Genomic DNA, 56,394 nt, shown 5'->3' with positions numbered 1-56,394 from the left:
ACGAGGAAAACCCGGCGCTGGGCCTGCGCGGCGTGCGCCTGTCGCTGGCGCGGCCCAAGGTGGCCGACACCCAGATGCGCGCGATCCTGCGTGCCTCGGCCTACGGCAAGCTGCGCGTGCTGGTGCCCATGGTCAGCACCCGTGATGAACTGCTGGCGGTACGCCGGCGCATGCTGAAACTGGGCGAGCAACTGCGCGCCGAGGGCCACATGGTGGCCGAGCATGTGCCACTGGGCGCGATGATCGAAGTACCCGCCGCCGCGCTGGCGCTGGAGAGCTTCATCGATCTGGTCGACTTCCTGTCGATCGGCACCAACGATCTGGTGCAGTACCTGCTGGCCGCCGACCGCAACAACGAAGCACTGGGCGAACTGTATTCGCCGCTGCATCCGGCCGTGCTGCGCCTGCTGCAGATGGTGATCGAGACCGGCGCACGCCATCGCATCCCGGTGGCGGTATGCGGCGAAATCGCGGGCGACGCACGGATGACCCCGCTGCTGCTGGCACTGGGCCTGACCGAGTTCAGCCTGCACCCGGGCACCCTGCTGGAAGTACGCCGAGCCGTCCGTGATGCCGATCTGGGAGCCCTGCGCGCCCGCGCACCGAAGCTGCTGGGCATGCGTGACCGCCGCGGCATCGAGCGCTGGCTGGCGCTTGTGGCGGACGCGTCCTGACCCCCGCGCTACGCGCTCGCCGGGCACGGCCCGGCGCTACCGCCGCGTGCCACCTTTGGTAGCGCCGGGCCATGCCCGGCGGATTCGGTCTGGAGCAGCAGCCCCTTGTTGTTCAAGGAGCGCGCCGACAGGCGGGGATGAGGTGGCATGCGTGGACCCCAGTGGCCTGTGGCCAGCGGGGTATGCGCTGAAACATCCCCTTGCGATAATGACGTGCTGAACACCCCTGTTGCCGCATCCTTGCCAGGATCGCGGCTTTTCTTATCCCGCGGGAGCTGCGATGGCTGAGGCCGTACGCCACGACAAGACTGCGCGCCAGTTGCGGATGCTGTCCGATGCACTGGACAGCGGTCGGCTGGGCCCGGTACGCCGTCTGGTCAATACCCTGGCGCCGGCCGAGATCGGCAACCTGCTCGAATCGCTGCCGCCGGGCAAACGCGAGATCGTCTGGGGCCTGGTCGATCCGGAAGACGATGGCGAGGTGCTGGTCCACGTCGGCGACGACGTGCGCGAAAGCCTGCTCGCGGACATGGACCCGGACGAGATCATCGCCGCGGTCGAAGACCTCGACATCGACGATCTGGCCGACCTGGTCGAAGACCTTCCGGACACGGTCATCGACGAAGTCCTCAAGTCGATGGACCGCGAGAACCGCGAGCGCCTGGAGCAGGTGCTGTCCTACCCCGAGGACAGCGCCGGCCGCCTGATGAACCCGGACGTGGTGACGGTACGCGCCGACGTCAACGTCGATGTGGTGCTGCGCTACCTGCGCCTGCGCGGCGAACTGCCGGACCACACCGATCACCTGTTCGTGGTCAGCCGCCGCCACCAGTACCTGGGCCGGGTGTCGCTGGCCTCGCTGGTGACCCACGAAGACACCACCCCGATCAACCGCCTGATCGACGATGAGCAGCCTGCCATCGATGTCGGCGAAAGCGACCAGGAAGTGGCGCGGCAGTTCTCCGACCATGACTGGATCTCGGCGCCGGTGGTGGATGACAACAACATCCTGATCGGCCGCATCACCATCGATGACGTGGTCGACATCATCCGTGGCCAGGCCGAGCACCAGGCGCTGGGCGCCGCCGGCCTGGACGAGGACGAAGACCTGTTCAGCCCGGTCTGGCGCGCGATGCGCCGCCGCTTGATGTGGCTGTCGGTGAATCTTTGCACCGCGTTCCTGGCCTCCAGCGTGGTCGGCCACTTCGAGGGCACCATCGACAAGCTGGTCGCCCTGGCGGTGTTGATGCCGATCGTCGCTGGCCTCGGCGGCAACGCCGGCACCCAGGTGCTGGCGCTGATGGTGCGCGGCCTGGCACTGGGCCAGGTCGGCAGTTCCAACGCACGCACGCTGCTGTGGAAGGAAGTGCGGGTGGCCCTGCTCAATGGCGTGGTGCTCGGCTCGGTGCTGGGCCTGATCGTGCTCGCCTGGTTCCACTCGCCCGGGCTCTCGGCCGTGATCGCCATCGCGCTGACCTGCAACCTGTTGTTCGCGGCGCTTGCCGGCGTGCTGGTGCCCCTGGGCCTGAAGCGCTTCGGCTTCGATCCGGCGCTGGCCAGCGGCATCTTCCTGACAGCGGTGACCGACTCGATGGGCTTCTTTACTTTCCTCGGCCTGGCCACCATGGTCCTGCTGCACTGACTGGAACTGCCATGGCAACGACGATCGAAAACTACTTTGCACCGGGTTGGCGCGACCAGCTTCACACCTGTGCCGCCTGCGAGTGGAAAGGCAGTTCGCGGGCAATGGTGATGGAACTGGACGAGGACGCCACCGAGTATGTGTGCCCGGTGTGCGAGAACCCGTTGCTGGTGGTGCTGCACCCGGACATGGCGCAGGTGCAGGCCGCGGCCGCAGGCGGCAACGCCGAAGCACAGGAGCAGCTGGAGATCATCGCCAGCTTCCCGCGCCCGCAGTGATGCGGCGCACGATGCCGGGCCGGTCGCGGCGCACTACCATCGAGGCGACATCGCCCTCATGGGAACCGCCATGCTTCGATCGCTTCTGCGCTGGCTGCCGCTGCTGGCCCTGCTGATGTTGACCGGGTGTGCCAGTACGCCGCCCGGTGCCCGCGGCCACTTCGAGGCACGTGCGGTGAAGGTGGACGGCGACACCGCCTACTACCAGGTGTTCATACCGGCCGCTGCCGCGCGCGCAGCTGGTCCGCTGCCGGTGGTGCTGTTCCTGCACGGCTCCGGCGAGCGCGGCGGCGATGGCGTGAAGCAGACCCACGCAGGCCTGGGCCCGTACCTGCGTCGGCACGCGGCCGACTTCCCCGCGCTGGCGGTGTTTCCGCAGGTACCCGGCCGTGAAGAATGGAGCGGTCGCAACAACCGTGTGGCGATCGCGGCACTGGACGCCACGATCGCCGAATTCGGCGCTGACCCGGCAAGGCAGTACCTGACCGGAATGTCGATGGGCGGCTATGGCAGCTGGAACATCGCGCTGGACGATCCGAAGCGCTTTGCCGCGATCGTGCCGGTGTGCGGTGCGGTGCTGGCACCACGTGCGGTACGCCCTACCCTGTTCGTCGAGCAGGTGGCGAACGAAGCGGATCCCTATGCGGTGATCGCGCAACGGTTGCAGCGCACCCCGATCTGGATCTTCCACGGCGCGCTGGATGATGTGGTGCCACCGGATGATGATCGCCGGCTGCATGCCGCGTTCCAGACCGCCGGCGCGCGCGACGTGCGCTATACCGAGTACGCGGAAGGCAACCACAACGCCTGGGATGCCACCTACGCCGACGCGGCGATGTGGGCGTGGTTGTTCGCCCAGAAGCGCTGAGCGCTTGCTCCGGTAGAGGCCAACCTTGGTTGGCCCCATTCTGGTAGATGCCAACCTTGGTTGGCACCAGCCTACCCAAGATCAAGCCATTCCCCGATGTCCGTCGCAAGCGTGTCCGCCCAAGCTTGCGCCATGCAAAACGTCCGCCTCCTGCTCGGCCGTCGCTCCAGCATCGGTCTCAGCTACATCCTGACTACCGTCGTGGATCGTCGCGCGCCCCTGTTCGCCAACGACGCTGCCGCAGCCCTGGCAATCCAGGAATTCCAGAGGCTGGATCAGGAAGGCTTCACCCGCTCGATCGCCTACGTGGTCATGCCCGATCACATCCACTGGCTGCTCGAACTACGCGCGGGAACACTGGAAACCGTCATGAAGCGCTTCAAATCGCGCACGGCGCAGCAGGCAAACCGGTTGTTGGGAAGGGGCGGGCGCTTCTGGCAGGCCTGCTACCACGATCATGCGATCCGCTCGGACGAATCGTTGTACCGGCATGCGATGTACCTGATGGGCAATCCGATCAGGGCGGGTCTGACGACGCAGTTGGGGCAGTATCGGCACGCATGGTGCGAGTGGGAGCTCGAGGCCTTGGGTGATCGACCAAAGGCATTCAGCACGGACGGATAGTGCCAACCAAGGTTGGCATCTACCAAAGCAGTGCACCTGCCAACCCAGGTTGGCACCCACCAACGCAGCAATCGGAGGCAATCAACCCAGCAGGGTTTCCAGCACGGCCATGCGTACGGCGACGCCGTTGGCGACCTGGCGCAGCACCCACGACTGCGGGCCGTCGGCCACTTCGTCGGTCACTTCCACGCCGCGGTTGATCGGCCCCGGGTGCAGCACGGCGGCGTCCTTGCCGGCGCGGGCCAGGCGTGCGGTGTTCAGGCCGTACTGTGCTTGGTACTGCTCCAGCGACGGCACCAGGCCTTCTTCCATGCGCTCGCGCTGCAGGCGCAACATCATCAGCGCGTCGACGCCTTCCAGCATCGCGTCGAAATCATCACCGACCACGCAGCCCTTGAGGGTGTCGTCGTCAGGCAGCAGCGACTGCGGGCCACATACGCGGATCTCGCCCACGCCCAGCGTGCGCAGGGCATGCAGGTCGGTGCGGGCCACGCGCGAGTGCTTGACGTCACCGACGATCACCACCTTCATCTTCGAGAAGTCCGGGCCCTTGGCCTGGCGCAGGGTCAGCATGTCCAGCAGGCCCTGGGTCGGGTGCGAGCTGCGGCCGTCGCCGGCATTGACCAGCGCGGTGCCCTCGCCCGCCACCGCAGCCAGCGCCGCCACGGCGCCGTCATCGGGGTGGCGCACGACGAAACCACGCACGCCCATCGCTTCCAGGTTCTTCAGCGTGTCGCAGGCGGTTTCGCCCTTGCGCGTGGACGAGGTGGAGGCGTCGAAGTTCAGCACGTCCGCACCCAGCCGCTGCGCCGCCAGATGGAACGAGCTGCGGGTACGGGTGGAAGGTTCGAAGAACAACGTGCACACCGCCGATCCGCCCAGCACGTGGCGCTTGTTGCCGACACGGCCGACCGCGGCATCGCGGATCTGACCAGCGCGGTCGAGCAGTTGCACCAGGGTGTCGCGGGGAAGACCTTCAAGCGTCAACAGGTGGCGCAGGCGGCCGGAGTCATCGAGTTGCTGGGCGGTCATGGCGGGGTTCGTATCGTCAGGGAATGGGAATGGCGTCGTCCGGCGACGACAACCAGCGGTCGATGATCACCGCCGCAGCGACGGCATCGAGCGCAGCCGCGTCGCGGCGACGCTTGCGCCCTTCGGCGCGCTCGACGGCGAAGCGGCGGGCGGCCTCGACCGAGCTGGAACGCTCGTCGATCATCACCACCGGCAGCTTGAAACGTTCCCGCAGCTGGCGGGCAAAGCCCTGCGCGCGCTTGCGGTTGGGCTGGTCCTGGCCGTCCAGGGTCAGCGGATCGCCGACCACCAGGCCATCGGGCTTCCATTCCTTGAGCAGGCGTTCGATCGCCGCCCAGTCGGGGCCATTGCCGTGCACATCGACCACGGCCACCGCGCGTGCATGCGCGGCGAAGGCACTGCCGATCGCCACGCCGATCCGGCGCGAGCCGACATCGAAACCGAGTACGGTGCCATCGCGACGGATGAGGGCCGGCTCAGACATGGCCGCTGTAATCGGTCAGCCGGAACAGATCGACGCCAATGCGCGACGCGGCGCCCTGCCAGCGCTGTTCCAGCGGCAGCTGGAACACCAGTTCGGCATCAGCCGGCACGGTCAGCCAGCTGTTTTCGGACAGTTCGCTTTCCAGCTGGCCGGCACTCCAGCCCGCGCAGCCCAGGGTGACCACGGCATTGGCCGGGCCTTCGCCACGCGCCATCGCCTCGAGGATGTCACGCGAGGTGGTCAGGTACAGGCCCTCACCGACGACGAGGCTGGAATCCCACGCGCGCGCGTCGTCATGGATGACGAAGCCACGCTCGGGATGCACCGGTCCGCCATTGAGCACCGGACGCGCCTGCAGGACGCCATCGCCGGTAGCGATCTCCATCTGCGCAAGCACTTCGCCCAAGGTGTACTCGGACGGCTGGTTGACCAGCACCCCCATTGCCCCGTTCTCGTCGTGCTGGCAGATCAGCGCGACGGTGCGGGCGAAGGTGGCGTCGATCAGCGACGGCAGCGCCACGAGCAGGTGATTGGCGAGGGAAGTCGGCGTTACTGGCATGGGCGCCATTCTAACCGCTGCGACCGGATGCGGGCGCGAAGGGATGGGCTAGGATGGCGCTCTTGCAAGGAGGACGACCCGATGCAGCAGGATGCAACGCTGTCATGGCCCACCCGCAGCATGATCGTGTTGATCGCACTGCTGCAGGGGCTGATGCTTTTCGCGGCCCAGGAACTGGCGGATCAATGACCGTTCCGGGACATCGGCTGGCGCTACTGCTGGTATGCCTGGGTATTGACCGTGCCCACCGCAGTGGCCTTGACGCTGGTCGATCTGAAGGCCTGGCGCCTGTGGCTGCACGCCGGGTTGGCCTCGTTGCTGGTCCTCGCCCTGGCCGCCTGGACCGCCTGGAACCTGAGCGGAGAAACCGCGCTGTACGCGGCCGTGCTGCAGGTTCCGCTCTCGATCTGCCTGGCCGTTGCCACGTTCATTGCCCTGCCGTGGTGGCAGTTCCGCCTGCATGCCGGACATTGGCGGGCCGACTATGGCGCGTTGTTCGAACGCGCCTGGCAGAACGGGCTGACCCTGGTGCTGGCGGCGGTGTTCACCGGCTTGACCTGGCTGCTGCTGTGGCTGTGGGCGGCGCTGTTCCGGATGGTCAAGGTCGACTTCTTCCACGTCCTGTTCGGCAGCGATGCCTTCATCGCCTTGGCCACCGGCATGCTGGCAGGCTTCGGCGTGCTGATCGGGCGCACCCAGCATCGCGCGATGCAGATCACCCGCCAGGTGCTCTTCGCGATCTGCCGCGGCCTGCTGCCATTGCTGTCGTTCATCGCGGTGCTGTTCGTGCTGTCGCTGCCGTTCACCGGGCTGGCGCCGCTGTGGGCCACGCGCTCGGCCGCCAGCCTGCTGCTGGTGCTGGCGGTGCTGCTGATCAGCCTGGCCAACGCGGTCTACCAGCACGACGACGGCACCCCGCCCTACCCGGCATGGCTGCGCCGGCTGGTCGAGGCCAGCCTGCTGGCACTGCCGATCTACGCCGGCCTGGCGATGTATGCGATGTCCCTGCGGGTCAGCCAGTACGGCTGGACCCTCTCGCGCTTCTGGGGCGCGGCGGTCGCGGTGCTGATTGCCGGCTATGCCATCGGCTACGCCTTCGCCGCACTGCGCCGGCACGGGCGTTGGCTGCATCGGCTTGAGCCGGTCAACCGCTGGATGTGCTGGGCCGTGCTGGCAACCGCACTGCTGGCCATCTCGCCGGTGATCGACCCGGTGCGCATCACCCTGGCCAGCCAGATGAAGCGCCTGCGCGCCGATCCGGCGTTGATGACCGCGGACGCCGCAAATCAGCTGCGTTTCGAGCTGGGCCGTCGAGGTGTGCAGGCGCTGCGCACGCTGCAGAAAGCACCGTCATTGGCGGCCGACACGCGCGCCTCCAGCATCATCGTGCAGGCCCTGGCCCGGCAGAAGCGTGAGTCACGCTGGGATAACGACATCGACGATGGCGTGCGCGACCTGGCCAGCCTGAAGTCCCGGATCGTGCAGGCCAAGGGCACCGCCTCGCCAGCCGATGACTGGTGGCAGGCGGTACTGCACCGTCGCTTGCACGCGGGCGATTGCCTGGACGACGACAAGACCGGCGACAACCGCTGCGTCACCCTGCGCCGTGATCTGGACGGCGATGGAGAAGACGACGTGCTGCTGTGCATGACCAGTCTGTACAGCGGTCCGCGCTGCCAGCTGCACGTGCGTGAACCGGCTGGCTGGAGAAAGGAGGGTGATGTTTCCTTCCAGGACGTTGACCAGCGCACCTCGGACGGGGCCCCGCAGGCCCTACGCGACGGCCGCCTGACCATGCAGCCGCCGCGCTGGCCGACGCTGCTGCTTGACGGCGCGGCGGGCCAGCTGGAGATTGATCGCAGCAACGACCGCGCGGAGGCGGCCACACCATGAGCGGATACTGCCGCATCGCCCCGGGCCATCCGGTGCACGAGTACTACCACGCCAATGAATATGGCTTCCCGCAGCGCGATGAGCGTGAACTGTTCGAGCGCCTGCTGCTGGAGATCAACCAGGCCGGCCTGAGCTGGGAGACCATCCTGAAGAAGCGCGAGGGATTCCGCGCGGCCTATGACGCGTTCGACGTTGATCGCGTGGCGGCCTACGCCGAGCAGGACATCGAGCGCCTGCTGTCGGACCCGGGCATCATCCGCAACCGCTTGAAGGTGCTGGCAGCGATCCACAACGCGCAGGTGATCCAGCAGCTGCGCCAGAGCCACGGCAGCTTCGCCGCCTGGCTGGACGCACACCATCCGCGCAGCAAGGCCGACTGGGTGAAGCTGTTCAAGAAGACGTTCCGCTTCACCGGTGGCGAGATCACCGGCGAGTTCCTGATGAGCCTGGGCTACCTGCCGGGCGCGCATGCCGAGGACTGCCCGGTGCATGCAACGCTGCTGAAGCTGGCACCGCCGTGGGTACAGGCAGCGCGCGGCTGATGCGCATCCGCCGGGCATGGCCCGGCGCTACCGGGGCGCGTGGCGCCTGGGCGGGCGATCCGCCGAGTGCGGAATCAGACGCCCATGTAGCGGCCCGGGCGGTGGTTGAACATCAGCACCAGGCTGAGCACCACCGCACCGATGGCCGAGTACATCACTTTCGACGGCGACAGCACGAAGAACGCGGCCACCATCAGGCACGCATCGAAGGACATCTGCACCTTGCCGGCGCTCCAGCCGCGGGTGCGCTGCAGGTAAACCGCCAGAATGCCGATGCCGCCGAGGCTGGCGCGGTGGCGGATGAAGAACAGGATGCCCAGGCCGGACAGCGCGCCACCGACCAGCGCCGAGTACAGCGGCGCGATATGCGAAAAGTCCGCCCAGCGCGGCAGGATGTCGGTGAGCAGGCCGCAGGCAGTGACCGCTGCGAACGTCTTCAGGGTGAATTCCCAGCCCATGCGGCGCACGGCCACCCAGTAGAACGGCAGGTTGACCAGCACGAACACCAGACCGAAGTTCCAGCCCATCGAATAGTGCAGCAGGAAGGCCATGCCGGCCATGCCGCCGATCATCAGCCCGCCCTTGGCGAAGATGGCCAGGCCCAGTGAGGCCACGAGCATGGCCAGCACCATGCCCTGCACGTCCTCGGCGACCGAGTGGCGCAGCGCCTTCTCATCGGCGGGGGTGCCGGCAACATCGGGCGGCGGGGTCAGCGGGCCAGCGGTGACCAGGTGGCCGTCAGCGTCGTCGCACGGCGCCGGGCCATGGGATTGGAGGGACATACAGGTGGGGGCACTACGGGTGGGGAGCGGTATTAGACACGATCTGCATGACAGTTGCAGATGAAATCGTTCAGTTGGGAGTTGCGGCGAACGGCGCAGCCCCTCGTGGCTGGTGTACCAACAGCAAAAGCCGCGCTTGGCCGGGGGAGATGGGTTCGCGGGGGACGCCGTGAACCCGTCCTTGGGGACTTGGCCGCGTCTTGCTCGTGTGCGCTGTCCTGCGCACACGGCAAGACCGGGGTTGGGCGTCCTGCCCAACCCGCCCGAGGCATGCCTCGGGCCCATGCCGCGGACACCCCCGCAGCCTCACCCCACCCGGCCTTGGACAGGTTCCGTGCGCGTCCAGCCACGTAGAGAGAGAAGAAGAGCAAAAGCGGGTCGCTTCGCTCGGTGGAGCGGTTGTCTCAGCGCTGGGTGGCCAGGTGGTGGGCGACCAGGGCGTTTGCGTGGCCATGGCCCAGCCCGTGCTCGGATTTCAGGAAGCTGACCAGTTCCATGTGCTTCAGCCCCGGCCGTTTGGCCAGCAGCCCCAGCCAATGCGTCACCGGCTGCCCGTAGGTCTTTTCGATGGAAGGAAAATAGGACGCAGGGCCCTTGGGTTTGCTGTCGGTGCTCATGTGCTGCTCCCTGCTGTTTGGAAAGTACCCATTCGACGAACCACGGAACCACAAATCGACATGGCGCATTAACCGACCAGCACCGGCAACACCGGGCACGCATCCACGCATAGCGTGGATCTACGTGTCGACCGAGGTCGACACCCACCAAGAGCAGGCCATGCGGCTCCACAGGAAGCCCGCTGTTGCTGTTGCTCCGGCTGTTGCTGTTGCGGTTGCCGGCCAGCGGCCGGCACTACCGCGGGCGCCGGGCGCGGCCCGGCCGTATCATCCCCTCATGCCGCGTGAAAACCTCAACGACCTGCAAGCCTTCGTCCACGTTGCCCGCGAAGGCAGCTTCACCAAAGCCGCTGCCCAGCTGGGTGTCTCCCAGTCCGCCCTCAGCCACGCCATGCGCGGGCTGGAAGAGCGACTGGGCGTGCGCCTGCTGACCCGCACCACCCGCAGTGTCGCCACCACCGAGGCCGGTGCCCGCCTGCTGGAAACCCTGGCCCCGCGCCTGGCCGAGATCGAAGACGAACTGGCCGCGCTGGCCGAGTACCGCGAGCGCCCCGCAGGCACCATCCGCATCAACGCCACCGGCCACGCCGCCGAATACCTGGCCTGGCCCAGGCTGGCACCGCTGCTGCAGCAGTACCCGGACCTGAAGGTCGAGCTGACCACCGATTACGGCTTGGCCGACATCGTCGCCGAGCGCTACGACATCGGCATCCGTCTCGGTGAGCGCCTGGCACGCGACATGGTGGCGCTGCCGATCAGTCCGCCGCTGCGCATGCGCGTGGTGGGGGCACCGTCGTACTTCCGCCAGCACGTGGCGCCGGTGCATCCGCACGATCTGGCCGCGCACAACTGCATCACCCTGCGCCTGCCCACCCATGGCGGCCTGATGCCGTGGGATTTCGGTCAGGATGGCCACGAACTGAGCATCCGCGTCTCCGGCCAATGGACCTTCAACACCATGGGCATGACGCGGGCTGCGGCGCTGGCCGGCAGCGGATTGGCCTGGCTGCCCGAAGACCAGGTGCAGGCGGCCCTGCTGGAAGGCCGCCTGCAATCAACACTGGATGACTGGTCCCCGCACTTCGATGGCTACTACGCGTATTACCCGTCACGCCGGCATGTCACCGTGGCGATGCGTACGGTGCTTGATGCGCTGCGCGGACCGATGGTGGGGTGAGGCGTGCGGACCAACGGTCCGCACCCAGCACAGGACGAGAGTCCGCGGCCACTGCGATCAGCCCTTGGCCTGTGCCGCACGCTGTGCGTTGTAGCGCTCGCCGACGATGGCGATCTCCTGCAGCGTCTGCGCGATGCGCTCCAGCTCGGCGGGAGACAGCTGCAGGTCGGCGGCGGCAAGGTTCTCTTCCAGGCGATGGATCTTGGTCGTACCCGGAATCGGCACGATCCACGGTGCCTGCGCCAGCAGCCAGGCCAGCGCGACCTGTGCCGGGGTGGCGCCCCGCGCCGCCGCGATCGTGGTGATGCGGTCAACCAGCGCTTGATTGGCGCGACGCGCTTGCACTTCGAAGCGTGGCACGGTGTTGCGGAAATCGTTGTCGGCGAAGGTGGTGTCGGCGTTGATCGCGCCAGTCAGGAAGCCGCGACCGAGCGGGCTGAACGGCACGAAGCCGATGCCGAGTTCCTGCAGCGCCGGCAGCAGTTCGCGTTCCGGTTCGCGCCACCACAGCGAGTACTCGCTCTGCACTGCGGCCACCGGTTGCACGGCATGCGCGCGACGCACCGTGGCGGCGCTGGCTTCGGACAAGCCGAAGTGGCGCACCTTGCCCTCGGCGATCAGGTCACGCACGGTGCCGGCCACATCCTCGATCGGCACGTTCGGATCCACGCGGTGCTGGTAGAACAGGTCGATGTAGTCGGTGCGCAGGCGCTTGAGGCTGGCTTCGGCCACCGCACGGATGTTCTCCGGACGACTGTCCAGGCCGGTGTCGACCTGTGCGTCCTTGAAGCCGAACTTGGTGGCGATCACCAGCTTGTCGCGGTGCGGTGCCAGCGCCCTGCCGAGCAGGTCTTCGTTGGTATATGGACCATAGACTTCGGCGGTGTCGAAGAAGGTCACGCCGCGTTCGACCGCGGCGTGCAGCAGGGCGATGCCCTGGCTCTGCTCGACGGCGGGACCGTAGCCGTGGCTCAGGCCCATGCAGCCCAGGCCCAGGGCGGAGACTTTCAGGCCGCTGCGGCCGAGTTCACGTGTCTGCATCGTCGTGCTCCAGTAAGGGAGCGATGACGATACGCCTGCAGGGGCAGCGGATTAAACGACCTGGATGGCAGTCGGTCATGACTGGATTTCATGAATGCCGTCCTGCCATCCATCGCACTGCCGACGGCAGCGGCACCTTCGTTACCGGACCTCTGAAATCTCCACGCCATCCAACCCCTGCGACAGGGTGCGGGCATCGCCGCCCTGGCTGAGCTTGATGCGCAGGCGCACTTCGTTCTGCGAATCGGCGTAGCGCAGCGCGTCCTCGTAGCTGATCTCACCGGCCTGGTACAGCTCGAACAGGCTCTGGTCGAAGGTCTTCATGCCCAGCTGGACCGATTCCTTCATCAGCTCCTTCAGCTTGTGGATCTCGCCGTCGCGGATGTAGTCCTGCACCAGCGGCGTGCCCAGCAGGATCTCCATCGCCACCTTGCGCGAACGGCCATCCGGCGAAGGAATCAACTGCTGCGCGACCACGCCCTTGAGGTTCAGCGACAGATCCATCAACAGCTGGTTGCGGCGATCTTCCGGGAAGAAGTTGACGATGCGGTCCATCGCCTGGTTGGCGTTGTTGGCGTGCAGCGTGCACAGCACCAGGTGACCGGTTTCAGCGAAGGCGATGGCATGGTCCATGCCCTCGCGGGTACGCACCTCGCCGATCATGATCACATCCGGCGCCTGGCGCAGGGTGTTCTTCAGCGCGGCTTCCCAGCTGTCGGTATCGATGCCGACTTCGCGCTGGGTGATGATGCAGCCCTCGTGCTTGTGCACGAATTCGATCGGGTCTTCGATGGTGATGATGTGCCCGGTCGAATTCTGGTTGCGGTAACCGATCATCGCTGCCAGCGAGGTTGATTTACCGGTACCGGTAGCGCCGACGAACAGGATGATGCCGCGCTTGGTCATCGCCAGCGTCTTGATGATCGGCGGCAGGCTCAGCTCTTCCACGGTCGGGATGCGCGTCTCGATGCGACGCAGCACCATGCCGACCTGGTTGCGCTGGTAGAAGCAGCTCACGCGGAAGCGGCCGACGCCGGACAGGCCGATGGCGAAGTTGCATTCGTGGGTCTTTTCGAATTCTTCGCGCTGCGCCGGCGTCATCACGTTCAGCACCAGGTCGCGGCTCTGCTGCGGCGTCAGTGGCGTCTGGGTGATCGGCGAAATCTTGCCGTTGACCTTGATCGCCGGCGGCATGCCGGCGGTGATGAACAGGTCCGAGGCGCGCTGGTGCGCCATCAGCTTGAGGAACGAGGTGAAATCGATGGTGGTCGCGGTGGTGTTCACGGCGGGCTCCCAATGGGGCATGTACCAGGAATCGGTCGGTGGAGGAAACAGCGCGGGGCCGGCGACGTCTTCGCGCGTCTGCCCCGCCATTGCCTCGCCTTACTCGAACAGACGCTTGTCCTTGGCGTATTCGCGGGCCTGGTTGCGGGTGATCAGGCTGCGCTTGACCAGGTCCTGCAGGTGCTGGTCCAGGGTCATCATGCCGTACTGCTGGCCGGTCTGGATGGCCGAATACATCTGCGCCACCTTGTCCTCGCGGATCAGGTTGCGGATGGCCGGGGTGCCCACCATGATTTCCCACGCAGCGGTACGACCGCCACCGACCTTCTTCAGCAGCGCCTGCGAAATGACCGCGCGCAGCGATTCGGACAGCATCGAGCGCACCATCGGCTTCTCGCCGGCCGGGAACACGTCGATGATGCGGTCGATGGTCTTGGCCGCCGAACTGGTGTGCAGGGTGCCGAACACCAGGTGGCCGGTTTCCGCGGCGGTCAGCGCCAGGCGGATGGTTTCCAGGTCACGCAGTTCGCCGACCAGGATGATGTCCGGGTCCTCACGCAGTGCCGAACGCAGCGCTTCGTTGAAGCCGTGCGTATCGCGGTGCACTTCGCGCTGGTTGATCAGGCACTTCTGCGAGGTGTGCACGAATTCGATCGGATCCTCGACGGTGAGGATGTGGCCGTACTCGTTCTTGTTGATGTAGTCGATCATCGCCGCCAGCGTGGTCGACTTGCCCGAACCGGTCGGGCCGGTCACCAGGATCAGGCCCTGCGGTTGCTGGATCACCTCGCGGAACAGCGGCGGGCAGGCCAGGTCTTCCAGGGTCAGCACTTCGGACGGAATGGTACGGAACACCGCACCGGCGCCACGGTTCTGGTTGAACGCATTGACACGGAAGCGCGCCAGCGACGGGATCTCGAAGGAGAAATCGACTTCGAGGAATTCCTCGTAATCGCGGCGCTGCTTGTCGGACATGATGTCGTACACCAGCGCGTGGACCTGCTTGTGGTCCAGGGCTGGAATGTTGATCCGGCGAACATCACCGTCCACGCGGATCATCGGCGGCAGGCCTGCGGACAGATGCAGGTCGGACGCTTTGTTCTTTACGGAAAACGCCAACAGCTCGGCGATATCCATGAGCGGCTACTCCCCAATAACGGCTTCGACTGGAAGGATCTTTCCCCGGGCGGCAGTATAGCCTCCTGATTGAACGGAACGCGTTACGTGGCCACTCCCCTGCCCCAGATCCTGAGCAACCTGCACAACGCCGCCGCTGCCGCCGGGCGGCCACCGCCGCGCCTGCTGGCGGTGTCCAAGACCCAGCCGGCCGAGGCCGTGGCTGCGCTTGCCGCGCAGGGCCAGACCGCCTTCGGCGAAAACTACGTGCAGGAAGCGCTGGCCAAGATGCAGGAACTGCAGCCGCTGGGCCTGGAATGGCACCTGATCGGCCACCTGCAGTCGAACAAGGCCGAACCGGTGGCCACGCACTTCGACTGGGTGCAGAGCGTGGACCGGCCCAAGCTGGTCGCCGCGCTGGCCCGCTACCGCCCCGCTGAACGCGGCCCGCTGAACGTACTCATCCAGGTCAACATCGATGACGAGTCGAGCAAGCACGGCTGCGCGCCGGACGCCGTGGACGCGCTGGCGGCAACCATCGCCGCCGAGCCGAACCTGTGCCTGCGCGGCCTGATGGCGATTCCTGCGCCGTGGCCCGACGCCGAGCGCCGGCGCGACGCGTTCGTGCGCATGCGCACACTTTTCGAGGCGCTGGCTGCCACTCATGCCCAGGTGGACACCCTGTCGATGGGCATGAGCAGCGACTACGCTGAAGCGATCGCCGAAGGTGCCACCCTGGTGCGCATCGGTACCGCCCTGTTCGGCGCGCGTCCGCGCCCGGCCTGATTCCAAGGAGATTCCCATGGCAGCTGATTCCATCACCTTCATCGGCGGCGGCAACATGGCCCGCAGCCTGATTGCCGGCCTGATCCGGCAGGGCGTGCCGGCCGCGCACATCCACGTGGCCGAACCGGTGGCCGAACTGCGCGAAAAGCTGGCTGCCGATTTTGGCGTGCAGACCCACGACAACGCGGCCGCTGCGGCGGCGCAGGGCAACACGTGGCTGCTGGCGGTGAAACCGCAGGTGCTGCGCGAAGTCTGCCAGTCACTGCAGGTGTTGGCGCAGGCACAGGAGCCGTTGGTGATCTCGATCGCCGCCGGCATCACCAGCCCGCAGCTGCAGCGCTGGTTGGGTGGCACGCTGCCGGTGGTGCGCGCGATGCCCAACACCCCGGCCCTGCTCGGCGCCGGGGTCACCGGCCTGTATGCCACGCCAGCGGTGGATGCGCAGCAGCATGCGCAGGCCGAACGCGTGCTGGCCAGCGCGGGACGCACGGTGTGGATCGACGACGAAGCGCAGATGGATTCGGTCACCGCCGTATCCGGCAGTGGCCCGGCCTATGTGTTCCTGCTGGCCGAAGCAATGGAAGCGGCCGGCATCGCACAAGGCCTGCCTGCAGAAGCGGCGCGCACGCTGGTGGTGCAGACACTGCTGGGCGCCTCGCGCATGCTGGACGAAGCCGGTGAAAGCCCAGCCGAACTGCGGCGCCGGGTGACCTCCCCCAACGGCACCACCCAGGCGGCGATCGAGAGTTTCCAGGCCGACGGGTTTGAAGCGTTGGTGGAAAAGGCACTGCGTGCCGCGCAGGTGCGTGGGCAGGAACTGTCTGCGGCCAATGATTGAAACAAGTGTGCCGACCAACGGTCGGCACCCACCGCCATCCACGCATGCGTGGATCTACGTGCCCAGCCTGGCCATGACGAAATCAACGAAACACTGCAGCCGCGGTCGGGGGCGACGGTCGGGCAGGTAGATCAGGTGCATCGGCCGTGGCTCGGGCAGATAGTCGCGCAGCAGTGGCTTCAATCGTCCCGCTGCGATTTCGCCGGCAAGCAGCGCGGTCGGCTGCAGCACCAGGCCCGCGCCCGCCACGGCTGCTTCGCGGAGCGCGTAGCCGTCATTGCTGGTCAACCGCGCTTCCCAATCGACCTGTTCGCCATTGGCCAGCTGCCAACCGTGACCGCCGCGCCAGGCCAGGTGGCTCAGGCAATCATGTCCTTCAAGATCGGCGGGCGTGCGCGGCGTACCACGGCGGCGCAGGTACGACGGTGATGCACACAGACTCATCGCATACGGCGGCAGCGGCCGCGCCACCAGTTCCTGCGACGGCAGCGGACCGACGCGGATGGCTGCATCGAAGCCATCCTCGATCAGGTCGATGCGGCGATTGCTCAGGTCCAGCTCGATGTTCAGCAGCGGCTGTGCCCGCAGCAGATCGCTCAACACGGGAGCCAGCACGCAGCTGCCCCAGGTGGTCGGCGCACTGACCCGCAACAGCCCGCGTGGCTGCACCTGCAGCCCGGCCACGTCCGCCTCGGCCTGCTGCACCTGTTCCAGCACCTGCCGGCAACCGGCCAGGTAGGCAGTGCCGGCTTCGGTCAGGCGTTGGCGACGGGTGTTCCGCTGCAGCAGCGCGGTGCCCAGGTGCGCTTCCAGCTGCTGGATGTACTTGCCGACCATCACCGCCGACACCTGCAGGTGGCTGGCGGCAGCGGAAAAACTACCGTGCTCGGCCACGGCGACGAAGGCCTGCATGCAGCGCAAGGTATCCATTGCAAACCCATGATTAGGAATATGCGAATCATACGCCGCTTACCAAACCAACCGGTGACAGCGCAGACTGCGTCCATCCCCTCTCGCAAGGAGCTGTCATGAAGATTCTTCTCGTCGGTGCCAGCGGCACCCTCGGCCAGGCGGTCGCCCGCCACCTGGGCCAGCAGCACGACATCCTCGCTGCCGGCCGCCACAGCGGGAGCCTGCGCGTGGACCTCACCGACGACGCCAGCGTGCGCGAGCTGTTCGCGCAGACCGGCCCGGTCGATGCGGTGATCTCCACCACCGGCAAGCTGCATTTCGGCCCGTTGCAGCAGATGACACCCGAACAGTTCAACGTCGGCCTGCAGGACAAGCTGCTCGGCCAGGTGCGCCTTGGACTGGCCGCGCAACACCATCTCAACGCTGGCGGCTCGATCACCCTGACCAGTGGCATCGTCAGCGCGCAGCCGATCCGCGATGGCGCCAACGCCACCGCCGTCAACCATGCGCTGGAAGGTTTCGTGCGGGCGGCGGCGCTGGAACTGCTGCCGCGCGGGCTGCGCATCAACGTGGTCAGCCCGAACGTGCTGGTGGAATCGATGGAAGCCTATGGCCCCTACTTCCCCGGCTTCGAAGCGGTGACCGCACAGCGCGCGGCGCTCGCCTTCCAGCGCGCGGTGGAAGGCATCCAGAGCGGCGAAACCATCACCGTCTGGTAACGAGCGTGCCGACCAGGGTCGGCACCCACCAGCACGGTCAGCCCCAGCGCATCGGGCCGTCGCCGCGCTCGCCGAGCACGTCATCCGGGTTGGCCAGGCGGCAGCGCTTCAGTGACAGGCAACCGCAGCCGATGCAGCCGGTCAGCTCGTCGCGCAGCAGCTGCAGCATGTGGATGCGTTCCTCCAGCTCCACCTGCCAGCGTGCCGACAGCTTGGCCCAGTCGGCCTTGGTCGGCGCCCGCCCCTGCGGCAGGCTCTCGAACGCACGTGCCACCGCTTCCAGCGGCATGCCTACGCGTTGCGCCACGCGGATCACCGCCAGCCGGCGCAGCACGTCGCGGGCGTAGCGGCGCTGGTTACCCGACGTGCGCAGGCTGCTGATCAATCCCTTGCGCTCGTAGAAATGCAGCGCAGAGACGGCCACGCCGCTGCGACGGGCGACATCGCCGACGCTCATGTCCTGTGCCAGCATCGATTGACCTCAACTTTGGTTGAGGTGGCATGCTGCTACCATCGCCGCCAGATGACAAGCGCGGCCCGTCCGCCCCCGCAGGAACCCGATGCCCTCCCCCGCTGCCACGGCCGATCCGGTCGATTCCTCCATCCTGTCCGCGCGCTACCGCGCCACCACCCTGGGCATGGTCGCCCTGGTCTCCCTGCATGCCTTCGAGGCACTGGCGGTGGCCGCAGCAATGCCGACCGTGGCCGAGGCCTTGGACGGCCTGCGGTTGTATGCGTTGGCCTTCGGCGGCACCTTGGCCACCAGCGTGATCGGCATGACCCTGGCCGGCCGCTGGGCCGACCGCCACGGCCCCGCACGCCCGCTATGGTGGGGCCTGGCCTGCTTCGTGCTGGGCCTGCTGCTGGCGGGCTTCGCCCTGCGCATGGGCATGCTGGTGGCCGGACGCCTGCTGCAGGGCCTGGGCGCAGGCGCCATTTCGGTGTCGCTGTATGTGATGGTCGGCCGGACCTATCCCGAGCATCTGCGGCCGAAGGTCTTCGCCGCGTTCTCTGCCGGTTGGGTGGTGCCGTCGATGATCGGCCCGGCGCTGAGCGGTGTGATCGTGCAGCATCTTGGCTGGCGCTGGGTGTTCCTGGCGGTGCCGCTGCTGGCGATACCGGCCGGCCTGCTGCTGCGACCGGCGCTGGCGCGCATGCAGGCTGCAGCCATGGATGTTGCCGATGATGGCCGCGGCAACATCGTGCGCTGGGCCAGCGGCGCCTCCCTGGCTGCCCTGCTGCTGTATCTGGGCGGGCAACAACAGGGCGTACCTGCACTGCTGTGCATCAGCGTGGCGATGCTGGCGCTGCTGTTCTGCGTGCATCGCCTGTTGCCCGCCGGCACCCTGCGCCTGCGCCGTGGCCTGCCCAGTGTGATCGCATTGCGTGGTGTGGCCGCTGCCGCGTTCTTCGCCTGCGAGGCCTACCTGCCCCTGCTGCTGCAGCGCGAGCGTGGGCTGTCACCCAGCTGGGCCGGTGCCGTGCTGAGCCTGGGCGCGCTGGGCTGGTTCACCGGCTCGTGGCTGCAGGGTCACCAGCAGCGCGGCTGGTCGCGGCAGCAACTGCTGCGCGTGGGCACACCGCTGATGACCGTGGGCATCGCCGCGACGCTGGCGGTGCTGTTCACTGCGGTGCCACTGCCGGTCGCCCTGGTCGGCTGGACGCTGACCGGCTTCGGCATGGGCATGATCTACGCCAGCCTGTCGGTGCTGACGCTGTCACTGTCACCACCACACGAACAGGGTGCGAACACCTCGGCCCTGCAGTTGAGCGAAGCACTGTCGGTGACCACCGCACTGGCGGTATCCGGCGCGCTGTTCGCACTGTTCGTGGAAAGCGCCCCGCATACCGGTTACATCCTGTGCCTGGCCATCACCCTGGGCCTGGCGGTGTTCGCCACGGTGATCGCACGTCGCGTGTAGACGCCCCGGAGAGCGTCCCGTTACGGCCTCGCCACCGTACCCACTTCATCGATGTCCTGGTGCAGGATGCGGCGCACTTCCAGCACCGCCTGCGGCGTCTCCTGCACGCTGTGGCCGGAGATGATCACCTTCTCCGACAACGCGCCCGGCAGGTGCGAGCTCCAGTACGGCACCAGCCCATCGTCGGATTTCTCCACCGGCAGTTCCGGTTTGCGCTGGGCGATGATGGAGTGGTACTTCAGGCCCGGCGTGATCGGCAGCTGCGCAGCGGCTTTCACGAACGGGTCGCTGGCCTTGAGGTTGTCGATACTGTTGGGAATCTTCGGCTTGGCCGTGCCATCCGCCTGCTGCTCGGCCTGTGCCAGTGCCAGGAACACATCCTCGAACTTGCCGAGGATGGTCAGCGGCAGGCGCACCAGGCGGCCGATCAGGCGGCCGACCTTGTTGCCGGCGATGTCCGTGCCCTGGTGCGGGGCGGCGATGAAGATCGCACGCTCCACGTTCGGTTCGGCCTTGAAGTGCAGCAGCGGACCCAGCTTGGACTGCACCCGCTTCAGGCGTTCGCCCTTCAGGTTGTAGTTGGCGAGCAGATCGTTCCACAGCACGTCGCCCGAGTCGCTGACCAGCAGGCGCGCCAGCACGCCCCCCATGCTGTGGCCGATGTAGACCATGTCCTTCGAGGCGCGCGTGCTGCCGTTGGGGTCGAAGTGCTGCAACGTGTCGTTGAATGCGTTGGCGATCTCGTAGCGGTTCAGCGCGATCGGCGCGTTGGTCGGGTAGTACACCTGCCACACCTGGAACTGCTGGCGCAGTTCGGGGTCACCCATGATCTCGTTGGCCAGGTTCACCCACGCTTCCGGGCTGCTGCCCAGGCCATGCAGCATGAAGATGATGCGGCGGTTCGGATCCCACGGCTGCATGAGGTAGATGTGCGGCTCGCCGATGCCCTCGCTCATGCCGAACAGGGTACGCAGCGACTGCGTGGCGAACCCGCTCTGCGCCAGCCACAGACCGTAGGCGGCGGTGAAGTTGCCCGCCAGCGGCACCTCTTCGCCATGCAGGGTGATGCGCTCGGTGGCCTCGGGCGAATAGCCATCCAGCAGCACCTGGCGGGTGCGCATCACGTCTTCCAGCGTGTTGCCTTCAAAACGCAGCAATGCCGTGACGTTGATCGAGGACATCTCGCTGTACTCGGGCACCGAATCATCGTGCTGGTGGCGGCGTCCGCGGCGGACGCCCTCCTCCTGCTCGTCCTTGGTGGCCTGCGCCTGTGCCGTTTCGGCCTTGGCCCCTTCCGCGGCGACGGCAGGCACCACCAGCTTCGGCGGGTCCATCACCATCACCAGCTCGGCGCCGAAACCATCGCGGCGATAGGTGCTGCGCATGCCGACGAAGCTGACGGTACCGGCCGGCACCAGCTGCTTGGGGATGCTCTTCAATGAAAGGCGCTGGAAATCGGAAGCCAGCGTCCAGCTGCCCGCCGACACCGGCTTGGTGTAGTCCTCGCCGGCCAATGCTGCGGCACGGGCACGCGCGAACAACACCACGGCGGCCTTCTCGGCAGCATAGTTGTAGTAATCGCGTACCTGCGTCTGCCGATCCTCGAACGCGCGATCGGAGGGCGAGCGTCCGCTGTAGAACAGATAGGCATAGCCATAGCGCGCCGCCTCCAGCCACGCATCCAGCGCTGCATCGCTCATCGGCGGTTCGTTGGCCGCCTGCTTCTTCGGCGTCAATGCCAGAGCGGCCTTCACCCACAGCTCGGACAGCGTCGACAACCGCTGCTCGACGTTGAGGTCATCGGTCATCAACAGCGTGCTGCGGCAGACCAGGAAGTCCTTCTCGCACTGTGATTCGTCCAGCCCGGCCGCACTCAGTGTCTCGCGCGAGGCGGGGCTGAGCTTGCCGGTGTTGAGCACATCGGCGCGCTTGTTGACCAGGTAATCGCTGGACGCCACCTGTTTGACGGTGACCATCGCGCAGCCGCTGCCGCCCAGCAGCAGGAAAGCAGCCAACAACGCCGGCAGCGCGCGCTGCCAGCGGAACAGGAACATCGGGGTCATTGCTGCGGGTCCTGCTCGGTGCCAGGGATGCCCTGGCGGATCACGGTGGAGAAATCATCGTCGGGTGCCATCTTCAGCGCGCGCTCGGTGATGCGGCCCTTGGCATGCAGTTCGGCGTACGGCACGCCAGGCGTGAGCGCGCCCACCTCCTGCGCGTACTCGGCCAGGTAGCCCGAGGCCAGCAACCGGTAGTCCAGCGGCAGGCGCGGGGCGATATGCCGCGCCAGGTCGAAGACAATCGTGGTGCAGTTGCTGGTCAGCGTGTTGTAGAAGCCGGGCGTGGCATCAAGCTGGCGTGCCTGGTCGATGTAGGCAGCAAACAGGGTCTTGAGCTGGTTGCGGTCCATGCCGTGCAGGCGGTACAGGTAGACATCCTCGCCGCGCGCGTTGGTGCGGGTGCGGATGATGTCGGTTTCTTCGGACGCGACCAGCGTCATCTCGAACTTGCGGAAGAAGCCGCCCAGTGCGGAGAACGATTCACCACGCTCCTTGCGGATTTCCAGCGAGAACACCAGATGGCGCCCGTCCTCGAATCCGAACGAGACCAGGGTGTGGGCGATCGCCGGGCCCATCCAGTACGACAGCACCAGATCGGCCGAACGCAGCTGGTCCAGGTCGTAGCTGCGGCGCACCCAGCGCGCGTCGTAGTCGGTCTCGGTGCGCCAGGTGAAATCGCGCACGTTGTCCAGCACCACGTGGCGGCCATCGAAGGATTCCACGTGCAGGCGCTGCGCCACGTCATCGGCCCAGTCGCGGTCCTGGCGTGGGGTCAGCAGCAGCCACCACAGCCCCGCCAGCGCCAGAGCGGCGGCAAAAGCCGCCCACAGCCGGCGCGTGCCACGGCCGCGCGCCACCTGCCAGGCCGCCCAGGCGGCGGCCAGCAGCCACAGCATCGCCGCGGTCACGCCCAGCCAGCCTGGCCCGGGCATCTGGTAGGTCAGCAGACCGGCCACCCACAGCGCCAGCAGCACCATCACACATCCTGTCATCCATCGTCCTGCGGCTTTCACTGGCATCCTGTCGGGGTCCCGGGGCGGCATAGTTAGCCACAAGCCGCCTCACGGCGACATCTACGACGGTTCAGGCTGGCGCCTGCGGGCGCATACTGGCGTCCACCAAGGGTATACAGGGAGCGAGGATGGGCATTACCACCGTGGCCGGCGTCGCCGTGCAGGCGCAGCATCGGGCCAGCTGTCATTGCGGCACCGTCGAGCTGCTGCTGGACCTGCCCGAGGGCATCGTCGACCCGCGCCGCTGCGACTGTTCGATGTGCCGGCGCCGCGGCGCCATCGCCGCCAGCGTGGCCGAAGACGGGCTGCATATTGTCCGTGGCCAGGCCCATCTGCGCCTGTACCAGTTCAACACCCACGTGGCCGAGCACTACTTCTGCGACGTCTGTGGCATCTACACGCACCATCGCCGCCGCTCCAACCCGGACCAGTACGGCTACAACGTGGCCTGCCTGGAAGGCATCGATCCGTTCGCGCTGGGAACCGTTCCGGTCAGCGACGGGGTGAACCACCCCGCCGATCGCACCGGTTAGTGGCGGCTGCGCCGGGGCGGCGGCGCGATCTTCTGCCAGGGTGCCATGCTGGCCCGACCGACGCGCAACGGACGCTTCAACGGCGTTCGACGCGCGGGCAGGTCTGCTGCAGGCGGCAGCGTCGCGGCGGCCAGCGCAGGGCGCGGGGGCCAGAGTCGGTCAAGCAACCACATGGCAGGTCTCCGTGGGGGACGGGGACGATCAACCCTACCGACGCCCGGGCCAAGACCGGGTGATGGCGTTGCGGCAGGCCGATGACAACCGACGGCCCTGGCCTCCTCAGTGCACCGGCCGCGCCCTGCCCACCCGCCGTACAAGCACGAAGAACAGCGGCACCAGCACCACCGCCAGCACCGTTCCGGAGAGCATGCCGCCGATCACGCTCATGCCGATTTCACGCCGGCTGACCGCGCCTGCGCCGGTGGCCAGCGCCAGCGGGATGACGCCTGCCACGAAGGCCAGCGAGGTCATCACGATCGGCCGCAGGCGCAGGCGCGCGCCCTGCAGTGCCGCTTCCACCGCTGAACTGCCGGCGCGGTAGCGTGCTTCGGCGAACTCCACGATCAGGATCGCGTTCTTTGCCGACAATCCAATCGTGGTCAGCAATCCCACCTGGAAGTAGATGTCATTGACGAAGCCCGCAGCCGTGGTCGCCAGCACCGTACCGATCACGCCCAGCGGAATCACCAGCACCACCGCCACCGGCACCGTCCAGCTCTCGTAGAGCGCGGCCAGGCACAGGAAGATGAAGGCAATCGAAGCGGCGTACAGGTACAGCGTCTGGTTGCTGGCCAGTTGTTCCTGATAGGACAGCCCGCTCCATTGCAGATCGAACCCGGGTTGATCGGCCACCAGCGCCTGCATGCGCTGCATCGCTTCACCCGAGCTGCGCCCGTCGGCCGCGCTGCCCTGGATCTGCATCGCCGGCAGGCCGTTGAAGCGCTGCTGAAGCTGCGGCCCACGCGCCCAGTGGCTGCTGGCAAAGCTGGCGAACGAGGCCATCTGACCGTTGCCACCGCGCACGTACCACTGACCGATGTCGTCGGGCACGCTGCGGTAAGGCTGGTCGCCCTGCATGTACACACGCTTGACCCGGCCGCGATCCAGGAAATCATTGATGTAGCTGCCACCCCAGGCGGCAGACAGCGTGGAATTGATGTCGGCCTGTGCCAGGCCCAGCGCGCTGGCCTGGGCGTGGTCGATGTCCAGCCGCAGCTCGGCCTTGTCGCCCAGCCCGTTCAATCGCACGGAGGTCAGCCCGTCGTCTTCGCCGGCCGCGCGCACCACCTGCTCCTGCGCAGCCTGCAACGCTACGCGTCCGGCCGCGCTGGTGTCCTGCAGCCACAGTTCGAAACCGCTGGACTGCCCGAGGCCGCGCACTGCCGGCGGCGCCAGCACGTTGACCTTGGCATCGGGCAGCTTGCGGAAATAGGCATTGGCGCGCGCGATGATCGCCGCTGCGGTGTTGTCGCCCTTGCGCTCGTCCCAGGGCTTGAGTGCCAGGAAGCCCTGCCCCGCATTCTGGCCGGTACCGGCGTTGTTGCGACCGACCACCACGAACACCACGTCCAGGTTCTGCTTCTCGTGCTCCATGAAGTAACGGCTGATCTGCTCGCCCAGCGCCTCGGTGCGCGCCATCGGCGTGCCTTCCGGCGTGGAGAACTGGAAGGTCACCTGGCCCTGGTCCTCCACCGGCAGGAAGCCGGTGGGCATGCGTGCGTACAAGGCAATCATGGCGATCACCAGCAGCAGATAGAACGCCATCCAGCGCCGCGGACGTGACACCACGCCACCGAGCTTGCCCTGGTAGGCCGACTGGCTGCGTTCGACGCCGCGGTTGAACGCGGCGAAGAAGCGCCCCGGTGGCTTCTGCGCCGACGAGGGCTTGAGCAGGGTCGCGCACAGCGCCGGTGTCAGGGTCAGCGCGACCAGCGCCGACAACGCCATGGCCGATGCAATCGTGATCGAGAACTGCCGGTAGATTATGCCGGTGGAACCGCCGAACAGCGCCATCGGCAGGAACACCGCACCGAGCACCACGGTGATGCCGATCAGCGCACCGGTGATCTCGCCCATCGACTTCTCGGTTGCCTCGCGTGGCGGCAGATGCTCTTCGTGGATGATGCGTTCCACGTTCTCCACCACCACGATCGCGTCATCGACCAGCAGGCCGATGGCCAGCACCATCGCAAACAGCGTCAGGGTGTTGATGGTGAAACCGGCCACCGCAAGGACGCCGAAGGTACCCAGCAGCACCACCGGCACCGTGATCGCAGGAATCAGGGTGGCGCGCAGGTTCTGCAGGAACAGGAACATCACCACCACGACCAGTACGATCGCCTCGATCAGGGTGTGGATGACCCCTTCGATGGAGACCCGTACGAACGGCGTGCTGTCGCGTGGATAGGCCACCTGCAGCCCGGGCGGGAACGGAGGCCGCAGCCGTTCAAGCTCCGCGCGTACCGCATCGGCAGTGGCCAGCGCGTTGGCGCCGGAGGCCAGCGTCACCGAGAATCCCGCAGCCGGATAGCCGTTGAGGAAGCTGCTGGTCTGGTAATTCTCCGCGCCGATCTCGACCCGCGCCACGTCGCCCAGGTGCACCGCCGCGCCGCTGGGCAGCGTGCGCAGGATGATCGCGCGGAACTGTTCCGGAGTCTGCAGGCGCGACTGCGCGGTGACGGTGGCATTGAGGCTCTGCGTCGCACTGGACGGCAACGCCCCCAGTTCACCGGCAGTGACCTGGGTGTTCTGTGCCTGGATCGCGCTGCGCACATCCGACGGCATCAGGTCGTAGGCACGCAGCTTGTGCGGATCCAGCCACACCCGCATCGCATAGGCCGAACCGAATACATTGATCTCGCCGACGCCGGCAATGCGGCTGATCGGATCCTGCACGTTGCTGACCAGGAAATCGGAAACGTCCACCCGCTCCATGCGCCGGCTGGTGTCGTACAGCGAAACCACCATCAGCGAGTCGCCCTGCGACTTGGCCACGGTCACGCCCTGCTGCTGCACTTCCTGCGGCAGGCGGTTGATGGCCTGGTTTACGCTGTTCTGCACCTGTACCTGGGCGATATCGGGGTTGGCGCTCTGGTCGAAGGTGACCGTGATCCGCGCCTGTCCCGAAGACGAACTGGTGGAGGAAAAATACAGCAGGTGGTCGATGCCCTTGATCTGCTGTTCGATCACCTGGGTGACGCTGTCTTCCACCGTCTGTGCAGACGCGCCGGTGTAGTTGGCGGTGATGTTGACCTGCGGCGGTGCGATGTCCGGGTACTGCTCGACCGGCAGCTGGGTCACCGCAATCGTGCCGAACGCCATGATGCAAATCGCCAGTACCCAGGCGAATACAGGGCGGTGGATGAAGAAGCGCGGCAGCATGCGCTCAGTCCTTTCCGGCCGGCGCAGCCACGGGCGCCGTCTTCATCCGCACCAGCATGCCGTCGGCAAGGCCCTGCGCCCCCGCCACCACCACCTGCTCGCCAGCGCTGATGCCATCAAGCACCAGCCACTGGTTGCCGACCGCGCGGGCGGTGCGGAAGGTGCGCAGCCGCGCCTTGCCCTCCTTGTCGACCAGCCACGCCTGCGCCTCGCCCTTGGCACTGCGGTCCACCGCCGACTGCGGTACCAGCAGCGCCTGCTGCTGCGTGCCCTGGCCCACCTGCGCACGCACGTACATGCCCGGCAGCAGTTGCCCATCAGGATTGGGGAACTGCGCGCGCAGGGTGATGCTGCCGGTCTCCTGCTGCACATCGATGTCGGCAAATTCCAGCGTGCCCGGCAGCGGGTAGTCGGTGCCATCGGACAGGCGCAGCCGCACCGGCGCGCTGTTGGCCTGCACACCCCCCTCGGCAATGGCGCGACGCAGCGCCAGGTACTCGTTGCTGGACTGGGTGATGTCCACGTTCATCGGGTCGACCTGCTGGATCCGCGCCAGCGGATCGGCCTGGGCGGATGTCACCAGCGCCCCCGGGGTGAACAGCGCGCGCCCGATGCGACCGGCAATCGGTGCGGTGACCGTGGCAAAACCCAGCCGCGTACTGGCGGTATCGCGCGCTGCCTGCGCAGCCTGCACGGCCGCAGCCGCCTGCTGGCCACTGGCGATGGCATCGTCCACGTCCTGGCGCGCGGCCAGCTGGTCCTTGCCCAGCGCCTCCATCCGCTGCGCCCGCAGGCGAGCGGTCACGGCGGCCGCTTCGGCGGTCTTCAGGTTGGCCTGCGCCTCGTTCAGGGCGGCCTGGTACAGCGCCGGCTCGATCTGGAACAGGGGCTGCCCGGCCTTCACCAGCTGCCCCTGCTCGAACAGGCGCTTCACCAGCACCCCGTCCACCTGCGGGCGTACATCCGATTCCTGCGAGGCAATGGTGCGTCCCGGCAGTTCCTGCTGCAGCGCCAGCGTCTGGTTCTGCAGCGTCAGCACGGTCACTTCCGGCGTTGCCTTGCCTGGTTTGGGTGCGTCCTTGCCGCAGCCGGCCAGCAGGGTAGCCAGGGCAAGCACCAGCAGCGGCCGGCGCCAGCCCGCGGCAGGCAGGGAGAAGTACGGAAGGGTCATCGGCAGCAGGTTCCACGCGCGGGGGGAGCGTTCGGCGCCGAATATAGAAGACAGCGCGCTGCGATCCAGCGAAAGACGCATGAAACATTTTTCATTTGCAGTGCACACCCGTGGTTGCGAGGATGCGCAGGTCCCAATATGCAAAGTGGCCCATGCCGCGCGTACTCACCATCGAGGACGACCTTGTCACCGCGGAGGAAATCGCCACCGAGCTGCGCAGCCACGGCTTCGAGGTGGATCTGGCCAGCGACGGCAGCAGTGGCCTGGCGCTGGCACGTTCAGGCGACTACGCGGTGATCACCCTGGACCGCATGCTGCCCGGCATCGACGGGCTGGCCCTGGTCACCACGCTGCGCCATGAAGGCATCGCCACGCCGGTGTTGATGATCAGTGCGCTGTCGGACGTGGATGAACGCGTGCGTGGCCTGCGTGCAGGTGGCGACGACTACCTGACCAAGCCGTTCGCCTCCGATGAAATGGCCGCGCGCGTGGAAGTGCTGATCCGGCGCCAGGGCCAGGCCGCTGCCAGCGACAAGGTGCTGCGCGCCGGCGACCTGGAACTGGACCTGATGAGCCGCTCGGTGCGCCGTGGCGGCCAGGAGATCAACCTGCTGCCAACCGAGTTCAAGCTGCTGGAATTCCTGGTCCGCAATGCAGGCCAGGTGGTCACCCGCACCATGTTGTTCCAGGAAGTCTGGGGCTACCACTTCGACCCGGGCACCAACCTGATCGACGTGCATATCGGCCGGGTGCGCAAACGCATCGAACAACCCGGCCGGCCGCAGCCGATCTTGACCGTACGTGGAACCGGTTATGTCTTCGACGCGCAATCCTGACCATTGGCGCTCATCCAGCAGCCGCCTGCTGGGCCTGTACTGCATCCTGTTCGTGGCCTGGTCCAGCCTGCTGCTGGGCGTGATGTACTGGCGCATCTCGGACTACCTGAACGACCTGACCGAATCGGGCCTGCAGCAGCGCGCCCATCTGTTCATGAGTTTCGACGGCCCGGCGCTGGATGACGCGCTGCGCGACAGCCAGCGCTTCGACCTGCACCAGGTGTATACGTACGGGCTGTTCGACAAGGCCGGCGTGGCGATGGCGGGCCCGCTGACGGCCATCCCCGAAGGACTGCCGCTGGATGGCAACTCGCACCAGGTAGCGGGTTGGACGCTGGTCGATGGCCGCCACGAGAGCGGTGGCAGCGCGCTCGGCGTGGTGACCCGGGATGGCCGGACACTGGTGTTCGTGCGCCAGAACGGCAAGCTGATGGCGGTCAACAGCATCATCCTCGATGCATTGCTGTGGGGCGTGTCACTGACCGTCATCCCCGGGCTGGTGGGCTGGCATCTGCTGCGCCGGCGCCCATTGAAGCGGATCCAGCAGATCGAAGCGGCCACCAACCGCATCATTGCCGGCGACCTCGGGCAACGCCTGCCGGTATCCAACCGACGCGATGAGATCGATCGGCTGTCGAGCATCGTCAATGCCATGCTGGAACGCATCGAACAGCTGATGACCGAGGTCAAAGGTGTGTGCGACAGCATCGCGCATGACCTGCGCACACCGCTCACGCGCCTGCGTGCACACCTCTACCGCATGCGCGTGGGCCTGGACGAACACGACCCGCATGCGGACCCGCTGGACAAGGCGCTGGCGGAGACCGACATGCTGATGGCGCGCTTCGCCGCCCTGCTGCGCGTGTCCGAGCTGGAAAGCCACCAGCGCCGTTCGGCCTTCGACGAGGTCGACATCGCCGATCTGCTGCAGGAACTGCACCAGTTCTACCTGCCATTGGCCGAAGAGAAACAACAGGATCTGCAACTGCAGGTCGCGCCGCAGATCGGCATGCTGCGCGGCGACCGCGAACTGCTGTTCGAAGCGGTGGCCAACCTGCTGTCCAACGCGCTGCAGTTCACGCCTGCGCACGGGCGCATCCTGCTGCGCGCGGTGGACGACCACGGCGCGCCCCGGATCGATGTGATCGACAACGGGCCGGGCATCCCGCCGCAGGACCGCACCTTGATCTACCAGCGCTTCTTCCGCGGCAGCAGCAGTGCCGGGCAAGGGCCCGGCTTTGGCCTGGGGCTGTCGATCGTGGCCGCCATTGCCGGGCTGCACGGCTTCCGTGTCCGCGCCGGCAGCGCGCCCGGCGGCGGCGCCTGGATGAGCATCCGCGGCGCCGCAGACGGCCTGCCCTGAAGCCGGACTCATCACCGACAAGTGCATTTGGGAATCATTTGTATTTGGAAGCGGGCATCCGGATAATCCGCCGTCACCGCCCTTCCCGGATTCCCCACGATGCCCGCCCTGCCGTCGCGCCGCCCGCTGCTGTACGCGCTGTTCCTGCCCACCCTGCTGGCGTCGGCCATCGCCCAGGCCCAGGACGGCACTGCGGCCCGGACCCTGGACAAGGTGACCGTGGTGGCCGAGCGCGCCAGCACCGCGACCAAGACCGACACCGCCCTGACCGAGACGCCGCAGGCGATCAGCGTGGTCACCCAGCAGCTGTTCACCGATCGCGGCGCACACAACCTGCAGGAAGTGCTGCGCTACAGCGCCGGTGTCACCGCTGACGCCTGGGGCCTGGACACCCGCAATGACGCCAGTTCGGTACGCGGCCTGGACCCGGTGCAGTACCAGGATGGCCTGCGCCGCAGCTACGGCTTCAGCCCACTGGCACGCCCGGAGGTATACGGCCTGGAACGGGTGGAAGTGCTGCGCGGCCCGTCATCGGTGCTGTACGGAGCGGGCGCCACCGGCGGCATCATCAACGCGATGAGCAAGCGCCCGGCCTTCGGCGCCGCCAGCGGTGAGGTCGGCCTGCAGCTGGGCAGCTTCGATCGACGGCAGCTGCAGGGCGACATCGGTGGTGCGCTGAATGACGACGGCACGGTTGCCGGGCGTTTGGTCGGTCTGGTCCGCGAATCGAACATGCAGACCGATGTCCTCAAGGACGACCGCGTGTATCTGGCACCCTCGATCAGCTGGCGCGGTGAACGCAGTACGTTGACCCTGCTGGCCAGCTACCAGCACGACAAGACCGGCTCCAGCCAGCAGTTCCTGCCGCTGGCCGCGACCCTGCACGCAGCGCCCGGTCGCCGCCTGGATCCGACCACCTTCATCGGCGATGCCGGTTTTGACCGCATCGATTCGCGCGTGTACAGCCTGACTGCCCTGTTCGATCATCGCTTCAACGATGCGGTCAGCCTGCGCTCGGCGGTGCGCTACATCGACGGCAAGACCACCCTGCAGCAGTTGTATGTGGACAGCTACAGCAACCCGGAAAACCCCTTCATCGATGCCGACCAGCGCGTGGTCAACCGCACCGCCTACGGCACGCAGCCGGACATCCAAGTGATCAGCGCCGACAACGCGGTGCAGTTCGACTTCGCCACGGGCGCCTTCCAGCACCTGCTGCTGGCCGGCGTGGACTACAGCCAGTACAAGGAGCAGCTGCAGCGGCTGGATGCCACCGGCACGCCCATCGACGTCTACGCACCGGTATCGACCGCCCCGACGGTACGTGGCTGGGAGCGCCAGCCGGACCAGGAATCTTCCCAACTGGGCGTGTATGTGCAGGACCAGATCCGCTGGGCTGATCGCGTGTCGCTGGTGCTGGGTGCGCGTCGCGACCATGCTCGTTCGAAGACCGAAGGCCAGCCCAGCCAGACCGACGATGCCACTACCTACCGTGCCGGACTGATCGGCGACGTCGGCGGCGGCGTATCGCCGTACCTGAGCTACAGCGAATCGTTCCTGCCGGTGTCCGGCCAGGATCTGTTCGGCAACGCCTTCAAGCCGATGCGCGGACGCCAGGCCGAAGGTGGCATCAAGTGGCAACCGGCCCGCAACATGCTGTTGACCCTGGCCGCCTACCGCATCACCGAGACCAACCGCCAGACCAACGATCCGGACAACGTTCTGAACGTCGTCCAGACCGGCCAGATCCGTTCCAAGGGCGTGGAGCTGGAGGGCCAGTTCCAGTTCGCCAACGACCTTACGGTCACTGCGGCTTACGCGCGCAACGAAGCCGAAGTCAGCCGCAGCAACTTCGCACTGGAAGTGGGCGAACGCCTGAACGACACCCCGCAGGACCTGGCCTCGGCCTGGGTGTCCAAGGGCTTCCAGCTGGATGACGCCGCACGGATGAAACTCGGCCTGGGTGTCCGCCATGTCGGCAACACGGTGTCGCTGGGCAACGGCGGCCGCGTCATCACCCCCAGCTACACCCTGGCCGATGCGCTGGTGGAAGTGCAGGTGACCAACTGGACCTGGGCCTTGAACATCACCAACCTCACCGACAAGCGTTACTACGCGCCGTGCCGCACCTTCGGCGATTGTTTCGCCGGCTACCCGCGCGTGGTCACCGGCACCATCAGCTATCGGTTCTGAGCACGGCAACGGCCGGCGACCGCCGCAGCAGCACAGCCAGCACCCCATTGCTGGCGTGCGGGCCACACGTTACGCAGGTGCGCAGATGCACCGCCCGCCGCCGCTCCCCATGCACGACGCGCATTGCCACCCCCGAGGCAAGCGCCATCAGCGCACTCGTGGCTGACCACGAACAGGCGGCGGGCGATGCGGGTTGGCGTACCGGACAACTCTGGGACTGACCGGCGGATCATTGTGATCCCCACACATCGCCCACCACGGACAGCGGGTCACGAGATCCGCAGGCGCCATCCGTGCGCCTGCCGATCACGTGCCAGAGTTGATTGTGGGACGCCAATCCCAGCCGGCCGATGATGGCCGACGGGGACATGCTGAGTGCTGTCGCCGAGGCGGTATGTAGGGGTTGTCCGCGCCCGCGCCTCAGGCTTGCCGCAGGTGCGATTTCCAAGGGCAGAACTGCAGGCAGAGTCACACTCCGCAGGCATACTCACCGCGGATCAGCGTGCCGCCACTGCACGCAGCACAGATGCTCAGCCGGCAATCACGACACTACCGGTTGCGCTGCCATCGCCAGGAAATTCTGCAGCACCGGCGCAGGCGATTCCGGGCGCATGCAGAACTGCAACTCGAACGCAGCGTTGCCGCCATCCAGTGGTCGATAGACGATTTCTTCGGGACGGAACCCGGCCATGCTGGCCGGCACGATCGCCACGCCCGCTTCCACGGCCACCAGCGACAGCACTGCGTGCATGCCCTGCGCTTCCTGCACGACCCGCGGCGTGAAGCCGGCAGCGGTACACAGGCCCAGCACCTGCGCGTGGAAGCCGATGCCTTCGGCCGACGGCCATGAAACGAACGGCTCGTCCACCAGCGCGGCGACATCCAGCCGTGGCCGTGCGGCCAACCGATGCGCGCGCGGCAGGGCAATGGCCAGTCGATCATGGTCGAACGCCTGCAGATGCAGCTCTGCGGAAATGATCGGCGGAATCAGGATGCCCAGGTCGATGCGTCCCTCGCGCAGCCACTGTTGCTGCTGCCGCGAGGTGGCTTCGTGCAGATGCAGCTGCACCTGCGCAAACGCATGGCGGAACTGGCGGATCAGTGCCGGCAGGCGCCCATAGAGCGCGCTGCCGACGTAGCCGACACGCAGGCTGCCGGTCTGCCCTGCCGCCGCTTCCCGCGTGCGCTGCAGCGCCTGTTCGGCGTGCTGCAGGGTTGCACGCGCCTCCACCAGCAGCGTCTGCCCCGCTGCGGTCAGGCCCAGCGTGCGGTTGCCGCGTACGATCAGCCCGGTACCCACCTCGTCTTCCAGGCGTCGCATCGCCGCCGTCAATGGCGGCTGCGACATGTGCAGGCGTGCAGCAGCGCGATGGAAGTGCAGTTCTTCGGCCACCGCCACGAACTGGCGGAGCAGGCGCAGATCGATCATTTCATCGCAGGCAGGGGGAGACCTGCCTAGGGTACGCGTTCAACCGCGCGCGTCGACACTCGGCCGTGCAATGACCGGCCACTGCAGGGCCACCGATTCGATGCTGTCCGCTGCCACCGCACGCAGGTCGCGCGGATAGGCCACGTGTTCGGCTTCCTGCAATCGCAATGCATGGAACTGGCCGTTGCTGGCCCGCAGGGTCCAGCCACCCTGCCGGCACCGCGTAGAGGCAAGGAAGGCGACCCCGGGTGCCACCGCCTCTGGATGCAGTTCATCCGGTTCCCCGTCGATGCCCCACATGCGGGTCTTGGCCACCGGCGACACCGCGTTGACGACGATGCCGTGCTCGGCACCTTCCAGGGCCAGCACATTGACCAGCCCCTGCGCAGCCAGCTTGGCCATCGCGTAGCCGCACAGGCCGCGCTGCGCATACTGCGGGTACAGCGCGCGATCGGAGGTGGTCAGCACGATGCGGCCGCCGCCGGCAGCACGCATCGCAGGCCATGCCGCCTGTGCCAGCCACAGCGGTGTCTTCGCCGCCAGGCACAGCATCTGCTCCAGCGCATCGTCTTCCACCACTTCAATACCGGCGTAGGCCACCCAGCCGGCGTTGTGGATGATGAAGTCCAGGCGACCATGCCGCTGCAGGATGTCCTGCACGAGCGCGTGGCAGCCACTGCGCTGGTTGATGGGGCCGCTGGCGGCTTCGACCGGCAGGCCCTGGGCATGCAGTGCTGCCACCGCTTGGGCGATGCGCTGCGGATCGGTACCCGTGCCGTCCGTCGCGGCGCCCACGTCATGCATCACCACGTGCGCGCCACGCTGGGCCAGCAGGCGGCTGTAGGCCAGGCCGAGGCCACCGGCGGCACCGGTTACCAGGCCCACCTGGTCTTCGAACGAGATACTGGAATTGGGTTTCATCGGCACAGCTTCAACCAGGCGCGCCGGCCCCGGCCAATACTGTTGGCTGCACGCCACGATACGCCGACGCTATCGCGCGTCATCGGCTGAAGCGGCGGGCGCCGGCCACGCAGATCACCGCTGCCACGGTCACCAGCAACATGCCGGCGCTGACGGTCTCGTGCAGCAGCAGCGCCGCCAGCGCCAGGCCGAAGAACGGCTGCAGCAGCTGCAGCTGGCCGACCGCAGCGATACCGCCCTGGGCCAGGCCGCGATACCAGAACAGGAAACCGACCAGCATGCTGAACACCGCCACGTACCCCAGCGCCCACCAGGCCGACGCGGCGACCGCCGTGAACGAGGCCGGACGCATCGCCACCATCAGCGGCAGCATCACCGGCAATGCCAGCAGCAGTGCCCAGCTGATTACCTGCCAGCCACCCAGATGCCGGGCCAGGCGGCCGCCCTCGGCATAGCCAAGTCCGCACACCACGATCGCTGCCAGCATCAACAGGTCGGCCTGCAGTGAGGCTTCGATGCCGTTGCGCGCGGCGTAGCCGACCACACAGGCGCTGCCCAGCAGCGAGAACACCCAGAACGCCGGGCGTGGCCGGTCACCGCCGCGCAGGACGCCGAATACCGCCGTGCTCAGCGGCAACAGCCCAAGGAACACGATGGTGTGTGCCGAGGAGGCGTGGCGCAGGGCAAGCGCGGTCAGCAACGGGAAGCCCACCACCACGCCCAGGCTGACCAGCACCAGACCGGGCAGATCGCTTCTGACCGGGCGCGGCTGGCGCAATGCCAGCAGCAGCACCAGCCCCAGCAACGCGGCGATGCTGGCGCGTGCGGCGGTGACGAAGCTGGCGTCCAGCTCCATCACTGCCAGACGGGTGGCCGGCAAAGAGCCGGCGAAGATCACCACACCGATGAAGCCATTGATCCACCCGCTTGCCGACCGTTCCACACCCTGCTCCAGAAATGCCGGGCAATGGCCGGCCGTGCCCGTCATTGGGCCACCGGGCACGGGCGATACACAGCTACAATCCAGTACAGTCACAAGTAACTGTACTGCCCACAATCCCCTTACAGTCACGCGCATGTCCCGACCGCCCAGCCGCATCGACAGCGTCATCCACGCCGTCCGCTCCCGCATCAGTTCGCGCCTGGATGGCCCGGGCAGCCGCCTGCCCTCGGTGCGCGCGCAGGCCACGGCGATGGGCGTTTCCGTGTCCACCGTGGTCGAGGCCTACGAACGCTTGGCCGCCGAAGGCGTGATCGCCGCGCGCGCCGGCTCCGGCTTCTACGTGGCTGGCCCGGCGGCACCACTGGCGCTGGCGGAAATGGAACCGCGGCTGGATCGCGCGGTGGACCCGCTGTGGGTATCACGGCAATCGCTGGAAACCCCGCCGGGACACCTCAAGCCTGGCTGCGGCTGGATGCCCAGCGACTGGCTGTACCACGATGGCCTGCGCCGCGGCCTGCGCCGCATGGCCCGCGCCGACTCCGCGCAGCTGGTGGACTATGCAGGACCGCTGGGCCTGCCGGCATTGCGGCAGACACTGCAGCGACGCGCGGCCACGCTGGGCATCGACGCGTCGATGGAGCAGTTGCTGCTGGCCGAATCGGGGACGCACGCGGTCGACCTGATCTGCCGCTTCCTGCTGAAGCCCGGTGACTGCGTGCTGGTCGACGACCCGAGCTATTTCAATTACCACGCGATGTTGAAGGCCCATCAGGTGCAGGCCATCGGCATACCGTACACGCACGCCGGGCCGGACCTGCAGGTGTTTGCCAGCGCGCTGCAGGAACACGCGCCACGCCTGTACATCACCAACGCCGGGCTGCACAACCCGACCGGCGCGGTGCTGTCGGCGACCACGGCACACCGCCTGCTGGGCCTGGCCGAACACAGCGAACTGATCATCATCGAAGATGACATCTTCGCCGACTTCGAGCTGCGCCCGGCGCCGCGGCTGGCGGCGCTGGATGGATTGTCGCGGGTGATCCATGTCGGCAGTTTCTCAAAGACCATTTCCGCGGCATCGCGCTGCGGCTACATCGCCGCGCGCCCGGACTGGATCGAGGCACTGACCGATCTGAAGCTGGCCACCAGCTTCGGCGGTGGGCACCTGGCTGCGCACCTGATGCAGATCGCACTGACCGACAGTGGCTACCGCCGCCACATGCAGGCGGTGCGCACGCGCCTGGCCGATGCGCGCAAGCACACGCTGCGGCAGGTGCAGAAGCTGGGCATCACGCCATGGCTGCAACCCGATGCAGGGCTGTTCCTGTGGTGCCAGCTGCCCGATGGTCGTGATGCATCGGCGGTGGCCAGGCAGTGCCTGCGCGAAGGCGTGGTGGTCGCGCCGGGCAATGCCTTCAGCCAGTCGCAGCGGGCTGCCGACTACGTGCGCTTCAATGTGTCGCAGTGCCAGGACCCGAAGATCTGGCAGGTGCTTGGGAAGGCGTTGCAGCAGCACAGCTGAAGCATCCGAGTGCGTTATCCTGCCAGCCATCCAGGCAAGGAGCGCCCGCATGCGTCGATGGATTGGCATCACCTTGGTCTGCGGGCTGGCCAGTGGTTGCGTCACGTTCGGGCCACCCGACGGCTCGCTGCAGATCGCTGGCTATGCGCCCACGGATGGCAACTGCCAACTGCAGATCACCGCGCCGGGGGCGTCCAACACGGATGCCGAGCCGGTACAGGGCTATTTTCAACGGCACTTGATGGTTCATTCCAGCAGGCCCGGTCGCGTCGCCCTGCTTTGCAATGGAAGGCTGCAGGCCGAACGCAGCTTCCGCTATGGCCGCGACGTGGGGTTCGGCGAGGTTCTGCCGCTTCTTGTTTTCGAACGCAGCGCGCTGGATCTGGGCGGCAGCACGCCGGTCGTACGCATGCGCGCCTTCCAGTCCGACTTCCTGGAATGGAACAAGGCCTCGCTTGCACGGCTGGCAGAGCATGGCCCATCGCGCGGCCAGGCATTGGCCGATGCGTCGTACGCGAAGCTGGTGGAGCACTATGCCCTGCCGGGCACCTCTCGCACTGTCATGCGCCGGCCCAGCGTCGAGTCAGCGCATGATCCGGAAATGGAACAGGTCCTGGCCGTGCATATCCTCGGCGACGCAGCGTCCATACGTACCGCGCAACAGCGTCGCTCAAGCGTCCGCATCCATGAGTACCGGCTGCAGCGCGTACACGATGACTGGCGATTGACCGGCCTGTATCGCCTGGAAGCAGACGGGATGAAGCCCGCGCTCTGAAAACCCCGGGCTCAATGGGCGAGGTAGGTCTCTGCCGGGATGTCCAGAAGCTCCGGACCCGAAAGCGCGGCGCCCCGCAGATCGGCGCCGGTATTCAAGGCGTTGTCGATCGCATTGAGCGACGAACTGCGCTGGCAGATCGCCCGGAACGCGGCGCGTGGCCCTTCGTGGTACATGACGAGGGCGCGCTGGAGACCGGCAGCGAATACAGGCTCACGGTCGAGCGGCAGTTCATGCAGGTCGCCCTGTGCGTCGGAGGCGGTGAAGGTACCGGGCAGCTGCACGCCCAGTTCCATATGACCGATCAGGGCCATGGCGAAGGCTTCAGGCAACCACACCAGCAGGCGGCGCATCTGCCAGTGTTCGCTGCCGAGCGCGAGCAGCGCCCGCTCGGCCTGCTCCTCATCCACGCCCTCCCGTCCCAGCATTGTCAGCGCCAGTTCAAAGGCTTCCGCCGATGGCATCGCGGGGCTGCGAGGGTCCATTCCCGATCTCTTGAATGCATGCAGGCGCAGACCTTAAGCAAAGGCGAGCCACTGTGCAATCGACACTTGCCGAGCACGGTAAAGTGGATGTTCGCCATTGCCGCAGGAATCCTTCCGATGTCCTTCTCCGATCCCCATGCCGTGGCCCGCTACGCGGAGGGCCCGCTTCGGCAGGTACCCGGTTTCCTCGGACTGCAGCAGATGAGCCACCTGCTGCTGGCCGAACACGTACCCGATGACGGCCAGGTGCTGGTGCTCGGCGCAGGCGGCGGTCTGGAACTCAAGGCCTTCGCAGAAGCGCACCCGCAATGGCGGATGCTCGGCGTCGATCCTGCCGCGCCAATGCTCGCGCTGGCCGAACAGACCCTGGGGCCGTTGATGGCCCAGGTGACGCTGCTGGAAGGCTACATCGACGATGCCCCGCGCACCGTCTTCGACGGCGCCACCTGCCTGCTGACCCTGCACTTCCTCACCGTTGAACAGCGCCTGCACACCCTGCGCGAACTGCGGCAACGGCTGCGCGCAGGTGCGCCGTTGGTGGTGGCGCACCACAGCGTGCCGCAGGACGCGGCCGGCAAGCATCGCTGGCTGCAGCGCTACGCCGCGTTCGCCGAGGCTTCCGGCATTCCACGTGCCGATACACAGCGCGCGATCGAGGCGATCGCCGAGCGCCTGCCGCTGCTCTCACCCGAACAGGAAGTGGCGCTGCTGCAGGAGGCCGGCTTCGAGAACGTGGAACTGTTCTACGCCGGCTTCAGCTTCAAGGGCTGGGTGGCACATGCGCCGGCCACACCGGCATAGCGCCGCGACGCACGCTCATGGCACCACGGTGATGCCGATCCGCTGCATCAGCAGCGCGACCTGCTGCACATCGAGCGTGGCGCCACGCAGGTTGGTGCTGCGCAGGTCCAATTCGCCCAGTTCGGAGTTGGTCAGGTCGCAATCGGTGAAGTTGGCGGAATTCCAGTCGACGCCATCGAACTGGCCGCCGGACAGGTCCGACCCTGCAAAACTGGCGCCGCTCACGTTGGCACCGTCCCAGCGGTTCTCACACAGCTCGCACTTCTCCAGCGTCACCCGCGAAAAGTTGGCATAGCGCAGGTTGCTCTTCTTGATGAAGGCACTGCAGAACCAGCTGCGCGTGGTGATCTGATTCATGAAACTGGCGTTGCTGAAATCGGCACCCTGTGCGCGGCATTCGCTGATTTCCAGCCCCAGCGCCTTGATGAAGTTGAAGTTGCACATGCTGATGTCGCACTGGCGGAAGCTGGCTTCCTTCAACGTGGCACCACTGAAACGGCACCCGGTGCGCGTGTCGGCATCGTAGAAAACGCAGTTCACGAACTCGGTGGCGGTGAGGTCAGCGCCGGAGAAATCGCATTCGAGGAACTGCTGGTCGACCACCTTCTGGCCGGTGAACTGATCGGCGCCGATGCGCAGCTTATGGTGAACAGTGGAGGACATGCAGGGTTCCGTGCCGGGTGCCTTGCCATGATGCCGCGCTGGAAAGGCGATGGACAGGACGCGCTCGCGCGCGATTCACCAGCGCTGCAGCCGCAGTGTGTACAGGCGTCCCTACGAGCCGCCACCAACGCCAGATACTGCACATTAACGCACAGACAACCTGGTGGAGCGCATCGGCCGGCAGAAGGCGATCGTGGCCGGTGCGCTGCTGGCCTGCGCCGGCGTGCTGGTGCTCACCCTGGTCACGCCATGGCAGGTGTCGTTGGTCGGCTATGTGCTGGTCGGCCTGGGCTGCGCCAACATCGCACCGGCGCTGTTCTCGCTGGCTGGCAGCCAGAACCGGATGCCGCAGGCGATCGCCATCACCGCCGTGTCCACCCTCGGCTTTGCCGGCATTCTTGCTGGCCCGGCGCTGATCGGTTTCGCCGCCAATCACTTCGGCCTCATCGCCGCCTTTGTCGGCGTGGCGATTGCACTGTTGCTGGTGGCAGTGTCGACGCGCTGGCTGCGGATGTAGATCTGCATGGCAGGCCGTTGACCTGTCCCTGCAAAGAACCGTGCGCGCGAAGGCGCACGGTTCCACAACACTGCATCGGGCCGAAAACTCAGTAGGAGGAGAATTCCCAGCGCTGGTTCTCTGTGCCCTGGCACATCCACATGTGCACCTTCGAGCCATTGGCATTACCCATGCCCGGGTCATCCAGGCACATGTTGGTCTGCGGGTTGCGGATCTCGCCTACCAGCCGCCAGGACTGGTGCGCGCCACCATTGCAGGACCACATGCGGATCGGATTCCCATCGTGGCTCGCACCGTCAGCCGCTTCCAGGCATTTGCCGCCCAGCCCACGGATGGACCCGTCCGCGCCCAGTTCGAAGCGCTGCTGCGGCACGCCCGTGCAGTCCCACAACTGGACGCGGGTGCCATCCGCAGAATTGGCCCCTTCAACATCCAGGCACTTGCCACCGACACCGACAATCGACCCGTTGGCGGGATTGAACTCCCACTTCTGGTTGCTGGTCAGCGCATTGCTGTACAGCTGGATCTTGGTGCCGTTGGCGCTGGACGCACCAATGGCATCCAACACCTTGTTGGCCACGCCGACGATGGATGTGTTGGTGAACTTCCACGACTGATTCCAGTCACCATGGGCGTCGTAGAGCTGGATCCGGCTTCCGTTGCTTGTGCCATAGCCCACGATGTCAAGCACGCGATTGCTGGGCACGCCCGTGATGGTCGACGTATTGGGCTTCACGGTCCAAAGCTGCTGCGCGGTGCCCGGTGTGCAATCCCACACCTGGATGGCCGTGCCTGGCGCGGTGTTGGCGCCCTCGGCATCCAGGCACTTGTTGCCCATGCCGCGGATCTCACCAAAGGTCGGAATGTTGCGCAGGTTGACGGGCGCCGACACCGACCCTTGCGTGAACTGACCATCGCCACTGAACGTCGCCGTGATCGACGCGGTAGTGAAGCCTGCCGGAACGGTGTAGTTGATCGCAACCCTGGCCGGACGGCCGTAGGCGTACTTGTGCGTACAGGCCTGGACGTCACGGATGGCATCCCAGCACCCCTTGTCCAGGTCGGAAACCGTACCGAGGAACGGCGTGTTGACGGTACTGACCTGCACCTTGCCCACCGCTTGGCCATTGACCTTGAATTCGACGAAGCCGCCGATCTGCTCATTGCCTGGAATGTGATACAGCCCGAGTGCCTGGCCATCGACCTGCGCAGACAACTGGATCACCTGCCCCGGTGCCGGCAGCGCATTGGAAACAGACGCGGTCGTTGTGGTTGGAAAGCTGTACAGGCGCGGCAACGATTTGGCCTGAACGCTTGAAGACGCCGCTGCAATTCCAATTGCGAGAACACCCATCGAAACGTAATTCATCCTTGCTCCATTTACGTTGTGTGGAAATCCTATCCAGGGACTACCGTTGCACCCTTGCAAGCATTGAGCCCCTGCACTTCCCTGGCCATCGACATCGGGCCGCAGCCTTCATGGCCAGGAACTCCCGATAGTCTCATACGCGCCAGGCCAACGTCAGGGTGCTACGGCCGCCGACGCCGCACCTTCATCCGCAGACGCCGGTAACCGATCACCGCAGCGGTGGTACACAGTGCCGTGCCAGCCACGCTCAGCAACAGCAGCACGCCCAGCCGCGTGTTCTGCTGACGCAGCGCGGCAGGCAGGTCCCAGCTGTGCAGGAAAGAGAACAGCCAGCGCCCGGCCTGCTCGCGATGCCCCATCGTCAACAGCGGATCGCCGGTCGCCAGATCGATGTAAACGCGCGTGGCCTCGGCATCGCCGAACCACGCCACCGCCACCGGGAAGCGCCGCACCGCCGCACCGTTCATGGCCTCCGGCGCGCGCGCATAGAAGTACGCATCCGGCGCATGCCGGATCGTGAAACCCTGAATCGGCGCAGCGGACATCGCCTGCACCTTCTGCTTCAGCCATGCCTCCGGCAGCAGCCGTGCGACACGCAGGCGCCCTTCGACGGCCGACACGATGCGGGTATCGCCCTGCCCGTCCAGCAGCACGGCGAACAGTTCGCCACCGATACGTCGCCACTGGATCTCCACCGGCACGAAGCCAACGTCCGTCGATGCAGCCAGCAGCCGGCCGGGCTCGGCCAGTGCGCCCTCCCCCGTCACCACGCCACCTCGATAGTGCGCGGTGTCGATCACCACGCCCGTGCTGCTGAACACTCCCAGCGGATTCATCGACATCAATCCACTGAAGATCCAGGTGAACACGAATGCACTCGCCATCAAGCCGATCAGGTGATGCCAGCGCATCCACGGCTCCTGGTACGGCGTCTTCGACCCCGACCGGTATTGTCCGCGAAACCGCCAGCGCCAGATGCCGACCACGACCCCGCTGATCGCGGCCACGGTGCACAGCGCCGACAGCACGATCACCGTCCAGGTCCATACCGGGTCCACCGACTGCATGCGCAGGAAGTACAGCCAGTGCAACCACGCACCCACATAGTTCCAGCGCTGCTGCAGACGCGGCGCATCCAGCACGACTTCGCCGGTCCGCGAGGACACGTAGACATCTCCGGGCTGTGCACCACCGACGCCGACGCGGTACAACGGTCGATGCGGATCCAGCGCGCGCGAATGCGTCCAGCGATCTTCGTCCAGCGGCATGGCGCCAACGAAGGCAGGGCCGCCGGCGAACTGCGCGGCGGAAACCTCGGCCAACTGCGCCGATACCGGCGGCAATGCCTGTCCGGTAAGCGCCGACCACGCGCCCACGTTCGCGCCGGAGCGCACCACGTAGGCGGGCTCGCCACGCAGCGTCGTCAACACGACCCGCTCAGGCGCCTGTCGAACGGCTTCCGGCAACACGGAAAGTGCCTGCCAACCGCGCGCGTCGACCAATGCGGGCAGCGCGGCCAACCGCTCCGCTGGCGTCAGCTTCGGGTAGCCGACGAACAGCATCACCATGCCGCTGACGAACCACAGCAGCATCAGCAGGCACCCGCCGATGCCCAGCCAGCGATGCGTCAGGTAGGTCCAGCGTTTGGCGGTGGATCGCAACGACATGACGTGCGTCCTCAGAAGCGATGGTCGAGGCTGAACTCGACGCGCCGGTCTGCGCCCAGCAGCCACTGCGTGCTGGTGTAGTACGCCGTGGCGTAGTACGCCTTGTCGAACACGTTGAACACGCGCGCGGTCAGCCGTGTGCGCGGCGCGGCCTGCCAGGTCAGGGCCAGGTCGGTGGTGGCGTAACCCGGAAGCTGCACCGTGTTGGCGTTGTCGGCATAGCGCTTGCCCACGTAACGCACGCCACTGGCCACGCTCCAGTCGGGCTGGAAATGCCAGCTCAACCAGACGTTGGCCAGGCGCTCGGCCACGTTCGGCGGCACGTTGCCATCACGCGAGACGATCACCACCGGCGTGCCGGTGGCTTCCAGGAAATCCTCGAACCCGGCCTTGAGCACGGTCGCGTTGGCATCCAGCGACCACTGCGGGGCGAAGTTCCAGTTCAACGAAGCTTCAATTCCCTTTGAGGTCTGTGCCCCCACCTGCACCCGCCGGTCGGGCTGCAACGGGTCACGGCTGAGCAGGCCGGTCTTGCGGATGCGATAGGCAGCCAGCGTCCACTCGCCTCCGTCAAAGGCCTGCTTCATGCCAACCTCGATCTGCTTGCCCTTGGCCAGATCGAACGCGCCGTTGGCCGGGCTGATCATCAACAGACCACTGACCGGGTCGGCCGCCTGCGAGTACTGCGCATAGAGGGTCAATGTTGGTTGCAGCGCGAAGACCGTGCCCGCGCGCCAGCCGGTGCTGTTGTAGGTCCTGGAGAACGCACGCTGGCCGCTGACTAGGTCACTGCGGTCGATCGTGGCGCGATCGTGGCGCAAGCCCGCGAGCACCGACCAGCGCTCGCTCAGTTCCAGCCGGTCTTCCACGAACAACGCGACCTGTTCGGCGCTGTTGCGGTAGCGCGGCAGGTTGGGAGCATCGCTGCTGAACCCGCCGGGCACCGGGTTGAAAGGATCCACCGGCCCCGAGCTGCCCGCATAGGTGTTGTTGGTGTGCTTGAAATGCGCACGGTTGGCATCGAAGCCGACGGCGAAACTGTTCGGCAGCCCACCCGCATTGCCCAGCAGGCGCAGCGTGGAGGTCAGTCCGGTCTGGTCCTGGTTGTGGGTGATCTGGGTGTTGCCGGAGCGGTCGATCAGGCCCGTGCGCCCGTTGTAGACATAGGCCTCGGCATTGCGCCAGTCGCGCTGGCTGTCGATCTGGTAGACGCGCGTGCGCCATTCCACGTTGTCGTTCGGCGTCCAGGCCGCATCGAGCTGGGTCCAGCGGTCGCGGAAACGGATCACGCTGTCGGCCACGTTGTAGTTCTCGTGGCGCAGCGCGTCCAGCTGCCGCCCATCGATCAATGGCGTACCGAAGTAGCGCATCGGCTTCTGGTAGCCCTGCGCATGGGTCAGCGTGAACTGCAGGTCCGTCCGTGGCTGCCATAGCAGCGCAGCAGAGAACGTGGCATCGCCGTTCTGGCCGCGATCGACCCACCCGCTGCTGTAGTTGCCGCTGACATCCACGCGGTAGGCCAACACGGGCGTAAGTGCGCCACCGCTGCCGAAGCCCAGGCGCGCAGTGTCCTCACTGCCCAGGGTTACGCTGACCTCGTTCTCGATGGCGCCGCGCGAAGGCTTCTTCGGCACGATGTTGACCACGCCGCCGATGGCGCCATCGCCGTGGATGACCGAGGCCGGCCCGCGCAGCACCTCGATGCGCTCGATCGACCAGGTATCGAACGGAAAGGTGATGCCCACACCACCGTACTGGCGCAGGCCGTCGTACAGGCGCATCACCGAGGCGCCATCGGTGAAACCACGGCTGGACAGCGCACTCAGGCCGTTGCCGGGATGGGGCATGGCACTGATCGCGCCAGCGCGGGTGATCGCGTCGTTGAGATTGGAATCGCCGCGCTGCTCCAGCTGCTCGCGTGAAATCACCGTCAGGCTGGCCGGCGTCTGCAGCACGCTCAGCCCGAGCGCCGAACCGGTATTGGCGGTGGAGGACAGCGAACCGCTGCGGGTATCGACCACGCGGACGGTATCCAGGGTTGTCGGCAGCACGGCATCTGCAGCAAGCGCAGGCGTCGCCTGCAGGAAGGATGCGCACAACGCAGGCAGCATCGCCCAGCGCAGCGGGGCGAAGTTGGGGGTGGTTTTCATGTGTTCACGGCATGCAAGGCCGCCCCGCACTGCGAGGCAGCAGAAAGAAAGGCGCACGCGGTAGTGCCAGGCCACGCCTGGCAACCCGGGAAAATCAATCAGCGCGTGCGCAAAGCGCTCAGACGGCCAGCAGCACCGGTGGCCCGCGCGCGCCCAACGTGCCGCAGATCCGCTGCGGCAACGTCTGCACCGCACCGCGCAGCGCACGGCACACCGGTGCCAGCGGAATCATCAGCAGCAGCGCCGCCACCAACAGCGTGATCAGCCTGGCGGCAATCAGGCAGTAATCGCAGTCCACGCCCATCTCGTGGTCGGCATGTGGATCGGCCGGCGGCTTCGGTGTCGCTTCGCCATGCTGCATTGCCATCGCGTGGTGGTCGTGATGCCCTTCCATCGCGTGCTGGGTGTGTGCGGCGTGGTCCATGGCCGCCACCGGTGCGGCAGACGCAACAACGTGCCCATGTACCAGCCAGCGGCTCACCAGAGGCGCGAGCAGCACCAACAGCATGGCAAGCCATGCCAGGGTCTGGAACCGGCGGTGGAGAACGGAGCGGCGCACCCAGCCATTCTACGAGCCCGGGGCCAACCTTGGACCACGTTCAGGGTTTGGTCCCTGCGACACGGTGACGCAGGGTTCTGGCACCGACCACATGACGGATCCACAGTAGATCCACGCCATGCGTGGATGCTCTTCGCGCATCAACTCACGTACTGCGCTTGGCCATTACCGAACGACCAGTTCTCCCGCTTCACTTCCACCAGGTTGATGAACACATCCTCGCGGCGAATACCCACCGCCGCGTGCAGTCCATCGGCAATACCGGCATACAGCGCCTTCTTCTGCTCCAGCGTGCGCCCTTCGTTCCAGGTGATCTGGATGCAGATGAAATCATCGGTGCGAGCGATGCCCAGGTAACCCGGGTCGTACACCAGCGTGCCGGCGTCGTGCTCCTGGAAGATCTGGAAGCGATCGTTTTCCGGCACGCCGACGGCGCGCATGGCCTGGTAGATCGCTTCGCCGACACGCTGGCGATACTCGACGGATTTACCTTTGCGAAGATCGATACGGGCGAGCGGCATGGTGGCACTCCAGGGATGGGAGGGGGACGCGGCAATGGGCCGAGATTACGCCCGCCGAGGGCGGCGGGACAGCGCATGGATGGAACCCTCTGCTTCCATCGATGGCATGCGCCGCGCGGAGTGACGTGATCGCCACGTTCGTGCATGCAGGGTGCCCCCAGGCGCAGGGTCAGCGCGGTCGGTGGATGACGCCATCAGTGATGCGCTGCACGGCGTGCGGGTGCTGTCCCGCACAGATCGGGGAACACGCGCTACGCCCGGGTGCTGTTGCGAAATTTCCTTACAGACCAGTGTGATTGTTCGACTCGATGATCGCCGGGCCGAGGCAGGTTGCCTTGGCCGGGATTGGCGTCTCGAATAAACGAACAGGCTCACTGGATGCTGCGATTTCTATCGCAGCAATGAGAATGCACCGACTGCCTTCAATGGCGGGCGGTGTGTGGGGATCGCAAGATCCGCCAGGCCTTTTCTCCCAGTGAGCTTTTCTGCCTTGGCACGCCAACCCGCACCGTCCGCCACCTTCTCTTTGGAAGGTGGCCCTATGCCAGTGAGGGTTCCACCATGACCAACAACACCGTCCTCATTCCGCGCCTGCACGCTCTGATCGGCGAAATGGCCAGCAACGTTCCCGAAGACCTCGCACGCGAGATCGAGTGCGCACTGAAGGAGCAGCAGTTCCCTCCCGCGCAGCCGATGTTCTTCACCTTCCTGGATGCGATGCGCAGGGGAGATGGCGAAGACGGCCAGCCGTGCACCACGCAGATGCTCAACGCACACACCCTCGCCTCCCTCGGCCGTTCACTGTCCGCACTGACCGCCGTGCTCGATCTCCTGCACGCGGCAGAGCGCGCACGCGTGGACGGAAGTACCGACGGGCAGATCGGCGACTTCCATCGAAATGGTCTGCTGCTGGCCGCGCGCCAGATCGCGCATGCCGCGCAGACTGGTCTGGGCGATGCGATCACAGCGGTGGCAAACAAGCCCGGGTAAATCACGGGCAACAAAAAAGCCCCCATCGCTGGAGGCTTTTTTCGTTCTGCAACATGGTGGGCGGTACAGGGATCGAACCTGTGACCCTTGCCGTGTGAAGGCAATGCTCTACCGCTGAGCTAACCGCCCGGTGTGTTGCTGAGCCGCTCATTATAGGGGCTTTTCAGAGACCGTCAACAGTTTTCACATTCGTGTTCACGCGCGTTTCCAGGGGCCGCCGGGCATGGCCCGGCGCTACCGGAATCACATCGTATGCGTCGGCTTGTCCGAACCGGTCAGGCCGGCCAGGATCGTTTCGATCTTGTGGCGCACCGTCTCGCCTTCCTGGCCATCGGCCAGCTGCACGCCGATGCCGGCGGTGCGGTTGCCCTGCGCACCGGCCGGAGTCACCCAGATCACCTTGCCGGCCACCGGCAGGCGCTCGCTGGAATCGGGCAGGGTCAGCAGCAGGAACACCTCATCGCCCAGGAAATAACGCTTGGGCGTGGGCACGAAGATGCCGCCATTCTTCACGAACGGCATGTACGCGCTGTACAGCGCGGCCTTGTCCTTCACTGCCAGGGACAGGATGCCCTGGCGGGCGTTGCTGGCACTCATCGATTTCCCCTTGCGGCAGGCCGCTCGTTCACCTTGTTCCAGGCCAGCAGCAACTCGACCACCGCAAGGTCTGCGCGCACGGTGGTGCGCAGCAGGTCTCGGGTGCGGTTGGCCGCATCGAACCAGGCTGCAAGCTTGTGCAATCGCTCCGGCGCGGTCAAGGCATCGGTGCTGGCCTGGGCCAGCGCCAGGTCGGCGGCGAAGCGCAGGCGCAGCGCCGCGTTGTCATCGGCGCACCACTTCTGCGCCAGCTCCACTGCGCCGGTCTTGCCGGCGGCCAGCTGTTCCAGCTCACGGCCGACCTCGCGACGCAGGCTCAGGCCATCTTCGCGCAGCCAATTGTCGGCCTGCCCGGGATGGCCGCGCGCTGCATCCAGTGCCTCGCGCGCGGCCGCTTCGCTGTGGCCCTGCTGCTGCAGCCAGGCCAGCGCTTCCTCGTGCGGCGGCAGCTTGAATTCCAGGCGCTGGCAGCGGCTGCGCACGGTCTGCGGCAGGCGCGCCGGGTCGCTGCTGATCAACCACAGGTAACGCCCGGGTTGCGGTTCTTCCAGGGTCTTCAGCAGCGCATTGGCGGCCGAACGGTTGATGGCATCGGCCGGGTCGACAATCACCACCTGCGCCACGCCGTACTGCGGGGTCAGCGCCAGCTTGTTGCTGATCTCGCGCACCTGCTCGATCACGATCTCGGTGCGCAGCTTGTCGCCGCTCTTGTTGGGAATGAAGCTGATCAGCTGCAGGTCGGGATGCGTGCCGGCGGCAATCAGCTGCCGGGTGCGGGTGGCATGCGTGGCATCCCCGCGTGCCAGCACGTGGTCGGCCAGCGCCAGGGCCACCTCACGCTTGCCCAGCCCGGCCGGGCCACAGATCAGCAGGCCATGGCCCAGCCGATCCGCATCCAGTGCAGCCACGGTCTGGTCGAACGCGCGCTGCTGCCAGGGCGAGAACGTACTCATGCACCCTCCCCTTGCTGCAGCCAGCGCTCGACACGTGCAACCACATCGGCGGCCACGCGCTCCTGCACCTGACCTGCATCAACCAGCGCGAAACGCTGCGGGTCCTGCTGTGCGCGGCTGCGGAACACTTCGCGCACGCGCTGGAAGAAATCGTCCTGCTCGCTTTCGATGCGGTCCGGCCACAGGTCGCGGCTGTTGGCACGCGCACGGCCGACGGCCACGTCCACGTCCAACAACAGGGTCAAGCCGGGCAGCAGGCCCACGGCGCGACGCTCCAGGTCGGCGATCCACTGCGGGTCGAGGCCGCGGCCGCCGCCCTGGTAGGCATAGCTGGAATCGGTGAAACGATCGCTGAGCACATAGGCGCCGCGCTGCAGCGCCGGCTGGATCACCTGACGCACATGCTGCGCGCGTGCGGCAAACACCAGCAGCAGCTCAGCCTCGGCACTGAGCGGCTCGGCAGCAATCTCGGCATCGGGCTTCAGCACCAGGCCGCGGATGCGCTCGGCCAGCGGCGTGCCACCGGGCTCGCGGGTCAACACGACCTCATGGCCATGGCGGCGCAGGCACTCGCGGATGGCGTTGATGGCGGTGGTCTTGCCCGCGCCCTCGCCGCCTTCCAGGCTGACGAAACGGGGATGGCGAAGCAGCGCGGAACTCATTGCGCCGGAGTCTCCTGGGTGCGTTGCTGGCGCAGCTGCTGCAGGTAGCGGGCTACGGCGGCGTTGTGTTTGTCCAGGCTGGGCGAGAACACGTGCGCGCCACTGCCATCGCCCACCGCGACGAAGTACAGCGCATCGCCCGGTGCCGGTTGTGCAGCGGCCATCAGCGCATCGCGGCTGGGCATGGCGATCGGGGTCGGGGTCAGGCCAGAGCGGGTGTAGGTGTTGTAGGGCGTATCGGTGGTCAGGTCGCGGCGGCGGATGTTGCCGTCGTACGCCGCGCCGATGCCGTAGATCACGGTCGGATCGGTCTGCAGGCGCATGCCGATCTTCAGGCGGCGCATGAACACGCCGGCAATCTGCGGTCGCTCGCTGGCCAGCGCGGTTTCCTTTTCGATGATCGACGCCAGCGTCAGCAGCTCGTAGGGCGTATTGATCGGCAGATCCGGGGCGCGGCTTTCCCAGGCCTCGTCCAGCGCCTTCTCCATCGCGCCGTGGGCGCGCTTGAGTACGTCCAGGTCACTGTCGCCGCGCTGGTAGACGTAGGTTTCCGGCAGGAACCGGCCTTCCGGATGCTGGCCGGCGAAACCGAGGCGATCCATCAGCGCTGCGTCATCGAGGTTGTCGGTGGTGTGCAGCAGCGGATCGGCACGCTTGAGCGCGGCACGCAGCTGGCGGATGTTCCAGCCTTCGATGATGGTGACGCGGTGCTGCAGCACCTTGCCCGCGCGCATGCGCAGCAGCAGCTCGCGCGGAGTCAGGTCCTTGCTCAGCGCGTACTCGCCCACCTTCAGCTTGCCGGCCGCGTCGAGCTGACGGGCCAGCAGCTGCCACTGGGTGTCCTTGCCCTCGTCCACGCCGGCCTCGCGCAGCTTGCGCAGCACGCTGTTCATGCCATCGCCGCTGGCGATGACCACGCTGTTCGCACTAGGGGTCAACGGCACGTCGGCAAACTGGCTCTGCTTGTAGAAGAACCACGCGCCCGCGCCGGCCACGACGGCGGCCAGCACCAGCAGCAGCGTTACCACCAACAGACACCCGCGCTTGGCTCCCGCCATGGACTACCTCTGAACTCGATTCCGTCGTGCAGGATACCGTGCCGGTGGTGTGGGGTCATGACCGGGGGCACGCGTCCGTGCCGAGCAACGGTCGGCACCCACCCGCCATCTCCAGTAGATCCACGCCATGCGTGGATGAACGGCCATGGGGGCATCCGTGCCGACCAACGGTCGGCACCCACAAGCCATGCCCGGTGGCGGCAATCGATCAACCCTGCTGCCCCAGCGCCCGCAGCAGGCCGCGGGCCTTGGCCCGGGTTTCGTCCAGTTCCTTGTCCGGGTCCGAATCGACCACGATGCCGGCTCCGGTGCGGAAGCTGACCTCGTTGCCGTCCACCTCGGCGGTGCGGATCAGGATGTTCAGGTCCAGGTCGCCATCGCGGTTCAGCCAGCCGAACGCACCGGTGTACGCGCCGCGTGGCACCTGCTCCAGTTCGCTGATGATCTGCATGCAGCGCACCTTCGGGCAGCCGGTGATGGTGCCGCCGGGGAAGGTCGCGGCGATCACCTCGCCCGGGGTGACGTCCGCGCGCAACTGGCCGCTGACGTTGCTGACGATGTGATGCACGTGGGCGTAGCTTTCCACGGTCATCAGCTCGTCCACCACGACCGTGCCGGGCAGGCAGATGCGGCCCAGATCGTTGCGCTCCAGGTCGATCAGCATCACGTGCTCGGCGCGCTCCTTGGGATGGCCGACCAGTTCCTGGATGCGCGCTGCATCGTCGTCGCCCTCGAAGCGCGGACGGGTACCGGCGATCGGGCGGGTCTGCGCGTGGCCGCCATGCACCGACACCAGCCGTTCCGGCGACGAGCTGACCACATGCCGGCCGTGCGCACTGAACAGGCCGGCAAACGGCGCCGGATTGGCCCGCCGCAGCTGCGCGTACAGCGCCTGCGGGCTGACCGGCGCTGCGAAGTGCGCGCTCCAGCGCCGCGACAGGTTCACCTGGAACACGTCGCCGGCGCGCAGGTAGTCGATCACCCGGCGCACACCCTCGGTGAAGCGCTGTGGCTCGTCTTCGCTGACCGACTGCGGCGGCTGCCAGCCCTGCCCGGCCGGCTGCAGTTCGCCCGCTACCAGCGCGACCAGCGAGTCCAGCAGTGCTTGCTCGCCCGCTTCGGCAACGAGGAAGCTGGCGTCGACCTGGTGGTCATGCAGCACGGCGGCCGGGCAGCGCAGGGCAAGTGCGGTCGGTCGGCCGTCATCGCGCGCGCGCGCCGGCAGCACCGGCTCGACCTGGCTGGCCACTTCGTAATCGAGCATCAGCGCCCAGCCACCGCGGAACGGCAGCGCGTGGCCGCCGTCGTGCGGCAACCGCTGTGCCTGCCATGCGCGGTCCAGCGCCTGCAGGAAGCTGCCGGGCTGCACCGCGCCGTGCTGGTCGCGCACCTGGCCATCGGCGTCCAGCTGCAGGGTGTCGCCCTGCGCGGCCAGCAGCAGGCTCCAGCGGCCCTGCGCAGTGCCCGAGGCGGTGGACTCCATCAGCAGCGGGAAACGCGCCGGGTCGCGCTGCTGCAGGGCCAGCAGGTCGATCGGGTGCGGCAGCGGGTGGATCAGCGGGGCGTGGGTCATGGCAGCCAGTTCGGGAGACGGATACACGGAAGCCGCCTTGCGGCGGCCTCGTGGTTGGCGGAGCCGAGCATGGCTCGACCCTACCGGTGCGATCAGACGCGCTTGAAGATCAGCGTGCCGTTGGTGCCGCCGAAACCAAAACCATTCGACATCACCACGTCGACCTTGGCCTGGCGTGCTTCGTTGGGCACGTAGTCCAGGTCGCAGCCTTCGCCCGGCTGCTGCAGGTTGATGGTCGGCGGAATCACGTTGTCGCGCATTGCCAGCACCGAGAAGATCGCTTCCACGCCGCCGGCAGCGCCGAGCAGGTGGCCGGTCATCGACTTGGTGGAGCTGACCATCATCTTGTAGGCGTGGTCGCCGAAGGCGGTCTTCATCGCCATGGTCTCACCGAGGTCGCCCAGCGGGGTCGAGGTGCCATGTGCGTTGAGGTAGCCGACCTGTTCCGGGGTGACACCGGCGTCCTTCATGGCCATGGTCATGCAGCGCGCAGCGCCTTCGCCGTTCTCGCTCGGCGCGGTCATGTGGTACGCGTCGGAGCTGGCGCCGAAACCGGCCAGCTCGCAATAGATCTTCGCGCCACGCGCCTTGGCGTGCTCGTACTCTTCCAGGATCAGGATGCCGGCGCCGTCGCCCAGCACGAAGCCGTCACGGTCCTTGTCCCACGGGCGCGAGGCCTGTTCCGGAGCATCGTTGCGGGTGCTCATCGCCTTCATCGCGCAGAAGCCGCCCAGCGCCGTCGGCGAGGAGCCGCGCTCTGCACCGCCGGCCACCATCACGTCCGCATCGCCGTACTGGATCATGCGCATGGCGGTGCCGATGGAATGGTTGGAGGTGGCGCACGCCGAGACCGCCGAGAACGACGGGCCCTTCAGGCCGCTGATGATGCTCAGCTGGCCCGGCAGCATGTTGATGATGGTCTTGGGCACGTAGAAGGGAGAGATCTTCTTCCCTTCGTGGAATTCGATGGTCTGCTCTTCGATGCCGAGCAGGCCGCCGATGCCAGCGCCAACGATGGCGCCGATGCGGTCGGCATTGGCGTCGGTGATCTCCAGGCCCGAATCATGCAGGGCCATGAAGGCGGCACCGAGGCCGTAATGGATGAACGGGTCCATCTTCTTGGCATCCTTGCCACTGACCCGGTACTTGCCGAACAGTTCGTTGTCGGCGGTGATGTCAAAGCCTTTGACCTCACCTGCGATCTTGGTGGTGAACCGTTCCAGGTAGGCATCAGAAACGTTGGTCAGCGGACCGATGCCCGAACGACCGTGGGTGATGCCTTCCCAGCTGCTGGCCAGATCATTGCCCAACGGCGAGACCATACCCAGGCCGGTTACGACGACGCGACGCTTCATTGCTGATTCTCCTGACCCGAACGTTCTTTGCGGGTAACGCGGTTTACTTCGGTGTGGTGCGCAAACACACGGGGCCGCAAACAGCGGCCCCATGGGGTGTCGTGCGCGCCGGACTCAACGCCCGCACGCGCACTGACGTCCTGCATCAGGCCTTGACGTGGGCCGTGATGTAGGTGATCGCAGCCTGCACGGTGCTGATCTTCTCGGCTTCTTCGTCCGGGATCTCGCACTCGAATTCTTCTTCCAGCGCCATCACCAGCTCGACGGTGTCCAGCGAGTCAGCGCCCAGGTCATCGACGAACGATGCGCTGTTGGTGACTTCTTCTTCCTTGACGCCAAGCTGTTCGATGACGATTTTCTTGACGCGTTCTTCGATGGTGCTCATGGGATATCGCTCCAGATGGAGTAGTGGTTCAAAAGTGGTCGCCATCAAAGGCGATGGCCGTGGGATAGTGTAGTGGAAACCGGCGTGACCTTGCATTGCAGCAAAAATCCTCGCAGATCAACCACTTGCGGCGCGATCCCTGCGCCCCTTGCTTACGGCATGTACATGCCGCCGTTCACATGGAGAGTTTCGCCGGTGATGTAGCCGGCAGCCGGGCTGGCCAGGAAGGCCACCGCATGGGCGATGTCCTCCGGCGAACCCAGGCGTTCGAGGGCGATGTCGCCGATCAGCGCGGTACGCGCTTCTTCCGGCAGCGCCTTGGTCATGTCGGTGTCGATGAAGCCCGGCGCGACCACGTTGACGGTGACCCCGCGCGAGCCGATTTCCTTGGCCAGCGACTTGGAGAAACCGATGATGCCGGCCTTGGCGGCGGCATAGTTGGCCTGGCCGGCGTTGCCGGTCACCCCCACCACCGAGGCGATGTTGATGATGCGGCCCTTGCGCGCCTTCATCATGCCGCGCATGACGGCCTTGCTGGTACGGAACACGCTGGTCAGGTTGGTGTCGATGATCGACGCCCAATCGTCTTCCTTCATGCGCATCAGCAGGTTGTCGCGGGTGATGCCGGCGTTGTTGACCAGGATCGAGATCGGGCCGAATTCCTTGGCGATACCGTCAAGCACGGCATCGAGCGCAGCGGCGTCGGTGACGTTCAGCGCGCGGCCGTGACCGCCGTGGGTAGCCAGGCGCTCGCCGATCGCGGCGGCGCCGGACTCGGTGGTGGCGGTGCCGATGACGGTGGCGCCCTGGGCGGCCAGCAGATCGGCGATGGCGGCACCAATGCCACGGCTGGCACCGGTAACCAGTGCGATTTCACCCTGCAGGGGCTTGCTCATGATGTTTTCCTCAGGCTGGGGCGGCCGCCGCACCCGCGCCGCTTGCAGCGGCCACCGGCACGGTCGGCAGGAACAGGGGCAATCAGGCCGACCACGTCTCGCGGGCGGTTTCGAAGTCGCCCGGGGTGGCCAGGGAACGGCCGTCGATGGCCTTGTCGATGCGCTTGACCAGACCGGTCAGCACCTTGCCCGGGCCGCACTCGGCAATCCGGGTGACGCCACGGGCGGCCAGCGCCTGCACGCAGCCGGTCCACTGCACGGGCTGGTACAGCTGCTGCACCAGCGCGGCGCGGATCGCGTCCACACCGTCGTGCACCTTGGCGTCGACGTTCTGCACCACCGGCAGCTGCGGCAGCTGCCAGGACAGGCCGGCCATCACTTCGGCCAGACGGTTGGCGGCTTCGCGCATCAGCGGGGTGTGCGAGGGCACGCTGACGGCCAGCTTGACCGCCTTGCGCACGCCCTTCTCGGCCAGCAGCGCCAGCGCGCGGTCGACCGCGGCAGCGTCGCCGCCGATCACGATCTGGCCCGGCGAGTTGAAGTTCGCCGGAACGACCACCTGGCTGCCGGCAGCTTCTGCGCAGACGTCCAGCACCAGCTGGTCTTCAGCGCCGAGCACGGCGGCCATGGCGCCGACACCTGCGGGAGCGGCGTCCTGCATCAGCTGGCCGCGCAGGCGCACCAGGTGCGCACCGTCGTGCAGGCTGAGGGCGCCAGCGGCGACCAGGGCGGTGTACTCACCCAGGCTGTGGCCCGCCAGAACCGACGGACGCGGACCGCCCACGGCGCTCCAGGCGCGCCACGCGCCGATGCTGGCGGCCAGCAGGGCCGGCTGGGTGTATTCGGTACGGTTGAGCATTTCCTCCGGGCCGCCCTGGGACAACGCCCACAGGTCGACGCCGGCACCATCGGATGCCTCGGTGAAGGCCTCACGCACCTGCGGGTGCAGTTCGGCCAGCTCGGCCAGCATGCCCACAGACTGCGAGCCCTGACCGGGGAAGACAAAAGCGAGGGTGGATACGGTCACGCGGTCATCCGCTTGTTGCAATCGAAGCGGGCCATGATAAGGGGGAACATGCCGTGTCGTCTGTACGTGCGCGTATGCACGGCGTATGGACAGTGCCGCGATACGGGGTCCGCCGGGCATGGCCCGGCGCTACCGGGGGCGGCCGGGCCCGGCCCGCGGGCCCCCGGGAACCTGGGCGCGGCCAGGGGTGCCACAGGCCCGCCGCGAACCAAGCCAGGCAACAGGCGCCCCCCCAC

Annotated in this window: 52 protein-coding genes, 1 tRNA gene and 2 pseudogenes (1 of these 55 only partly in view); 21 read left to right on the top strand and 34 right to left on the bottom strand. The window is 66.7% G+C overall.

Translation table 11 applies throughout. From position 1 onward, the window contains the following. The 5 genes from ptsP to J2X70_RS07720 form a co-directional block, all read left to right on the top strand. A protein-coding gene (ptsP, locus tag J2X70_RS07740) for a phosphoenolpyruvate--protein phosphotransferase (protein ID WP_309909739.1) crosses the window boundary here: on the top strand, positions 1-674 show its 3' portion. The gene continues 1,096 nt to the left of window position 1, outside the view; only the last 674 of its 1,770 coding nucleotides appear in the window; the start codon falls outside the window, past its left edge; the stop codon is at positions 672-674. 280 nt (positions 675-954) lie between these two features. Beyond that, positions 955-2,316, top strand: a complete 1,362-nt coding sequence (mgtE, locus tag J2X70_RS07735) for a magnesium transporter (protein ID WP_025874026.1) — start codon at positions 955-957, stop codon at positions 2,314-2,316. An 11-nt stretch (positions 2,317-2,327) separates the two neighbouring features. Beyond that, positions 2,328-2,594, top strand: a complete 267-nt coding sequence (locus J2X70_RS07730; RefSeq protein WP_025874027.1) for a hypothetical protein — start codon at positions 2,328-2,330, stop codon at positions 2,592-2,594. A gap of 70 nt (positions 2,595-2,664) precedes the next feature. Further along, positions 2,665-3,462: a prolyl oligopeptidase family serine peptidase gene (locus J2X70_RS07725; RefSeq protein WP_309909737.1), complete on the top strand. Its 798-nt coding sequence runs from the start codon at positions 2,665-2,667 to the stop codon at positions 3,460-3,462. 132 nt (positions 3,463-3,594) lie between these two features. Continuing rightward, positions 3,595-4,086, top strand: coding sequence for a transposase (locus J2X70_RS07720; RefSeq protein WP_105164935.1), 492 nt, complete (start codon positions 3,595-3,597; stop codon positions 4,084-4,086). Between the two features lie 81 nt (positions 4,087-4,167). Here the strand turns inward: J2X70_RS07720 and J2X70_RS07715 are convergent, their stop codons facing one another. The 3 genes from J2X70_RS07715 to J2X70_RS07705 are packed head-to-tail and all read right to left on the bottom strand — an operon-like array spanning position 4,168 to position 6,161. After that, positions 4,168-5,118 (bottom strand): aspartate carbamoyltransferase catalytic subunit, encoded by a 951-nt coding sequence (locus J2X70_RS07715; protein WP_309909734.1) that lies wholly within the window; start codon positions 5,116-5,118, stop codon positions 4,168-4,170. Positions 5,119-5,134: 16 nt separating this feature from the next. After that, positions 5,135-5,602, bottom strand: coding sequence for a Holliday junction resolvase RuvX (gene ruvX, locus J2X70_RS07710; RefSeq protein WP_025874031.1), 468 nt, complete (start codon positions 5,600-5,602; stop codon positions 5,135-5,137). Then, a complete protein-coding gene (locus J2X70_RS07705; protein ID WP_088099852.1) occupies positions 5,595-6,161 on the bottom strand; it encodes a YqgE/AlgH family protein in 567 nt (188 codons plus the stop codon). Before J2X70_RS07705 ends, ruvX begins: the two co-directional genes overlap by 8 nt. Before the next feature lie 81 nt (positions 6,162-6,242). On the opposite strand from J2X70_RS07705, the pseudogene J2X70_RS07700 reads away from it, so the two are divergent. After that, positions 6,243-8,054: pseudogene (locus tag J2X70_RS07700) on the top strand (DUF4153 domain-containing protein). Next, a complete protein-coding gene (locus tag J2X70_RS07695) occupies positions 8,051-8,596 on the top strand; it encodes a DNA-3-methyladenine glycosylase I (protein ID WP_025874034.1) in 546 nt (181 codons plus the stop codon). Before J2X70_RS07700 ends, J2X70_RS07695 begins: the two are co-directional and overlap by 4 nt. Positions 8,597-8,670: 74 nt before the next feature. Here the strand turns inward: J2X70_RS07695 and J2X70_RS07690 are convergent, their stop codons facing one another. Both J2X70_RS07690 and J2X70_RS07685 read right to left on the bottom strand, forming a co-directional pair. Further along, positions 8,671-9,378: a YitT family protein gene (locus J2X70_RS07690; protein WP_025874035.1), complete on the bottom strand. Its 708-nt coding sequence runs from the start codon at positions 9,376-9,378 to the stop codon at positions 8,671-8,673. Between the two features lie 404 nt (positions 9,379-9,782). Next, the gene (locus tag J2X70_RS07685; protein ID WP_025874036.1) at positions 9,783-9,995 is read right to left on the bottom strand and encodes a DUF4287 domain-containing protein; all 213 of its coding nucleotides are present in this window, start codon (positions 9,993-9,995) and stop codon (positions 9,783-9,785) included. A 277-nt stretch (positions 9,996-10,272) separates the two neighbouring features. Here J2X70_RS07685 and J2X70_RS07680 point away from each other — a divergent pair, with 277 nt between their 5' ends. After that, the gene (locus J2X70_RS07680) at positions 10,273-11,172 is read left to right on the top strand and encodes a LysR family transcriptional regulator (RefSeq protein ID WP_309909729.1); all 900 of its coding nucleotides are present in this window, start codon (positions 10,273-10,275) and stop codon (positions 11,170-11,172) included. 57 nt (positions 11,173-11,229) lie between these two features. On the opposite strand, the gene J2X70_RS07675 is transcribed toward J2X70_RS07680, so the two are convergent. The 3 genes from J2X70_RS07675 to J2X70_RS07665 form a co-directional block, all read right to left on the bottom strand. Beyond that, positions 11,230-12,213, bottom strand: coding sequence for an aldo/keto reductase (locus tag J2X70_RS07675; RefSeq protein WP_080150841.1), 984 nt, complete (start codon positions 12,211-12,213; stop codon positions 11,230-11,232). Between the two features lie 141 nt (positions 12,214-12,354). Further along, positions 12,355-13,518: a PilT/PilU family type 4a pilus ATPase gene (locus J2X70_RS07670; protein WP_049467229.1), complete on the bottom strand. Its 1,164-nt coding sequence runs from the start codon at positions 13,516-13,518 to the stop codon at positions 12,355-12,357. Between the two features lie 78 nt (positions 13,519-13,596). Then, positions 13,597-14,634, bottom strand: coding sequence for a type IV pilus twitching motility protein PilT (locus J2X70_RS07665; protein WP_004147099.1), 1,038 nt, complete (start codon positions 14,632-14,634; stop codon positions 13,597-13,599). Between the two features lie 87 nt (positions 14,635-14,721). Between J2X70_RS07665 and J2X70_RS07660 the strand changes: the two genes are divergently transcribed. Both J2X70_RS07660 and proC read left to right on the top strand, forming a co-directional pair. After that, entirely contained in the window at positions 14,722-15,399 is a 678-nt protein-coding gene (locus J2X70_RS07660) for a YggS family pyridoxal phosphate-dependent enzyme (protein ID WP_309909726.1), read from the top strand. Between the two features lie 16 nt (positions 15,400-15,415). Then, positions 15,416-16,237: a pyrroline-5-carboxylate reductase gene (proC, locus tag J2X70_RS07655; protein WP_140224769.1), complete on the top strand. Its 822-nt coding sequence runs from the start codon at positions 15,416-15,418 to the stop codon at positions 16,235-16,237. A gap of 54 nt (positions 16,238-16,291) precedes the next feature. Here the strand turns inward: proC and J2X70_RS07650 are convergent, their stop codons facing one another. Beyond that, complete coding sequence (locus J2X70_RS07650; RefSeq protein ID WP_025874042.1) at positions 16,292-17,167, bottom strand: LysR family transcriptional regulator; 876 nt, start codon at positions 17,165-17,167, stop codon at positions 16,292-16,294. Positions 17,168-17,265: 98 nt separating this feature from the next. On the opposite strand from J2X70_RS07650, the gene J2X70_RS07645 reads away from it, so the two are divergent. After that, positions 17,266-17,868 (top strand): short chain dehydrogenase, encoded by a 603-nt coding sequence (locus tag J2X70_RS07645; protein ID WP_309909722.1) that lies wholly within the window; start codon positions 17,266-17,268, stop codon positions 17,866-17,868. A gap of 37 nt (positions 17,869-17,905) precedes the next feature. On the opposite strand, the gene soxR is transcribed toward J2X70_RS07645, so the two are convergent. Next, positions 17,906-18,340, bottom strand: coding sequence for a redox-sensitive transcriptional activator SoxR (soxR, locus tag J2X70_RS07640; RefSeq protein WP_032951587.1), 435 nt, complete (start codon positions 18,338-18,340; stop codon positions 17,906-17,908). A gap of 88 nt (positions 18,341-18,428) precedes the next feature. On the opposite strand from soxR, the gene J2X70_RS07635 reads away from it, so the two are divergent. Beyond that, the gene (locus J2X70_RS07635) at positions 18,429-19,790 is read left to right on the top strand and encodes an MFS transporter (protein WP_279208343.1); all 1,362 of its coding nucleotides are present in this window, start codon (positions 18,429-18,431) and stop codon (positions 19,788-19,790) included. Positions 19,791-19,810: 20 nt separating this feature from the next. Here the strand turns inward: J2X70_RS07635 and J2X70_RS07630 are convergent, their stop codons facing one another. Both J2X70_RS07630 and J2X70_RS07625 read right to left on the bottom strand, forming a co-directional pair. Next, complete coding sequence (locus tag J2X70_RS07630; protein ID WP_025874045.1) at positions 19,811-21,853, bottom strand: alpha/beta hydrolase; 2,043 nt, start codon at positions 21,851-21,853, stop codon at positions 19,811-19,813. Beyond that, entirely contained in the window at positions 21,850-22,827 is a 978-nt protein-coding gene (locus J2X70_RS07625) for a DUF4105 domain-containing protein (RefSeq protein ID WP_134833324.1), read from the bottom strand. The genes J2X70_RS07630 and J2X70_RS07625 overlap by 4 nt, the downstream gene beginning before the upstream one ends. Before the next feature lie 164 nt (positions 22,828-22,991). Between J2X70_RS07625 and J2X70_RS07620 the strand changes: the two genes are divergently transcribed. After that, the gene (locus J2X70_RS07620) at positions 22,992-23,396 is read left to right on the top strand and encodes a GFA family protein (RefSeq protein WP_223494401.1); all 405 of its coding nucleotides are present in this window, start codon (positions 22,992-22,994) and stop codon (positions 23,394-23,396) included. A 279-nt stretch (positions 23,397-23,675) separates the two neighbouring features. Here the strand turns inward: J2X70_RS07620 and J2X70_RS07615 are convergent, their stop codons facing one another. Both J2X70_RS07615 and J2X70_RS07610 read right to left on the bottom strand, forming a co-directional pair. Next, positions 23,676-26,777, bottom strand: a complete 3,102-nt coding sequence (locus tag J2X70_RS07615; protein WP_309909714.1) for an efflux RND transporter permease subunit — start codon at positions 26,775-26,777, stop codon at positions 23,676-23,678. A 4-nt stretch (positions 26,778-26,781) separates the two neighbouring features. After that, on the bottom strand, positions 26,782-27,948 hold the full coding sequence (locus tag J2X70_RS07610) for an efflux RND transporter periplasmic adaptor subunit (protein WP_309909952.1): 1,167 nt from the start codon (positions 27,946-27,948) through the stop codon (positions 26,782-26,784). A 152-nt stretch (positions 27,949-28,100) separates the two neighbouring features. Here J2X70_RS07610 and J2X70_RS07605 point away from each other — a divergent pair, with 152 nt between their 5' ends. The 3 genes from J2X70_RS07605 (at position 28,101) to J2X70_RS07595 (ending at position 32,340) form a co-directional block, all read left to right on the top strand. After that, positions 28,101-28,784: a response regulator transcription factor gene (locus tag J2X70_RS07605; protein ID WP_025874050.1), complete on the top strand. Its 684-nt coding sequence runs from the start codon at positions 28,101-28,103 to the stop codon at positions 28,782-28,784. Further along, on the top strand, positions 28,762-30,147 hold the full coding sequence (locus tag J2X70_RS07600) for a HAMP domain-containing sensor histidine kinase (protein WP_218788817.1): 1,386 nt from the start codon (positions 28,762-28,764) through the stop codon (positions 30,145-30,147). Before J2X70_RS07605 ends, J2X70_RS07600 begins: the two co-directional genes overlap by 23 nt. 99 nt (positions 30,148-30,246) lie before the next feature. Further along, positions 30,247-32,340: a TonB-dependent siderophore receptor gene (locus J2X70_RS07595; protein ID WP_309909710.1), complete on the top strand. Its 2,094-nt coding sequence runs from the start codon at positions 30,247-30,249 to the stop codon at positions 32,338-32,340. Positions 32,341-32,881: 541 nt separating this feature from the next. On the opposite strand, the gene J2X70_RS07590 is transcribed toward J2X70_RS07595, so the two are convergent. From J2X70_RS07590 to J2X70_RS07580, 3 genes are all read right to left on the bottom strand, one after another. Beyond that, positions 32,882-33,769: a LysR family transcriptional regulator gene (locus J2X70_RS07590; RefSeq protein ID WP_032977321.1), complete on the bottom strand. Its 888-nt coding sequence runs from the start codon at positions 33,767-33,769 to the stop codon at positions 32,882-32,884. 39 nt (positions 33,770-33,808) lie between these two features. Continuing rightward, positions 33,809-34,690: an SDR family oxidoreductase gene (locus tag J2X70_RS07585; protein ID WP_025874054.1), complete on the bottom strand. Its 882-nt coding sequence runs from the start codon at positions 34,688-34,690 to the stop codon at positions 33,809-33,811. Between the two features lie 79 nt (positions 34,691-34,769). After that, entirely contained in the window at positions 34,770-35,633 is an 864-nt protein-coding gene (locus tag J2X70_RS07580) for a DMT family transporter (protein ID WP_099785940.1), read from the bottom strand. A 133-nt stretch (positions 35,634-35,766) separates the two neighbouring features. Here J2X70_RS07580 and J2X70_RS07575 point away from each other — a divergent pair, with 133 nt between their 5' ends. Both J2X70_RS07575 and J2X70_RS07570 read left to right on the top strand, forming a co-directional pair. After that, positions 35,767-37,155, top strand: coding sequence for a PLP-dependent aminotransferase family protein (locus J2X70_RS07575; protein WP_309909705.1), 1,389 nt, complete (start codon positions 35,767-35,769; stop codon positions 37,153-37,155). Positions 37,156-37,228: 73 nt separating this feature from the next. Beyond that, positions 37,229-37,930: a hypothetical protein gene (locus tag J2X70_RS07570; protein WP_309909703.1), complete on the top strand. Its 702-nt coding sequence runs from the start codon at positions 37,229-37,231 to the stop codon at positions 37,928-37,930. A gap of 11 nt (positions 37,931-37,941) precedes the next feature. Here the strand turns inward: J2X70_RS07570 and J2X70_RS07565 are convergent, their stop codons facing one another. After that, a complete protein-coding gene (locus J2X70_RS07565) occupies positions 37,942-38,415 on the bottom strand; it encodes a hypothetical protein (RefSeq protein ID WP_309909701.1) in 474 nt (157 codons plus the stop codon). Between the two features lie 117 nt (positions 38,416-38,532). Between J2X70_RS07565 and J2X70_RS07560 the strand changes: the two genes are divergently transcribed. Beyond that, positions 38,533-39,216, top strand: coding sequence for a class I SAM-dependent methyltransferase (locus J2X70_RS07560; protein WP_309909698.1), 684 nt, complete (start codon positions 38,533-38,535; stop codon positions 39,214-39,216). A gap of 15 nt (positions 39,217-39,231) precedes the next feature. On the opposite strand, the gene smqnr is transcribed toward J2X70_RS07560, so the two are convergent. After that, entirely contained in the window at positions 39,232-39,879 is a 648-nt protein-coding gene (gene smqnr, locus J2X70_RS07555) for a SmQnr family pentapeptide repeat protein (protein WP_279208347.1), read from the bottom strand. Between the two features lie 160 nt (positions 39,880-40,039). Here smqnr and J2X70_RS07550 point away from each other — a divergent pair. Further along, positions 40,040-40,396, top strand: a pseudogene (locus tag J2X70_RS07550) (MFS transporter); the annotation flags it as partial. An 88-nt stretch (positions 40,397-40,484) separates the two neighbouring features. Here J2X70_RS07550 and J2X70_RS07545 read toward each other — a convergent pair. The 5 genes from J2X70_RS07545 to J2X70_RS07525 form a co-directional block, all read right to left on the bottom strand. Further along, positions 40,485-41,825 (bottom strand): RICIN domain-containing protein, encoded by a 1,341-nt coding sequence (locus J2X70_RS07545; protein WP_223482033.1) that lies wholly within the window; start codon positions 41,823-41,825, stop codon positions 40,485-40,487. A gap of 101 nt (positions 41,826-41,926) precedes the next feature. Further along, positions 41,927-43,432: a PepSY-associated TM helix domain-containing protein gene (locus tag J2X70_RS07540; protein ID WP_309909695.1), complete on the bottom strand. Its 1,506-nt coding sequence runs from the start codon at positions 43,430-43,432 to the stop codon at positions 41,927-41,929. A gap of 11 nt (positions 43,433-43,443) precedes the next feature. Further along, a complete protein-coding gene (locus tag J2X70_RS07535) occupies positions 43,444-45,582 on the bottom strand; it encodes a TonB-dependent receptor (protein ID WP_309909692.1) in 2,139 nt (712 codons plus the stop codon). Positions 45,583-45,700: 118 nt separating this feature from the next. Beyond that, complete coding sequence (locus J2X70_RS07530; RefSeq protein ID WP_033830494.1) at positions 45,701-46,090, bottom strand: DUF2946 family protein; 390 nt, start codon at positions 46,088-46,090, stop codon at positions 45,701-45,703. Between the two features lie 191 nt (positions 46,091-46,281). Continuing rightward, positions 46,282-46,662 (bottom strand): tautomerase family protein, encoded by a 381-nt coding sequence (locus J2X70_RS07525; protein ID WP_132825782.1) that lies wholly within the window; start codon positions 46,660-46,662, stop codon positions 46,282-46,284. A 561-nt stretch (positions 46,663-47,223) separates the two neighbouring features. On the opposite strand from J2X70_RS07525, the gene J2X70_RS07520 reads away from it, so the two are divergent. Further along, positions 47,224-47,652 (top strand): hypothetical protein, encoded by a 429-nt coding sequence (locus J2X70_RS07520; RefSeq protein WP_309909688.1) that lies wholly within the window; start codon positions 47,224-47,226, stop codon positions 47,650-47,652. 54 nt (positions 47,653-47,706) lie between these two features. Here the strand turns inward: J2X70_RS07520 and J2X70_RS07515 are convergent. The 10 genes from J2X70_RS07515 to fabD all read right to left on the bottom strand — a co-directional run bounded on the left by J2X70_RS07515 (position 47,707) and on the right by fabD (position 56,158). After that, positions 47,707-47,781, bottom strand: a tRNA-Val gene (locus J2X70_RS07515). A 114-nt stretch (positions 47,782-47,895) separates the two neighbouring features. Then, a complete protein-coding gene (locus J2X70_RS07510) occupies positions 47,896-48,249 on the bottom strand; it encodes a PilZ domain-containing protein (RefSeq protein ID WP_025874071.1) in 354 nt (117 codons plus the stop codon). Then, positions 48,246-49,202 carry a DNA polymerase III subunit delta' gene (locus J2X70_RS07505; RefSeq protein ID WP_309909686.1) on the bottom strand — a complete coding sequence of 319 codons (957 nt, stop codon included), beginning with the start codon at positions 49,200-49,202 and terminating at the stop codon, positions 48,246-48,248. Before J2X70_RS07505 ends, J2X70_RS07510 begins: the two co-directional genes overlap by 4 nt. Beyond that, entirely contained in the window at positions 49,199-49,864 is a 666-nt protein-coding gene (tmk, locus tag J2X70_RS07500) for a dTMP kinase (protein WP_059063248.1), read from the bottom strand. The genes J2X70_RS07505 and tmk overlap by 4 nt, the downstream gene beginning before the upstream one ends. Further along, positions 49,861-50,922: an endolytic transglycosylase MltG gene (mltG, locus tag J2X70_RS07495; protein WP_309909684.1), complete on the bottom strand. Its 1,062-nt coding sequence runs from the start codon at positions 50,920-50,922 to the stop codon at positions 49,861-49,863. Before mltG ends, tmk begins: the two co-directional genes overlap by 4 nt. Before the next feature lie 208 nt (positions 50,923-51,130). After that, entirely contained in the window at positions 51,131-52,495 is a 1,365-nt protein-coding gene (locus J2X70_RS07490) for an aminodeoxychorismate synthase component I (RefSeq protein WP_309909682.1), read from the bottom strand. A gap of 92 nt (positions 52,496-52,587) precedes the next feature. Beyond that, complete coding sequence (gene fabF / locus J2X70_RS07485; protein ID WP_025874076.1) at positions 52,588-53,850, bottom strand: beta-ketoacyl-ACP synthase II; 1,263 nt, start codon at positions 53,848-53,850, stop codon at positions 52,588-52,590. 145 nt (positions 53,851-53,995) lie between these two features. Further along, complete coding sequence (gene acpP / locus J2X70_RS07480; protein WP_025874077.1) at positions 53,996-54,235, bottom strand: acyl carrier protein; 240 nt, start codon at positions 54,233-54,235, stop codon at positions 53,996-53,998. Positions 54,236-54,387: 152 nt separating this feature from the next. After that, a complete protein-coding gene (gene fabG, locus J2X70_RS07475; protein ID WP_309909679.1) occupies positions 54,388-55,131 on the bottom strand; it encodes a 3-oxoacyl-ACP reductase FabG in 744 nt (247 codons plus the stop codon). Between the two features lie 82 nt (positions 55,132-55,213). After that, the gene (fabD, locus tag J2X70_RS07470) at positions 55,214-56,158 is read right to left on the bottom strand and encodes an ACP S-malonyltransferase (RefSeq protein ID WP_105163530.1); all 945 of its coding nucleotides are present in this window, start codon (positions 56,156-56,158) and stop codon (positions 55,214-55,216) included. Between the last annotated feature and the right edge of the window lie 236 nt (positions 56,159-56,394).

Source organism: Stenotrophomonas sp. 1337 (assembly GCF_031455455.1).
GTDB lineage: Bacteria > Pseudomonadota > Gammaproteobacteria > Xanthomonadales > Xanthomonadaceae > Stenotrophomonas > Stenotrophomonas indicatrix.
The sequence above is the reverse complement of the archived record's forward strand: the minus strand, read 5'-3'. Positions and strand labels throughout refer to the sequence as shown.

Excerpts from the sequence above, each read along its gene's own strand:
- fabG (WP_309909679.1), bottom strand. The coding sequence starts at position 55,131 with ATGAGCAAGCCCCTGCAGGGTGAAATCGCACTGGTTACCGGTGCCAGC.
- smqnr (WP_279208347.1), bottom strand. The coding sequence starts at position 39,879 with ATGTCCTCCACTGTTCACCATAAGCTGCGCATCGGCGCCGATCAGTTC.
- J2X70_RS07730 (WP_025874027.1), top strand. The coding sequence starts at position 2,328 with ATGGCAACGACGATCGAAAACTACTTTGCACCGGGTTGGCGCGACCAG.
- J2X70_RS07690 (WP_025874035.1), bottom strand. The coding sequence starts at position 9,378 with ATGTCCCTCCAATCCCATGGCCCGGCGCCGTGCGACGACGCTGACGGC.
- J2X70_RS07625 (WP_134833324.1), bottom strand. The coding sequence starts at position 22,827 with ATGGTGCTGCTGGCGCTGTGGGTGGCCGGTCTGCTGACCTACCAGATG.
- J2X70_RS07535 (WP_309909692.1), bottom strand. The coding sequence starts at position 45,582 with ATGAAAACCACCCCCAACTTCGCCCCGCTGCGCTGGGCGATGCTGCCT.
- J2X70_RS07510 (WP_025874071.1), bottom strand. The coding sequence starts at position 48,249 with ATGAGTGCCAGCAACGCCCGCCAGGGCATCCTGTCCCTGGCAGTGAAG.
- J2X70_RS07725 (WP_309909737.1), top strand. The coding sequence starts at position 2,665 with ATGCTTCGATCGCTTCTGCGCTGGCTGCCGCTGCTGGCCCTGCTGATG.
- J2X70_RS07530 (WP_033830494.1), bottom strand. The coding sequence starts at position 46,090 with ATGCTGTTGGTGCTGCTCGCGCCTCTGGTGAGCCGCTGGCTGGTACAT.
- J2X70_RS07585 (WP_025874054.1), bottom strand. The coding sequence starts at position 34,690 with ATGAAACCCAATTCCAGTATCTCGTTCGAAGACCAGGTGGGCCTGGTA.
- J2X70_RS07605 (WP_025874050.1), top strand. The coding sequence starts at position 28,101 with ATGCCGCGCGTACTCACCATCGAGGACGACCTTGTCACCGCGGAGGAA.
- J2X70_RS07525 (WP_132825782.1), bottom strand. The coding sequence starts at position 46,662 with ATGCCGCTCGCCCGTATCGATCTTCGCAAAGGTAAATCCGTCGAGTAT.
- J2X70_RS07635 (WP_279208343.1), top strand. The coding sequence starts at position 18,429 with ATGCCCTCCCCCGCTGCCACGGCCGATCCGGTCGATTCCTCCATCCTG.
- J2X70_RS07705 (WP_088099852.1), bottom strand. The coding sequence starts at position 6,161 with ATGCCAGTAACGCCGACTTCCCTCGCCAATCACCTGCTCGTGGCGCTG.
- acpP (WP_025874077.1), bottom strand. The coding sequence starts at position 54,235 with ATGAGCACCATCGAAGAACGCGTCAAGAAAATCGTCATCGAACAGCTT.
- J2X70_RS07630 (WP_025874045.1), bottom strand. The coding sequence starts at position 21,853 with ATGACCCCGATGTTCCTGTTCCGCTGGCAGCGCGCGCTGCCGGCGTTG.
- J2X70_RS07685 (WP_025874036.1), bottom strand. The coding sequence starts at position 9,995 with ATGAGCACCGACAGCAAACCCAAGGGCCCTGCGTCCTATTTTCCTTCC.
- J2X70_RS07595 (WP_309909710.1), top strand. The coding sequence starts at position 30,247 with ATGCCCGCCCTGCCGTCGCGCCGCCCGCTGCTGTACGCGCTGTTCCTG.
- soxR (WP_032951587.1), bottom strand. The coding sequence starts at position 18,340 with ATGCTGGCACAGGACATGAGCGTCGGCGATGTCGCCCGTCGCAGCGGC.
- J2X70_RS07675 (WP_080150841.1), bottom strand. The coding sequence starts at position 12,213 with ATGCAGACACGTGAACTCGGCCGCAGCGGCCTGAAAGTCTCCGCCCTG.
- J2X70_RS07650 (WP_025874042.1), bottom strand. The coding sequence starts at position 17,167 with ATGGATACCTTGCGCTGCATGCAGGCCTTCGTCGCCGTGGCCGAGCAC.
- tmk (WP_059063248.1), bottom strand. The coding sequence starts at position 49,864 with ATGAGTTCCGCGCTGCTTCGCCATCCCCGTTTCGTCAGCCTGGAAGGC.
- J2X70_RS07490 (WP_309909682.1), bottom strand. The coding sequence starts at position 52,495 with ATGACCCACGCCCCGCTGATCCACCCGCTGCCGCACCCGATCGACCTG.
- mgtE (WP_025874026.1), top strand. The coding sequence starts at position 955 with ATGGCTGAGGCCGTACGCCACGACAAGACTGCGCGCCAGTTGCGGATG.
- J2X70_RS07565 (WP_309909701.1), bottom strand. The coding sequence starts at position 38,415 with ATGGACCCTCGCAGCCCCGCGATGCCATCGGCGGAAGCCTTTGAACTG.
- J2X70_RS07695 (WP_025874034.1), top strand. The coding sequence starts at position 8,051 with ATGAGCGGATACTGCCGCATCGCCCCGGGCCATCCGGTGCACGAGTAC.
- J2X70_RS07610 (WP_309909952.1), bottom strand. The coding sequence starts at position 27,948 with ATGACCCTTCCGTACTTCTCCCTGCCTGCCGCGGGCTGGCGCCGGCCG.
- J2X70_RS07645 (WP_309909722.1), top strand. The coding sequence starts at position 17,266 with ATGAAGATTCTTCTCGTCGGTGCCAGCGGCACCCTCGGCCAGGCGGTC.
- J2X70_RS07620 (WP_223494401.1), top strand. The coding sequence starts at position 22,992 with ATGGGCATTACCACCGTGGCCGGCGTCGCCGTGCAGGCGCAGCATCGG.
- J2X70_RS07715 (WP_309909734.1), bottom strand. The coding sequence starts at position 5,118 with ATGACCGCCCAGCAACTCGATGACTCCGGCCGCCTGCGCCACCTGTTG.
- J2X70_RS07600 (WP_218788817.1), top strand. The coding sequence starts at position 28,762 with ATGTCTTCGACGCGCAATCCTGACCATTGGCGCTCATCCAGCAGCCGC.
- J2X70_RS07665 (WP_004147099.1), bottom strand. The coding sequence starts at position 14,634 with ATGGATATCGCCGAGCTGTTGGCGTTTTCCGTAAAGAACAAAGCGTCC.
- J2X70_RS07680 (WP_309909729.1), top strand. The coding sequence starts at position 10,273 with ATGCCGCGTGAAAACCTCAACGACCTGCAAGCCTTCGTCCACGTTGCC.
- J2X70_RS07590 (WP_032977321.1), bottom strand. The coding sequence starts at position 33,769 with ATGATCGATCTGCGCCTGCTCCGCCAGTTCGTGGCGGTGGCCGAAGAA.
- proC (WP_140224769.1), top strand. The coding sequence starts at position 15,416 with ATGGCAGCTGATTCCATCACCTTCATCGGCGGCGGCAACATGGCCCGC.
- ruvX (WP_025874031.1), bottom strand. The coding sequence starts at position 5,602 with ATGTCTGAGCCGGCCCTCATCCGTCGCGATGGCACCGTACTCGGTTTC.
- fabF (WP_025874076.1), bottom strand. The coding sequence starts at position 53,850 with ATGAAGCGTCGCGTCGTCGTAACCGGCCTGGGTATGGTCTCGCCGTTG.
- mltG (WP_309909684.1), bottom strand. The coding sequence starts at position 50,922 with ATGGCGGGAGCCAAGCGCGGGTGTCTGTTGGTGGTAACGCTGCTGCTG.
- J2X70_RS07540 (WP_309909695.1), bottom strand. The coding sequence starts at position 43,432 with ATGTCGTTGCGATCCACCGCCAAACGCTGGACCTACCTGACGCATCGC.
- J2X70_RS07720 (WP_105164935.1), top strand. The coding sequence starts at position 3,595 with ATGCAAAACGTCCGCCTCCTGCTCGGCCGTCGCTCCAGCATCGGTCTC.
- J2X70_RS07615 (WP_309909714.1), bottom strand. The coding sequence starts at position 26,777 with ATGCTGCCGCGCTTCTTCATCCACCGCCCTGTATTCGCCTGGGTACTG.
- J2X70_RS07560 (WP_309909698.1), top strand. The coding sequence starts at position 38,533 with ATGTCCTTCTCCGATCCCCATGCCGTGGCCCGCTACGCGGAGGGCCCG.
- J2X70_RS07505 (WP_309909686.1), bottom strand. The coding sequence starts at position 49,202 with ATGAGTACGTTCTCGCCCTGGCAGCAGCGCGCGTTCGACCAGACCGTG.
- J2X70_RS07575 (WP_309909705.1), top strand. The coding sequence starts at position 35,767 with ATGTCCCGACCGCCCAGCCGCATCGACAGCGTCATCCACGCCGTCCGC.
- J2X70_RS07520 (WP_309909688.1), top strand. The coding sequence starts at position 47,224 with ATGACCAACAACACCGTCCTCATTCCGCGCCTGCACGCTCTGATCGGC.
- J2X70_RS07670 (WP_049467229.1), bottom strand. The coding sequence starts at position 13,518 with ATGCCCCATTGGGAGCCCGCCGTGAACACCACCGCGACCACCATCGAT.